44 protein-coding genes and 2 pseudogenes (1 of these 46 running past the window's edge) are annotated in these 57,671 nt (G+C 41.0%); 18 read left to right on the top strand and 28 right to left on the bottom strand.

Going from position 1 to position 57,671, the window contains the following annotated elements; genetic code table 11:
* Positions 1-170 carry the final stretch of a Uma2 family endonuclease gene (locus tag V7L20_RS10885; RefSeq protein ID WP_334744087.1) on the top strand. It extends 613 nt beyond the left edge of the window, so the window shows 170 of its 783 coding nt (coding positions 614-783); the start codon falls outside the window, past its left edge; the stop codon is at positions 168-170.
* Between the two features lie 413 nt (positions 171-583).
* Positions 584-2,173 carry a glycoside hydrolase family 57 protein gene (locus tag V7L20_RS10880; RefSeq protein WP_334744086.1) on the top strand — a complete coding sequence of 530 codons (1,590 nt, stop codon included), beginning with the start codon at positions 584-586 and terminating at the stop codon, positions 2,171-2,173.
* Positions 2,174-2,747: 574 nt separating this feature from the next.
* On the opposite strand, the gene V7L20_RS10875 is transcribed toward V7L20_RS10880, so the two are convergent.
* The gene (locus V7L20_RS10875; RefSeq protein ID WP_334744085.1) at positions 2,748-3,278 is read right to left on the bottom strand and encodes an orange carotenoid protein N-terminal domain-containing protein; all 531 of its coding nucleotides are present in this window, start codon (positions 3,276-3,278) and stop codon (positions 2,748-2,750) included.
* A gap of 221 nt (positions 3,279-3,499) precedes the next feature.
* On the opposite strand from V7L20_RS10875, the gene V7L20_RS10870 reads away from it, so the two are divergent.
* Positions 3,500-3,874: a hypothetical protein gene (locus tag V7L20_RS10870; protein ID WP_334744084.1), complete on the top strand. Its 375-nt coding sequence runs from the start codon at positions 3,500-3,502 to the stop codon at positions 3,872-3,874.
* A 179-nt stretch (positions 3,875-4,053) separates the two neighbouring features.
* On the opposite strand, the gene V7L20_RS10865 is transcribed toward V7L20_RS10870, so the two are convergent.
* The 19 genes and pseudogenes from V7L20_RS10865 to metH all read right to left on the bottom strand — a co-directional run bounded on the left by V7L20_RS10865 (position 4,054) and on the right by metH (position 30,734).
* Positions 4,054-4,689 (bottom strand): HAD-IA family hydrolase, encoded by a 636-nt coding sequence (locus tag V7L20_RS10865; protein WP_334744083.1) that lies wholly within the window; start codon positions 4,687-4,689, stop codon positions 4,054-4,056.
* On the bottom strand, positions 4,664-5,638 hold the full coding sequence (gene queG / locus V7L20_RS10860; protein ID WP_334744082.1) for a tRNA epoxyqueuosine(34) reductase QueG: 975 nt from the start codon (positions 5,636-5,638) through the stop codon (positions 4,664-4,666). Before queG ends, V7L20_RS10865 begins: the two co-directional genes overlap by 26 nt.
* Positions 5,639-6,551: 913 nt before the next feature.
* Positions 6,552-6,710, bottom strand: a complete 159-nt coding sequence (locus V7L20_RS10855) for a hypothetical protein (RefSeq protein ID WP_334744081.1) — start codon at positions 6,708-6,710, stop codon at positions 6,552-6,554.
* Between the two features lie 28 nt (positions 6,711-6,738).
* Positions 6,739-8,130, bottom strand: a complete 1,392-nt coding sequence (locus tag V7L20_RS10850) for a PP2C family protein-serine/threonine phosphatase (RefSeq protein ID WP_334744080.1) — start codon at positions 8,128-8,130, stop codon at positions 6,739-6,741.
* A 1,045-nt stretch (positions 8,131-9,175) separates the two neighbouring features.
* Positions 9,176-10,837 (bottom strand): signal recognition particle-docking protein FtsY, encoded by a 1,662-nt coding sequence (gene ftsY, locus V7L20_RS10845; protein ID WP_334744079.1) that lies wholly within the window; start codon positions 10,835-10,837, stop codon positions 9,176-9,178.
* A gap of 167 nt (positions 10,838-11,004) precedes the next feature.
* Positions 11,005-11,646: a transcription antitermination factor NusB gene (gene nusB / locus V7L20_RS10840; RefSeq protein ID WP_334744078.1), complete on the bottom strand. Its 642-nt coding sequence runs from the start codon at positions 11,644-11,646 to the stop codon at positions 11,005-11,007.
* Between the two features lie 209 nt (positions 11,647-11,855).
* On the bottom strand, positions 11,856-12,617 hold the full coding sequence (locus tag V7L20_RS10835) for a DUF502 domain-containing protein (protein WP_334744126.1): 762 nt from the start codon (positions 12,615-12,617) through the stop codon (positions 11,856-11,858).
* Positions 12,618-13,117: 500 nt separating this feature from the next.
* Complete coding sequence (locus V7L20_RS10830) at positions 13,118-14,026, bottom strand: glycosyltransferase family 2 protein (RefSeq protein ID WP_334744077.1); 909 nt, start codon at positions 14,024-14,026, stop codon at positions 13,118-13,120.
* Positions 14,027-14,140: 114 nt separating this feature from the next.
* Complete coding sequence (gene hpsJ-B / locus V7L20_RS10825; protein ID WP_334744076.1) at positions 14,141-14,983, bottom strand: hormogonium polysaccharide biosynthesis protein HpsJ; 843 nt, start codon at positions 14,981-14,983, stop codon at positions 14,141-14,143.
* Positions 14,984-15,333: 350 nt separating this feature from the next.
* Positions 15,334-15,452, bottom strand: a pseudogene (locus V7L20_RS32590) (TIGR04282 family arsenosugar biosynthesis glycosyltransferase); the annotation flags it as partial.
* Positions 15,453-15,485: 33 nt separating this feature from the next.
* On the bottom strand, positions 15,486-16,052 hold the full coding sequence (locus V7L20_RS10820) for a pilus assembly FimT family protein (RefSeq protein WP_334744075.1): 567 nt from the start codon (positions 16,050-16,052) through the stop codon (positions 15,486-15,488).
* On the bottom strand, positions 16,018-17,094 hold the full coding sequence (locus V7L20_RS10815; protein ID WP_334744074.1) for a glycosyltransferase: 1,077 nt from the start codon (positions 17,092-17,094) through the stop codon (positions 16,018-16,020). Before V7L20_RS10815 ends, V7L20_RS10820 begins: the two co-directional genes overlap by 35 nt.
* A gap of 5 nt (positions 17,095-17,099) precedes the next feature.
* Positions 17,100-18,092, bottom strand: coding sequence for a hormogonium polysaccharide biosynthesis glycosyltransferase HpsE (gene hpsE, locus V7L20_RS10810; protein WP_334744073.1), 993 nt, complete (start codon positions 18,090-18,092; stop codon positions 17,100-17,102).
* Between the two features lie 25 nt (positions 18,093-18,117).
* Positions 18,118-19,077, bottom strand: a complete 960-nt coding sequence (gene hpsE, locus V7L20_RS10805) for a hormogonium polysaccharide biosynthesis glycosyltransferase HpsE (protein ID WP_334744072.1) — start codon at positions 19,075-19,077, stop codon at positions 18,118-18,120.
* Positions 19,078-19,262: 185 nt separating this feature from the next.
* The gene (locus V7L20_RS10800; RefSeq protein WP_334744071.1) at positions 19,263-19,949 is read right to left on the bottom strand and encodes a pilus assembly FimT family protein; all 687 of its coding nucleotides are present in this window, start codon (positions 19,947-19,949) and stop codon (positions 19,263-19,265) included.
* Positions 19,950-19,985: 36 nt separating this feature from the next.
* Positions 19,986-20,987 carry a hormogonium polysaccharide secretion pseudopilin HpsC gene (gene hpsC, locus V7L20_RS10795; RefSeq protein ID WP_334744070.1) on the bottom strand — a complete coding sequence of 334 codons (1,002 nt, stop codon included), beginning with the start codon at positions 20,985-20,987 and terminating at the stop codon, positions 19,986-19,988.
* Between the two features lie 353 nt (positions 20,988-21,340).
* Positions 21,341-22,048, bottom strand: coding sequence for a hormogonium polysaccharide secretion pseudopilin HpsB (gene hpsB, locus V7L20_RS10790; protein WP_334744069.1), 708 nt, complete (start codon positions 22,046-22,048; stop codon positions 21,341-21,343).
* A gap of 30 nt (positions 22,049-22,078) precedes the next feature.
* Positions 22,079-26,728, bottom strand: a complete 4,650-nt coding sequence (gene hpsA / locus V7L20_RS10785) for a hormogonium polysaccharide biosynthesis protein HpsA (RefSeq protein WP_334744068.1) — start codon at positions 26,726-26,728, stop codon at positions 22,079-22,081.
* Between the two features lie 478 nt (positions 26,729-27,206).
* Complete coding sequence (gene metH / locus V7L20_RS10780; RefSeq protein WP_334744067.1) at positions 27,207-30,734, bottom strand: methionine synthase; 3,528 nt, start codon at positions 30,732-30,734, stop codon at positions 27,207-27,209.
* 180 nt (positions 30,735-30,914) lie between these two features.
* On the opposite strand from metH, the gene V7L20_RS10775 reads away from it, so the two are divergent.
* Complete coding sequence (locus V7L20_RS10775; protein WP_334744066.1) at positions 30,915-31,694, top strand: hypothetical protein; 780 nt, start codon at positions 30,915-30,917, stop codon at positions 31,692-31,694.
* A gap of 31 nt (positions 31,695-31,725) precedes the next feature.
* Positions 31,726-32,148: a DUF488 domain-containing protein gene (locus V7L20_RS10770; protein WP_334744065.1), complete on the top strand. Its 423-nt coding sequence runs from the start codon at positions 31,726-31,728 to the stop codon at positions 32,146-32,148.
* Positions 32,149-32,170: 22 nt separating this feature from the next.
* On the opposite strand, the gene V7L20_RS10765 is transcribed toward V7L20_RS10770, so the two are convergent.
* Positions 32,171-32,347: a hypothetical protein gene (locus V7L20_RS10765; RefSeq protein ID WP_334744064.1), complete on the bottom strand. Its 177-nt coding sequence runs from the start codon at positions 32,345-32,347 to the stop codon at positions 32,171-32,173.
* Positions 32,348-32,460: 113 nt separating this feature from the next.
* Between V7L20_RS10765 and V7L20_RS10760 the strand changes: the two genes are divergently transcribed.
* Positions 32,461-33,090, top strand: a complete 630-nt coding sequence (locus V7L20_RS10760) for a DUF4126 domain-containing protein (protein ID WP_334744063.1) — start codon at positions 32,461-32,463, stop codon at positions 33,088-33,090.
* A gap of 531 nt (positions 33,091-33,621) precedes the next feature.
* Entirely contained in the window at positions 33,622-34,500 is an 879-nt protein-coding gene (locus V7L20_RS10755) for a peptidoglycan recognition protein family protein (RefSeq protein ID WP_334744062.1), read from the top strand.
* A gap of 341 nt (positions 34,501-34,841) precedes the next feature.
* Here the strand turns inward: V7L20_RS10755 and ribBA are convergent, their stop codons facing one another.
* The gene (gene ribBA / locus V7L20_RS10750; protein WP_334744061.1) at positions 34,842-36,515 is read right to left on the bottom strand and encodes a bifunctional 3,4-dihydroxy-2-butanone-4-phosphate synthase/GTP cyclohydrolase II; all 1,674 of its coding nucleotides are present in this window, start codon (positions 36,513-36,515) and stop codon (positions 34,842-34,844) included.
* 345 nt (positions 36,516-36,860) lie between these two features.
* Here ribBA and argC point away from each other — a divergent pair, with 345 nt between their 5' ends.
* Positions 36,861-37,919 (top strand): N-acetyl-gamma-glutamyl-phosphate reductase, encoded by a 1,059-nt coding sequence (gene argC, locus V7L20_RS10745; protein ID WP_334744060.1) that lies wholly within the window; start codon positions 36,861-36,863, stop codon positions 37,917-37,919.
* A gap of 59 nt (positions 37,920-37,978) precedes the next feature.
* Here argC and eno read toward each other — a convergent pair whose 3' ends face one another.
* Positions 37,979-39,268 (bottom strand): phosphopyruvate hydratase, encoded by a 1,290-nt coding sequence (gene eno / locus V7L20_RS10740; RefSeq protein WP_334744059.1) that lies wholly within the window; start codon positions 39,266-39,268, stop codon positions 37,979-37,981.
* A gap of 338 nt (positions 39,269-39,606) precedes the next feature.
* On the opposite strand from eno, the gene gloA reads away from it, so the two are divergent.
* The 4 genes from gloA to rpmB all read left to right on the top strand — a co-directional run bounded on the left by gloA (position 39,607) and on the right by rpmB (position 46,330).
* Complete coding sequence (gloA, locus tag V7L20_RS10735; protein ID WP_334744058.1) at positions 39,607-40,041, top strand: lactoylglutathione lyase; 435 nt, start codon at positions 39,607-39,609, stop codon at positions 40,039-40,041.
* A 728-nt stretch (positions 40,042-40,769) separates the two neighbouring features.
* Positions 40,770-43,412 carry an ATP-dependent chaperone ClpB gene (gene clpB, locus V7L20_RS10730; RefSeq protein WP_334744057.1) on the top strand — a complete coding sequence of 881 codons (2,643 nt, stop codon included), beginning with the start codon at positions 40,770-40,772 and terminating at the stop codon, positions 43,410-43,412.
* Positions 43,413-43,963: 551 nt separating this feature from the next.
* Positions 43,964-45,952 carry a molecular chaperone HtpG gene (gene htpG / locus V7L20_RS10725; RefSeq protein ID WP_334744056.1) on the top strand — a complete coding sequence of 663 codons (1,989 nt, stop codon included), beginning with the start codon at positions 43,964-43,966 and terminating at the stop codon, positions 45,950-45,952.
* Between the two features lie 141 nt (positions 45,953-46,093).
* Positions 46,094-46,330, top strand: coding sequence for a 50S ribosomal protein L28 (gene rpmB / locus V7L20_RS10720; protein ID WP_334744055.1), 237 nt, complete (start codon positions 46,094-46,096; stop codon positions 46,328-46,330).
* A gap of 123 nt (positions 46,331-46,453) precedes the next feature.
* Here the strand turns inward: rpmB and V7L20_RS10715 are convergent, their stop codons facing one another.
* The 3 genes from V7L20_RS10715 to V7L20_RS10705 all read right to left on the bottom strand — a co-directional run bounded on the left by V7L20_RS10715 (position 46,454) and on the right by V7L20_RS10705 (position 50,938).
* Positions 46,454-47,116: a Uma2 family endonuclease gene (locus V7L20_RS10715; RefSeq protein WP_334744125.1), complete on the bottom strand. Its 663-nt coding sequence runs from the start codon at positions 47,114-47,116 to the stop codon at positions 46,454-46,456.
* 335 nt (positions 47,117-47,451) lie between these two features.
* Positions 47,452-48,936 (bottom strand): M16 family metallopeptidase, encoded by a 1,485-nt coding sequence (locus V7L20_RS10710; RefSeq protein WP_334744124.1) that lies wholly within the window; start codon positions 48,934-48,936, stop codon positions 47,452-47,454.
* Between the two features lie 235 nt (positions 48,937-49,171).
* On the bottom strand, positions 49,172-50,938 hold the full coding sequence (locus tag V7L20_RS10705; RefSeq protein WP_334744054.1) for an insulinase family protein: 1,767 nt from the start codon (positions 50,936-50,938) through the stop codon (positions 49,172-49,174).
* A 149-nt stretch (positions 50,939-51,087) separates the two neighbouring features.
* Between V7L20_RS10705 and V7L20_RS10700 the strand changes: the two genes are divergently transcribed.
* On the top strand, positions 51,088-51,702 hold the full coding sequence (locus V7L20_RS10700; protein WP_334744053.1) for a TetR/AcrR family transcriptional regulator: 615 nt from the start codon (positions 51,088-51,090) through the stop codon (positions 51,700-51,702).
* Positions 51,703-51,750: 48 nt separating this feature from the next.
* Here V7L20_RS10700 and V7L20_RS10695 read toward each other — a convergent pair whose 3' ends face one another.
* Entirely contained in the window at positions 51,751-52,191 is a 441-nt protein-coding gene (locus tag V7L20_RS10695) for a DUF4332 domain-containing protein (RefSeq protein ID WP_334744052.1), read from the bottom strand.
* 487 nt (positions 52,192-52,678) lie between these two features.
* Between V7L20_RS10695 and V7L20_RS10690 the strand changes: the two genes are divergently transcribed.
* The gene (locus V7L20_RS10690) at positions 52,679-52,819 is read left to right on the top strand and encodes a hypothetical protein (RefSeq protein ID WP_334744051.1); all 141 of its coding nucleotides are present in this window, start codon (positions 52,679-52,681) and stop codon (positions 52,817-52,819) included.
* An 11-nt stretch (positions 52,820-52,830) separates the two neighbouring features.
* Here V7L20_RS10690 and V7L20_RS10685 read toward each other — a convergent pair whose 3' ends face one another.
* On the bottom strand, positions 52,831-53,631 hold the full coding sequence (locus tag V7L20_RS10685) for a PhzF family phenazine biosynthesis protein (protein ID WP_334744050.1): 801 nt from the start codon (positions 53,629-53,631) through the stop codon (positions 52,831-52,833).
* 207 nt (positions 53,632-53,838) lie between these two features.
* Between V7L20_RS10685 and V7L20_RS10680 the strand changes: the two genes are divergently transcribed.
* The 4 genes and pseudogenes from V7L20_RS10680 to V7L20_RS10665 form a co-directional block, all read left to right on the top strand.
* Positions 53,839-54,078, top strand: coding sequence for a hypothetical protein (locus tag V7L20_RS10680; RefSeq protein ID WP_334744049.1), 240 nt, complete (start codon positions 53,839-53,841; stop codon positions 54,076-54,078).
* A 159-nt stretch (positions 54,079-54,237) separates the two neighbouring features.
* Positions 54,238-55,620 carry an aminopeptidase P family protein gene (locus V7L20_RS10675; protein ID WP_334744048.1) on the top strand — a complete coding sequence of 461 codons (1,383 nt, stop codon included), beginning with the start codon at positions 54,238-54,240 and terminating at the stop codon, positions 55,618-55,620.
* A 537-nt stretch (positions 55,621-56,157) separates the two neighbouring features.
* Positions 56,158-57,162, top strand: coding sequence for a helix-turn-helix transcriptional regulator (locus V7L20_RS10670; RefSeq protein ID WP_334744047.1), 1,005 nt, complete (start codon positions 56,158-56,160; stop codon positions 57,160-57,162).
* Positions 57,163-57,321: 159 nt separating this feature from the next.
* Positions 57,322-57,671: pseudogene (locus V7L20_RS10665) on the top strand (TonB-dependent siderophore receptor); the annotation flags it as partial.

Below are 57,671 nucleotides of genomic sequence, written 5' to 3'. Positions count from 1 at the left end.
AACAATTACAGCAAACAAACCAACAATTACAGCAAACAAACCAACAATTACAGCAAACAAACCAACAATTACAGCAAACAAACCAAGAGCTAGAACAGGAACGTAAACGGTCTGCAATATTGACAGAACGATTACGAGCCGTAGGTATTGATCCTGAGCAAATATTCTGAAAAAGGCATGGAAAAATTGTGCTATGAACCAAACAATACCTGATAAAGTCTGTTAGACAACCTCTAAAACTGATCGCAACTTTACTGGTTGATGACAAAATCACATCATCACTGTTACCAAGTTTCGGCGTTCGAGTTCAGCGTTTTTTTGGATAATTCTGGTGATCGCCGATTAAAAAATAGTAAGGGTAATCATACACATCATGAAATGAACTTGATCAACATAGAGATAAAAGGGAAAAGCTCTCGACGAGTTAGGGGTGGTTCAGCCAAAACTAAGGATGCACTAGCGCTAGTTAAATATGTGAAAAGTTGACACTCGTATCTTGACTATACCCATAAAGTCTTAAAATATTGTTAATTTCTGCCAAACCTCTCGACCTTCAACTTACAAGTATTACCCTAAAATCACTATGGCTATTGGCTACGTCGCGCTTGTACTCCACGCACATCTGCCCTTCGTTCGTCACCCAGAAAGTGACTACGTGCTGGAGGAAGAATGGCTCTATGAAGCCATTACAGAAACTTACATCCCCTTATTGAAAGTATTTGAAGGCTTAAAGCGAGACGGTATCGACTTTAAAATCACGATGAGTATGACACCACCTCTAGTGTCAATGCTTCGTGATCCTCTGCTGCAAGAACGCTATGACGCACACTTGACCCAACTAGAAAAACTTATAGAACTAGAAGCAGAACATAATGTCAATAACGGACATCTTCGTTATTTAGCCGAACATTACGCTACTGAGTTTAACGAAGCGCGTCAAATATGGGAACGCAATCAAGGTGACTTGGTGACAGCTTTTAAGCAGTTCCAAGACAGTAACAACCTGGAAATCATCACTTGCGGGGCTACTCACGGCTATTTGCCGTTGATGAAAATGTATCCAGAGGCGGTATGGGCGCAAATTCAGGTAGCTTGCGAACATTACCAACAAACCTTTGGAAAAGCACCCAGAGGCATTTGGTTGCCTGAATGCGCCTACTATGAAGGTGTAGAGCGGATGCTAGCAGATGCTGGCTTACGCTACTTTCTCACTGATGGGCATGGTATCCTTTATGCCCGACCGCGTCCGCGCTTTGGCACTTATGCCCCAATTTATACAGAAACTGGTGTTGCTGCCTTTGGTAGAGATCATGAATCTTCTCAACAGGTATGGTCTTCTGAGGTAGGCTATCCTGGGGCGGCGGAATATCGAGAATTTTACAAAGATTTGGGCTGGGAAGCAGAGTATGAGTACATCAAACCATACATCATGCCCAATGGTCAGAGGAAAAATACAGGTATTAAGTATCACAAAATTACGGGGCGTGGCTTAGGGCTTTCAGATAAGGCACTTTACGATCCCTATTGGGCTAAGGAAAAGGCTGCAGAACACGCTGCTAACTTTATGTATAACCGAGAGCGGCAATCTGAGCATCTATATAGTATAATGCAGCGTCCGCCAGTCATAGTTTCGCCTTATGACGCAGAGTTATTTGGACATTGGTGGTATGAAGGTCCTTGGTTCATTGATTACTTATTCCGCAAGTCGTGGTATGACCAAGGAACATATCAAATGACCCATTTGGCAGACTATTTGCGGGAACAGCCAACGCAGCAAGTCTGTCGTCCTTCGCAGTCGAGTTGGGGTTTCAAAGGTTTCCACGAGTATTGGTTGAACGAAACAAATGCGTGGATTTACCCACATTTGCACAAAGCCACTGAACGGATGATTGAAATATCGCGTTTGGAACCAGAGGATGAATTGCAGTGGAAAGCGCTCAACCAAGCTGCGAGAGAATTGTTATTAGCACAATCTTCAGACTGGGCATTTATTATGCGGACCGGAACAATGGTACCTTATGCAGTTAAACGGACGCGATCGCACCTGATGCGATTTAATAAGCTTTACGAAGATGTTAAAGTCAGCAAAGTTGACAGTGGTTGGCTGGAAAAAGTCGAGTTAATGGATAATATTTTTCCCAAAATTAACTATCGCGTTTACCGTCCGTTATAGTCTCACACAAACTAATCGACAGCAGTAGGGTGGGGATTGCTCACCCTATATTAGTAGTTAGGAGCGTTTACTTCTGCAAAGTCTTAGAGTGAGGCTGTCAAACATATCAATTCTAGAAAAAAATGAAACAGATGCATAGGTTGGTTGAACGGAGTGAAACCCAACAATTACAGGACTTTGAAGTGTTGGGTTTCGTCCCTTAACACAACCTATATTCGTATCATATTTTCGGGAAATGGTGTTAGTCTTGATACGCTTCTAGAAGATTACTAAAAGTTTTCAGAAATCAAATATGATTATTATAACTGATAACTGTTCAAAACAGCTAAAAAACCCAAAATTAAAGCAATACAGTTCAGTTAAGCATTTCTTGTCTCAGTGTTTTTTACGCCTCTAGGGTAGCCAGCGCTAAACTGCTTTGCGTCTACGTTTAAAAATTGACTTTGACAAAAGGTTTTACCTTTAACTGAACCGTATTGAACATTAAAGTATGTGTCTTTTGACTTTTGACACTTCGACTCCACTCAGCGTTAACTTTTGATTTCCGCTTTGCGGTACTAGTCGCTAGTTAAGATTACAAACTAGACGTTTTTCCAGTTTCTGCTTGCGTCTCAATTGGCTTAACATCGGTGTAACCCACTTCACCAGCTATTGTCCGAAACACCGAAATTTGCTCGTCAAAATCTAATCCTTCAATCTGGGAAACTAAATCATTAATTGCCTTAGTTGGTTTATAGCTAGCTGGTAAATCAACCACCGTATCCCCCATAGCTTTTGCCCAAGCATACCAAACTAACAATTGATTATTTTCTTTTATCGCCCCATAAGCACGAGAATATTCTGTATCTTTGCGGTTAACTATATCCCGCATAATATCTAATTGCTGCTCATCTGATAACTTAAAATAGTCTCCTAGCAGAAGTGGTGCTAACTCAGGTTCAGCAGCAGCAGGAGCAGCAGGTGTGATAGAATCACCCATTTTTTTATAAACTAAATAGAACCATGCTAATTTTGCATCAGTATCTAAATTGTTGAACCCATCCACCAATTTTTGAGTTTCATTGCTCTGGGCTTGAGAAATAGTTTTATCGTAACTTGGAGTCATAAATTTATTTCCAAAGAAATTTTACAGGTTAAATTAAGGCTTACCAAAATTTGAGCATCAGTTTCTACTATCAAGAGAAAGAGTTATATTAATTGCAAATTGTAGCTTTAATCTATCTTTTAATAGAGGTAAAGCCTCTCCCAGGGGAGCAAGTAAAGAGCTAATTACCTTGTTATGCTCTTTTAAGTAAGCAATAAAAAATTTAACTAAGGATTTTAATTATGGCTGATGAAGTAAAGCCCAAAGTTAATGAAGCTCCCACCCATGATGCTCAATTAGCTGCCGATAGCATAGCTAGTGGTGAAGAAAATGCGCCAAGAGTCGATTTTGATGCTGATTATGCAACTGCACAACAATTCAGCGTTAGTGAAGTTGATCGCACAGGTAAAGGTGCAGCAGCAGCCGAAGCAGCCACTGCACCTGAACGTAAAATATCTAAACCAGTAGAGACAAAAGCTCAAACACAGCCAACTGGTAATCCTGATGATTATGCAGAGTTAGCAAAGGAAGTTGGGAATTCTAATACTGAGAGTATAACTAATGTTAGTGATGATTTAGTAGAACAAGCTTTGGAAAAGGGTGAACGGAAAAATTAAGTTTTCCTAATAATTTACTATTTTGTAGGGTAGGCATTAATATACATAGCCCACCCTACTGTTTTGGTAAATCATCAATAGTTGAGATTATCACTATCGGCTTTTGCCAAAAATTGAGAATTTAGTGGCTTTACACTGCACTATCGGCAATCTAAAATCTAAAATTGTTTGACTATTAATTAACGACCATTCATCACTTTTAGTAGTTCACTAGGTCGCTCAATTAAGTAATCTGGATTTTGCTTGGCTAGCACTTCAGGTGAATTAAACCCCCAAGTTACTGCAATCACTTGGATATTTGCTTTCTTAGATGCTTCAATATCTCTGGTTTCATCTCCAACATAAATAACTTCTTGAGGTTGGAGTTGATTTTGTCTTAATACATTATTGATTATGGTTGTTTTACCAAAAATCGTAATTCCTGAGTAGATAAAATCAAATAGGTGATTTAAATCATTGATTGTAAGGAATTGCGTCACATTGTCTTTAGAATTAGAAGTGATAATTCCCAATTTATATCCTTCATTTTGGAGTTCAATTAATGCATCTTTAATGCCCGGAATTGGCTTTAATTCTGGGATTTTGTTTTTTAATTCTCCTTTAACTTTTTTAACTAAAAAAGGTATCTTAAATAGAGAAACTCCTGAGTACTTAATAATTTCCCTAGATGTTAAGTTTTTAAGTAGGGATAATTGTTCTGGGCTTATGTGTCTATAACCAAAGTCTACAGCTAGACGATTGGCAATACTTACAAGGGCATCTACTGTATCAGCAATAGTGCCATCAAAATCAAAAATAATTACTTTCGGGGTCATTATTTAGCCTGGATGCGTCAAGATTAGCTAGGGCGTTGCGTCGTAACATTTCTGGCTTAATCCGCCGCAAGGCAGATGCTGGAAATCGTTTATTCCACTCCTGATCTGAGATTTGGGCTAATTCTAGCAGTTGGGGAGCAATATTCGCAGGATAAGGCTGAAACTCTTCAATATCAGTTGTGCTGGCAAAACGTTGATTCCAAGGACAAACATCTTGGCAAATATCACAACCAGCAACCCAGCCTTGCAAATAGGGTATTACTGTTTCTGGCAATTTCTCTGCCTGATTTTCAATCGTATGATAAGCAATGCAGCGATTAGCATCTACGACAAAAGGCTGAGTAATAGCACCTGTAGGACAAGCTTGAAGACAACGAGTACAGTTACCGCAGTGTTCTGTATGCGGGCGATCGCTCTCTAATTCCAAATTGGTCAACACTTCTCCTAAAAATACCCAAGAGCCATATTCTCGTGTAATCACATTACCATTTTTGGCAATCCAACCAATTCCAGCTTGTTGAGCCAACACTTTATCTTGCACTGGGCCAGTATCTGCATAATAACGAGCTAATACACTTTCACCAAGTGATTCTAACCATCTGGCTAGCTGCTTAAGTTTTTTATGCATTACCTTGTGATAATCCCTTCCCCAGCCATAACGAGAAATTTTGGCGTATTCCTCACCTTCTGGACGTTGATGTGGCGTATAGTAATTTAACGCTACACACACTAGCGATCGCGCCTCTGGCATGACTAAGTGAATATCCTGGCGTTTTGGGTTAGCCATCCATTCCATATCAGCGTGATAACCCAGTTCGATCCATGCTTGTAACCTCTGCGCTTCTGTGGTATCTATCCTATTTACAGCAACAATCCCAACTTTGTGAAAGCCCAACTCGCCGACTTTCTCTTTCACCACATTGCTGCTTATTACAGAATACTGATTCATTTTTTTATCTAGATTTTGCCTAAATAAAGGCGATTTAATTTTACATTACGTAGTCAATACCTTTGATTAACATTTGTTGCTTAAGAGTTTGCAATAAAATAAAATATCAGTCAACCCCTTCCCTACGGGACGCTGTGTGAACGGGGAAGTCAAAAGTCAAAAGTAAGAATCCTATACTTCGGCTACGCTCAGTAACCATAAATAAATTTACTTGCTCTGTACCTTTTTCTTTCTAGTCAACCTGGGACAATCGTAATATTCCATTAGGATTTAAGCCTTGTTTATTTTTCTTCACACAGTTTGCAATTATTGTGCCAATTTACTTACTTAGCAATAAAAATATTTGTTTTTCGATTTCCTCTGGCACTGGTACATGTTTTTGTTGCCGCAGGTCTGGGTTTCCTTTTCTCGCTGGACGTTTTGTACTCATGACGTATCATTAAGAACATCAGATTGGATGTTCTTGGATTACATCTTATGCTGACTTTTTGCTTGCGTTGACACCAATGGGCAGTGCCGTGCCCTTACGGATATACCTGACGCAAACGAGAACTCCTATCAAATATTTTCAGAAATATGTTGACAAATCAATAAATGAAGGTTAGCTACTAACAAAATACCCAGGAGATTTAAAAAATCAAGTCCAAGCGTGAGAAACAAAGAAAGCAAAACTCCGTCGTAGCTGTTGTAAACTTGCTACGCCGGAGAAAGGAAAAATTAAAACGCTAAGAGTGAGCAGGCCAAATGCTGACGTCACAAGGATAGAAAGAAAGCACAAATGAAGAAGTAAATTTACCTTTTACTTTTTACCTTGTACATTTTACCTAGTCTTACCCTCGGCGTTTCCTACTGTGCTAGATGTGCAAAATATATAGTTTTTATTTGAAAAGAAAAGTATTCTAACGATCATTTTTTATGTATTATCTGAAAGGCTAAATACAAACAATTCGCTAAAAAAGGTTGATGTGCGAACATTTGGGCGATCGCCACGGAAATTCAAAGAAAAAATAAATAAAAAATTAAATTTAGTAGAATCACCTGGTGAATCTTTAGCCACCATCGGTTTAATCATGACTTGAGCAAGCGAAAATAGCTAATAACTATAAAATTTGCAGAACAACTAGTGTCATATCATCAGTGTTTTGCTTATCAGCACCAATGAATTGCTCAACTTGGTCAAAGAGGTAATCTACAATCTCCTCTGGGCCATTGCAATACTTACAAGCCGTATTGAAGCCAGCGACAAAGTTATCTTCATCGAAGCGATCGCCACCAGCAGCAGCAGCATCGGTCAAGCCATCTGTATAGTAAATAATTGTATCCCCAGGCTCTAACTGTGCCTGGGCATCTTCATATTGGCTGTTAGCATCCAAACCGATTAGCATTCCTAGAGTATCTAAACGGCTGACAGTTTTCGTGGCTGCGTGCCACCACAAAGGAGGATTATGTGCCGCATTGCTATAAGACAAAATTCGGCTGTGAGGATTATATTCTGAATAAAATAGCGTTACAAAGCGGTGAGAATTTTCCAAATCCGCATACATAACTCTATTTAAATTTTGTAGAATTCCGGCTGGAGAATTACCATGTAGCACTTCTCCCCGTAACATTCCCCGCATCATTGTCATAATCAGCCCAGCAGGAACACCTTTGCCCATGACATCTCCAATAACCAAACCCCAGCGACTATTTTCCGTGCTGCCTTTAGTCTTGGGCTGAATCTTATTGTGATTGGTAGCAATAAAGTCATAATAATCTCCGCCGACGCGATTGGCAGGTTTACAACGTGCCGCTAGGACTGCACCAGGAATTATCGGGCATTGACGTGGCAAAAGTCGCCGTTGAATTTCTGCGCCAATTTCTAGTTCTTGGTCTAGACGTTCTTTTTTTCTTAGTTCTACAGCTAGTTCATCGTTTTCGATCGCAACAGCTGTTTGGTCTGCTACTAACCTAACTAACTTTTGCCTGGTTTCTGTCCAACTATATTCTGGATCGCGGCTCAAGACATAGAGCCATCCGCGCTCTGTATGTTTCACTAAAATCGCCGTACCAAAAATTTGCACATCTGGTCCCAGATAGCGATGCATCTGGTCATCCAAAATCCCCGTGGCATTCGCTAGAGGGGCAGCATTAGGCAGAAGGGTGATTTGACTGCTGGCTATTTCTAGCGCTTTGCGAATATTTTTTCGCTGGCGACTATCTTGCCAGTGTAACTGCTCTAATCTTACTTGACCATTAGGTTTGTAGAGAAACAGGGCGCTGCCGTCTGCATCTGTCACTCTTGTTGCCATCAGAGGGATCAGTTCTAAAAACTGATTCAAATTATTGAAACTTCTTAGGGCAAATCCTAAAGAACTAAGCAAATCTTGAATTTTGTTCTGTTCCCGGTGTAACCTTGCCACGAGTTCTTTTAGTGCTACGACTGGTGTGACATCTGTCGCAGCACTACTATTGTTGTCAATGGGTTGAGAGGGCAGTTGAGACACAGGCACAGGTACTATTGCACTTTATATTGGCAGATTTTAGATTACTTATAAATCTTTTGGCTTTGGCATTGCTAAACCATATTTAGACAAGACTTGTCACTTTAGCAAGAGTATAAAGACGTAAGAGGTAACTTTTATCAGTATTTTATTTGCTTATTGTATTTCTGATGGAATATTTGTAATTTCAAATCATGTATTTTTAGCCAAAAACCAATCCGTAAAAATTACTAGTTTCAGTGAGATTTCAGAAAGTTTTTTATTTTTTCATAACTTAATTACCAAAGCATATCTCTAAAGTCATAAAAATACTTTATTTAAAGAATAATTCATAACGCTTTCAGAGTAATTGTTTGGGCGGAGGCAACTAGGAAACTGGAAGTTTTTTGAGTAAAAAGCCACATTTACTAGAGAAAATATTTGTAGATAGTTTCGCAATTAGGAAGCTGAGAATACACCCGGGAGTGTTGAACCAGCTTACTTACACCAATTGGCTTTTTGAGTCCACTGTGGACGATTTTCCGAAGTTATGATGGTCAAAAGCCGCTCTTTTCATGATGTCGGCATTGGGCAAACAGATAATCCTCGTACTCCTACTCTTAAGTAAGTTACGTGCAGTGTATAGGTCTGCCAACTCGCTAACTCAGTTCCTGCGATTTAACAATACAAGTCGCCATAGCTAACACCAATGACCTGCAAAGGCAAACACCCCACAGTTTTATACTCTGTGTTAGCTCCCCAACGCACTGCTCACCGTTCACAGACTGCTGTCCATCTTGCAATAGTTATATTTGTAGGGGTGAGCCTCTGGCTTGCCCTTGAAATCGCTGCAAGATGGAAGCTTTTGGGGTTTTGTGTGTTGTGTATAAATGCCCATTCAGAGTGTGAAAAAAGACATTAGCTTGAAATTTTAGCAAAAGTTATCCATTTATTGTGACAAACTTATGATTTACAAGAATTGATCTGTTTCTAATGAGTTCAAGTGATAATACCAGATCAGTAATCCCTAAATTTATCAGTTCTCAAGAAAAATATTTAACTCTAAATTTTTCAGTTAGCCGCTCAAGAGAGCTTCGACAAACTCATAGCTAGAAAAGGGGCGCAGGTCTTCAATTCCTTCACCAGCACCAATAAAGCGAATGGGCAAACCTAGCTGTTGCACAACGGCAAGGGCAACGCCGCCTTTGGCGGTGCCATCAAGCTTAGTTAAGACAACGCCACTTAATTGGGCAGCTTGAGAGAAAACTTCAGCTTGCCGTAGTCCATTTTGCCCTAAAGTGGCATCTAGAACTAAAAGAGATTCTACTTTGGCATTTGGGGCTTTTTTGTCGATAATTCGCCGGATTTTGCTAAGTTCATCCATTAAATTTTTCTTGTTTTGTAGTCGCCCAGCTGTATCTACCAAAAGTAATTCGGTTTGACGCGCTTGGGCAGCTGCGATCGCATCAAATACAACTGCTGCCGGATCTGTATTCTTTCCCGGATTGGAAATTACTTCCACACCACTTCTACTACCCCAAACCTTCACCTGCTCTACGGCGGCGGCGCGGAAAGTGTCTGCTGCCCCAATCAGGCATTTATAACCAGATTTTTGTCCCAGATGGGCAATTTTACCGATGGTGGTGGTTTTCCCTGCACCATTCACCCCAGTAATTAACCAAATATTCAAGGTTTCTTTTTCTGGGGTAAAGGTAGTTTTTTGGGATGCTTTGCTCGGTGCATCCAGCATATCGCGGAGGATTTTTTTCAGGTAAGCGATCGCTTCTTCAGGTGCAGTAACTTCTTCTCGAAGTTTTGTTTGTAGGGCATTGATAATAAAGTCTGTCGCTTCTACCCCTACATCAGCTTGCAGGAGCAATGCCTCAATTTCTGTCACAGCAGCTTGGTTTAGCGGTCCTTGACCAACGAGCGCCTTCAGTTGGTTAAGAATGCTACGACGAGTTTTATCTAACCCTTGGCGGAGCTTTTTCAGCCAGGTAATTTCCTCAATAGAAACGTCTTCTGGACTTCTACCTTGAGCTGCTAAAACTTTCACCGACCAGACAAACCCATCATCAAATACCAGTCCGGGAATTTCTTCTCCTGTCTCTGAAGTTGCAGCTACTGGCTGTACTACATCTGGTTCTGGAACTTCAATGGCGGTGGCCATTAGTTGTTCTAACTTGGCTTGCCGTTCTGCCGCCGCCCGTTCTAAGAAAGATAGTGCTGTTGGCTGTGTAGCTTCTGGTATAGCTGCTGATTCGGTGGGCGTTGGTTCAGTTTCACTTGCCGTAAGTTCTGGGCTGGAGACATCTTGATCAGCAATTGCTACTACTGAGGAATCTTCTGTAATTTCTTCTTTAGTAGCAGCTTGAATAACTTCTGGCTGTGCTGTTTCTGCAGTTGTACTAATAGGTTCCTCAATTGCTTCTGGTTCGTTAATTTCCGCAATTGCCGTTTCTGAGGGTTCAGGTTGTGCTGGTATTGCTGAGGCATCTGCTGAATCAGGCGGAGTTTCTACTACCTCGACTTGTTGTTTTTGCTGAATATTTTTGTAAGCAGCTTTAGCAAACGCTAACAAGTCTGTGGTTGTGTCTGGAGTCGTTTTAGCAGTTGGTGTTAACGTTTTGGCTGACTCTGGCTGGGGTTCTTGTGCAACAGGAGTTTGTTCCTGCTTATTATCAGAGGGAGTGTCAGAGGATTCGTTATATTTACGACGGAACCAATTAAAAACCATTGCAGCAATATTGGTTATATGAGTTATAAGTTATAAGTTATGAGTTTAATTTAACTTGGGGCATTGGGCACTTGTACTGAGCGAAGCATTGGGCATTAATTATTAATTCTTGTGCCTGACTCCCTAGATGCCTCATCCTCTTCACTTTGGCAAGTAATTATAAAAGGCTATGCTGTCTTTTTCTGCTCAATGACTCGGCGCAAAACACCGTTAATAAACCGATGACCATCGTCTCCACTGTAGCGTTTGGCTAGCTCCACAGCTTCGTTGATGGCAATACTGTCTGGAACTCCTAAGAACTTCATTTCAGCAACAGCAATTTGTAAGATATCGTGGTCAATTTGGGCGAGGCGAGTTACTTGCCAATCTACTAAGGCAGTAGAGAGCAGGTCATCTATAATTTTTCGATTTTCGTTGACGGTAATCACAAGCTCTTTAGCGTAATTACGAACTCCCTTGTCCTGATTAGCTAACTGAATCAATACTGGGAAATCAACTGCCGTACCTAACTGATTAATTGCTGTCTGGGTACAAGTGATCGCTTCTTGCAGCATTGTCCTGGCAGTATTCAGGTCGGAGGCCCGAGTTTGGCTACTTAAGAGGCGATCATTACTGCGTTGCAGTTCACCTGCGGCATTATCGAGGGTATCTTGCACTTCTGAGGTCAGAGTGCGTACTGCTCCTAGCACCAACTTGGATACTAGTTGATCGTCTTCCAATTTCTCTAATTTCTTTGGGTTGACTGGCAATTGGCTAAGGCTTAAAAGCGCCAATTCACGAGCAATTTGCTGGGGTTTACGAGGTTGCATAAAACTCAGAGGTGATTAGGCGAGAACTGATTAAATAGACTGGACAAACCTCTTATTATATCAATTTTTGCATAGTCAAACAACATCACGCTATGAAGGTACTGGATACTGAGTACTAGGAAAAAAATTCTTTTAAGACTTGCTTAGAGTATTATGAATCCACATACTAATCTTCCCCAGTACCCACTTCCTAGTCCCCAGTCCCCAATTTAACTTTCTTCAACAGGAATAACCTGCTGCTTGATTTCGTTGTGTTTCACTAGTGTGGACTCTTTGGGGAAAACCAAGGGCGTATTGGGGGCGACAATACCACCTGATACAACTATTTTAAAGGCGTCTTCAATCGACATGGAGAGGTTTACCACCTCATCTTCAGGAACTACTGCGTACCATCCGGTAGTCGGATTGGGGGTAGTGGGTATAAAAACACTTAGCACGGGACGAGACATCTGGGCTTGGATATCAGTGCTGATTGCACCAGTAACAAAGGCGATCGCCCAAATTCCTCGACGAGGATACTCTACCAAAATTACCCGGCGAAACTTGCCATTAGAATCTTTTAATATTGTTTCTAAAAGCTGTTTTAGAGTTTTATATACCTGTCCTGCTAAAGGAATTGCCTGTAATAATCGCTCACCAAAATCTAACAACCATCTGCCAGCAATATTGCGAGCCATCAAGCCCATTAGTAAAATACTTAGTAGTGGTACAGCCAATCCTACTAATAAATTCAGTAAATTTACTAAAATTGGGTTTAACCCGTCAAAGGGATTCAGTTGTTTGGGAATTTGGGTGAGGAAGTTGATTACCCAAGTAGCAATGGTAATCGTTAGCCAGATAGTAGTTGCTAGGGGAATTACTACCAACAAACCAGCGATCAGGTCATTTTTTAAGTCCTGTTTTAGGCGATCGATTACCAAGCCCCGATTCTCCTGTTTTAAGCTAGAGGAACTTTTGTTATTGGTATTCATACCAGCAGATTCGTCAAATTCCGAAGACTTTAACTTTAGGCAGTTTCTACCGCAAGTAACTGTCCAAAACGCTAACAGCTTGGCTGCTGACGCAAAAACACCTACTTGTTGCTGGAAATCAGCTATTTTCCTACAAGCATACACATAGACATTAACCAATTCGATGCCGACTGGTTATTTTCAAAGGATGTTACTTTTCTTTGTAAGACTTGTAAATGATTGTTGCAAGTCCTTATGTATTACTAATCTACCGCGCTCAATCAAAAGCTGCTCATAATTGTGAAAGTACGAGCGTTAAACAAAGGAATTATTCGATTTGGTGTTGAGCAGGAAAGCGCTTTTATGAAAATGTTTTGGTAAAAATATTAATTTATTATTATATAAGTTTTTGTTTATATATTAACATGCTGTAAGTAGGACAGATGTGCTAACCTGCTTCTGAAATTTTGAATATTGCAATCACGTACCCGTCTATCGTAAGTGATCGCAATATTCAAATTTTACGCCACATCAGGCTGTGTTGTTTCAGAATCCGTGCACTGTAACTGTTGTATACTCTCCTGTGCTTGAATTGCTGTTGCGTCTAAATTAGGTTTTGGTAGATACTTCATTTCCCAGACTTTGAGCAAAATCAAATATTCGTAGAATGCCTGCAATGTACACCAAGCAATTCCCGCATGTCCATCTAAACAACCGCCTAAAATAAAATACATATATATAAAGCGTAGCAACGGTCTGGCGGGTAAACGCAAAGACAAATCTTTCAAGGCGCGACGTTTTTCGACTTCCGATTTGCCAAAGAATAAATCTTGCCAGTTGACCTTTCCCTGTTCTAGTTGATATAGCGTTTCTTGAGCTTCGTCTGTAGAATAACGATTATGCTTGTCAATCCAGCGACTCAAGCCTTTGCTGCAAGTGTAATGTGGATATGTCTCTTTTAGAAAGCTAGTTGCACCCTGACAAACTTCCCGTTCAGTATGACCGTAGTCTGTAAACCAGACTTTACCGTGGCAAAAGAGGCGCATTTGGTAACGGGGATACTGTGTACTGTAGCGAATCCAATGATTCATGAACATCACACGTTCAGCCACGTAGTAACCAATGTAGTCAGGACTTTGACTTGCCTTTTCGCATTCCGCGAACAGTTCTGGTGTCATGCGCTCGTCAGCTTCGAGAATGTAAACCCATTCGTGCTTCGGAGGGATAGACTCTAACATCCAGGTGCGTTGGCGACCGTGGCTTTCAAAAGCGTGTTGAATGACGCGGATGGGATAACGATTAGCGATTTCCACAGTGCGATCGCTACTGCATGAATCCACAACAATGATGTCATCCGATAGCATCGCCGATTCAATAGAAGCAGCAATATCTAACTCTTCGTTATATGTCAATATGTAAATTGAGAACATTACCCAAGTTTTATAGCGATTTTACTGAGTGATAATTGCCTTTTTATTGTTATTAGATATTAGGCGTATGGCAGTATCAGCCGTCAAACCTCCTACTGCCATACAGATAATGGATTAGCGTGCGGTAGCTCTAGGTTTCCCACCTTGTATAGCACCGCTACCTTTTAAGCCTGTCCAGCCTATGATAATGTAACCAATAGACAACAGCAAACTGCTAATCCCAATCCGTAGTCCAGACTTCCAAGCAGTATCTTTAGCTTGTTTTTCTGCTTCGTCTCTGCGCTGGCGAACTTGGCTAAGTTGTTGAGTTCGCAGTGTCTGAATATCTGTTTGTTGTTCAATAGCTTTATCAAGTACTTGGGGATCTGTTTTAGCCTTTTTCAGCAACTCTTTGATATTTGCGGGAATTTGAGAGCTTTCAAGCGCTTGCTTATATTTTTGATCATCTTTGAGGATTTCACTAAACTGAGCTTTGGTTTGCGTTCGCAGTTGATCTAGTTGAGCTTTTCCTTGCTCAGTATTCAGTTGTGCTTGCAATTGCGAGAACCGATTGTTCAATTGAATTTCTGCCTGATCTGCTTCTTGAGCGATGCGGTTAAGTGTTTGAGTCTTAGCTTGATTGACGTTATTAAGGTGCAGGGGAAAAATCAGCAAGAACATCAACCCTAAAATACTTGAGAGGATCACGGCGGGAAATCTTAAATCGATACCTTGGGGGCGATCGCTTGCTGCATCAGCAATATCAATCCAATAAGCAGCAAACAGCAGCCCCAAACCGATTAGAGGCACAATTCCCCGATCAACTAACGCTGTTGCCAAGTTAATTTGCCATACTCGATCAGTCGGTTGAAAGGGTAACAACAGAATCAAAAAGTCAATGAAAAAGGACAAAATGCAAATTATTCCAACTACCTTAAGTGTGAGGGCAGTACTCACGGAAGTAAAACGGTTGACCATAGTTTTTTGAACTGGCGGTGAATACGAGTGATTTTCATATTTCAAGCTACTTGAATATTGTGCCTATGACCGTGACTATTGTATAGAAATACAAAGCAGATTCAATATTGGTAAAGGCTATCTGCCTCTTGGTTTTCAACTAGGCCAGAGTAACATTTGTTATGTACAGTGTCTTCAGGAAATTATTGGTATTTTAAAATACTAATATAATGCGGGGATGTAAGAAAAGATTCATTAATTAACGGATTTACCTTATTACAGTTCTCAATCGGTCGTAATATAGACATATTGTAGGAACGTACATGCAATTCTAGAACTTGAAATATTATATGTTCACTCATTTCCCGTTAAAGATTGGCAGCACCAACAGTTCCCAAAGTAGCTATTAGTCTGGTTTTAGTCTTCCTGGTTCTGGATAGGGGGTGAAAATTATCAGGTGCTGTTTTGAGATTGCTGGTAAGTTCAGCACACAATACCTTATTTTGAATAAACTAAAAATATCTTAATAGCAATACTTACCATTTTCGGCTGCGGTATGGTCTTTTTCCATTCGCATTGCTCCTAAAATCGTAGAAACAACAACACAGCGTTTAACTTTACCACCATACTTGCTTGATAGTGTTATCCGTCCTAGTGGCGGTTGTCTGACATTACCTTTGTAATCAAATTGGATTTGTCTGATGCCATTTGACTCTGATAGGGTTGTTTCTGCATCTAAGCGCACATTGGAATTGAGATTATTCCAGTTAGCGTTAGATGGGTTGACTGTAGCAGGATGAACCGCCCATTGAAGAATACTGTTTTGTTCGCGAAAACTGGCTTGCCAAGTCAATTTTTCCTTACTAGCTTGGCTTTGGGCTTGGCGCATAGCATAATAAACCTCATTTTGGGCAGTGTTGAGGTGGCGAGTCTGCACAAAACTTAGCCAGTTAGGTATTGCCAGCGTGGCTAATATACCAATTAATAAAACAACTACTAAAGTTTCTAGTAAGGTAAAACCACTACTGGAGTCCTTATTCAAGAGATTTTTTGAATTAACTAGAGACAGTAACTGCACCCTGATATCCATTTGTGTCTTCTGATCGCTTTTCAACTACCCAACCGTTGAGCAATGTTTCAACTTCTTGCTTTCTTACTTCGCGCTGCTTAGTAATATTGTCTAGCAAGGCAGGCACTATAAGGATTATGAAAATTTTCAATGAAAGTTTTAAGGTGAAATTTATATTTTGAAGTCTTGAAGGGTCATAAAGAAAATACTTCCACAAAAATATAGCGGCAGCTAGACCTTTTTTTTTATTAAACGGCTTTTGTAACGCTTTACAGGTCAAGTATTTGTATAAATTTGCTAGGCTTATATTCCAATTATGCTTTAGTGTCAAACGCGCAGGAGCATCTCGTAGAAAGGATCTTTCCTTGTACGCTCTCTTAAGCACTTGCAAGCAGGATTTTTCCTGTCTGACAAGATTGGAAGAAACTGAATTACCACTTATGCGATATAAGATTTGTACAGATGGTACACATATAAAATCAAACTTAGAAGCTAATCGCAGCCACATATCCCAATCCTGAGCCGCACTTAAAGATTCATCAAAGCTACCTAATTTAATTAAAGATTTTCTACAAATTAAAGGATTAGAACCATTTTCTAGAAAGTTATTTAATAACAAATTTTCATAAACATTTCCATTTAGATTAATGCGCTTACCTGAAAGTATAAATTCACCATTTTCGTCAATATAATCAGTCCAACTATAAGCAACTTTTGCAGTAATGTTTTCTTGCAGAGCCTTTAATTGAGAATGAAGTTTATCAGGTGTCCAAAGATCGTCTGCATCTAAAAAACTAACAAATTTTCCAACTGCACGGTGTAGCCCTCGGTTACGGCTGACGTTTCCACCAGCATTGGCATAGGAAAATACTTTTATTCGTGAGTCTTGAATTTGTGTAACAATTTTTAAAGTTGAGTCTTGTGAACCATCATTAATTACAATTAATTCTAAATTAGTAAAAGTTTGATTTAAAACAGATTGAATTGTTTGTTTAATAGTCTTATCACTATTATAAGCAGGAATGATTACAGAAATTATTGGTAAAGTTTTGCTAAGTTTCATCTTTTTTATAGGGTTAATTTATTTTTTAACACTTTGCCGAAATTAAATTTTAAATAGTAAAAAGGACTCATCATACTAGCCAAGTAAAACTCCATCTCAAAGAGTGCAATTAGATTAGTGTTCAATTGCCCTCTATACTTAATTAGGTGCTGGAATGCTCGGCGCAAATTCCCTAAAATAGTTTTTACAAACACTATTGGTTTTTGCCAATTTTTAGTATTAATTATGCGTAACTCATAAATAGACAAACCACAACCACGAGCCAGATTTATTAAGTAATCTTTTTCTAGTCGCCAAGACGGTATTTGGTGATAAGTATGCATTGTAGGGTTATACCAAATTTGCCAACCTGCTTTGCGTAAATATAACAGTGGTTCCAAATCTTCACCACCTATCATCGACTTTCCCACTCTGCCCTTAAAAATTAGTACTTTAGGAACGCTCTCATTCCATGCTTTTTTTCTGACAACAAGCGCTGCTCCAGGAGGAAGCCTTAAATTATCTGCATCAAACAAATGTGGATTTGAGCCATGTTCTCTGATAGCTAAAAAAGCTTGAATTCTTTCAAAATTTTCTGGCGGATTTATTTCAAAATCACCATGAATTTGTCCACTCCAAGCACCTGCTTGAGGATGCTCTAATGCAAATTTATATGCTTCTGATAACCAATCAGGTGCAGGTAAGTTATCATCATCTAAAAATGCGATTAGCTGCCCTCTTGCTTCACGTACTGCCCGCAGTCGGGCAAAAGCTGCTCCCTGTTCGGTTTCTAAAAAATATCTTAAATTATAGTTTTCCTCAGATATGTTTTGATAATTATGGATGATTTCAGATGTGTTATCATAACTATTGTTATCTACAATAATAATTTCCCAGCTAAGTTGTTCTACTCCTGTCTGGCTTAAGAGTTTATTTAAAATCTTAGGTAAGCGAGTTGCTCCATTATATGTAGGAATGGCTACGCTAATATCTAAATTTTCAGATGTTAATTCAGTCATACATAATACCTAATATTTTAATAACTTATTTTTTAAAATATCCATTTTTCCAAAGATAAAAAGGGCTAACAAAACTACTTAAAAAAAGTTCCATTTCGCAAGCAACTACCAAATCTTGCTTGAGCTTAGTTCGATATTTGAGTAAATGTAAAATGATTTTACGTAGGTCATTTATCATATAAGTTAAAAGAGCAAATGGTCTATACGCATATTTAATACTTACCATTCTAGTTACATAACGGCTAAGTCCAATACCTCGAAAAAATGGAATTAAATAATCTTTTTGTAAACGGAATTTTGGTATTTTATGAGAAATTTCCATTTCTGGATTATACCAAATTTCCCATCCTGATTTTTGGATGTGAGACAACATTTCTAAGTCTTCACTGGTCAGCATATTGCCTTTAGTCCTACCAGTTAAAATAGACTTATCTGGTACACTTTCTAACCAAGCTTGTTTACGGATAACGAGTCCGGCAGATGGAGGTAGTATTTTTTTAGGTGCTTCATATAATAGGGGTAAATTACCTCGCTCTGTAATTGCCAAGAATGGAGCAATTCGATGAAAGTTTTCTGGTGGTTCTACTTCCCAGTCAGGATGAATTTGGCTGCCATAAGCTCCCGCCTTGGGATACTTTTCACCGAAAGCATAAGCTGCGGATACCCAATTTGATACTGGGTAGTTGTCATCATCTAGAAAACCTATGAATCTACCTTTAGCTTCTGCTACTGCCCTTTTTCGGGCATAAGCTGCTCCCTGCCGCGCTTCAAAGCAATACTTTAAAGGGTAAGGACACTGCCAATTTTTTTGATAGGTTTGAACAACTTTAGCTGTGTTATCAGTGCTGTTGTTGTCTACAACTATAATTTCCCAAGTTAAATTTTCAGTGTGAAGTTGGTTTTCTAGCCGTTCTAGTAGTTCAGGCAAACGACTTTCACCGTTATAAGTTGGGATAGCTACAGTAAAATCAACGTTTTCAGTCATTTGACAAAAGGAATATTTTGATTAGGACGCTCTTATCTGCTCAACCAATGCCTAAATTATCAGTGATTCTTAAATAAATTTATCAAATATAAAAACTGCATCTGATGTTTTAATTTTGCGATCAACGTGCAGTTTTATATACAGTATGATTACGTATTTTTATAAAAAATTACTATAAAAATTACTTAGTCGCAGTTGGGGGAGCCTTTTGCTGTGATCATTGAGCCTAACAGAGTTTTCACAATGACGCATCGCTTTACGCTACTAGCCAATGTAGAATTTGCAGAGCTTGGTACAGCTACCACTATTTTTAACCCAGGTGGCTCTGTACCTGCTAATACTGTTCCAAAGTTTGGAGTTGGTAAAGTTGGTAAAGCCCCCATATAGTCAAAGGTAATTTTTGTTGGTGTACTTGAGGGAGGGTAGGATACAGGAGAATTAGTAGTAGAATTGGCAGCATTTTCACCGCTGAGATTTGCACCTAGCAGTAATTTATTAGAGCTAACGCCTACATCCGCTCCTAAAGGTTTCCATGTAGGGCTTCCAACATTGGTATTATAAACAGCAACCTCTATATTTTGGCTTGTAGTATTTTTCTGAAAGCTAACAGTGTAGCTAAGTTTTTTGTTTTTAGCTTGGCGCTGTCCTTCTTGCAGTGCAGCTAAAACGGCATCGTTAGCCTTATTTACCTTCTGTCTATTTACAAAAGCAACCCAACTAGGAATTGCGATCGCACTTAAAACTCCGATCATCACCACTACTGTAAGCACTTCAATTAAGGTAAAACCAGCATCCTGTTGAGGATAAAGCCGTTTTTTGATGTTTTCATTACATATCCTACTGTGAAATAACTTGAAAGTTAGGTTGCCCATTATGCCTCATCATTAGTTGTGTGTCTATTATCAAATTCATCTAGTAAATAGATATCCACGTCCCTGCACGCGGACACTTGCTGTTGGAAAGTAAGTTTGGTTATTTGAAGAGTAATCAAAATTGCTACTTTGCAAACGAGCTAGTGCATTACCTCTTAAAAACACCTGTGCTGTGGTATTTGGAACATCAATGCAAGCATAAAAGCCCATGAAACTACCTTTGCTAAGTGTTCCAACAGGACAAGTGGGATCTGTTGCAATGGCAGTTTGATCAACAAAATCGATTAATACTACAGGTGTTTGAGTGTAAGCCAATGAGGCTGTTTTCCATGAATTCATTTTATTTGTTATGCCTGCGGCTCCAGGTAGATTCAGATTAAAACGTTGAAAACCTGAATCAGGACAGTGGCTGGTGTCAATATATGTGTCATTCGGATAGTCAGTAGTATTACAATTAGGACTACCACTAACAGCAAGAACTCCATCACTAATTTCAAATCTGGCAATCCGAGCCGCTTTTGACCAAGTGGTGTTATTATCTTTGATTAAGTAGTAGGCAACTAATGAGTAAACAAAAGTATCATCTTTGCTTGTTGTAGTGCTAGAAGGTGTAATTACATTTGGGATAAACTTGCGTTTCCAAAACACTAGAATGGGTTGACAAGTAACAGTAGTATCAGAAGAATCACAAACACCAGCTTTTTTAACAGGTGGTATTTGATTTTTAATTCCTGAGCTTGCTGCGACAGTGTTTGAATTCGTAATCAGTGCAGTTCTATCATATATATAGACAGCTTGTTGTAAATCACGAGCAATGTAATCAACTGCGGACTGAATTTCTTGTTCAGAATTTGCTTTTGCTTGCTCCTTCTGATCTGTACTAAGAATACTAATCATAAATGTCAGCAGTGGTGTAATTACAAGGAATGCTAATAATAAACCTACTAAAAGTTCTATTAGGGTAAAACCATTAACTTGCTGAAGCCGCTTAGAGTGCTTCAGTTGAATGCTGAGAAAAAATCTGAGTAAATTATTCATAAATTAATTCTGCCTTTCAGTGAAAAAAATGCATTTAAATAAATTTAAATTTTATATGCCATATTAATTATTATGCTTATTGAAGAAACAGCAATTTTAACTCCCAATATTTTTATCAAGTTACAGTCACATATTCAATCTTGTAAATAATGCTTTAAAGTATTACTTACAAGTAATAAAGTATTTTAATTCAATTATATGTAGTTAATTAATTACATGAACCTATCCCACTAATAAGATTTGTGCTACAAAACTTAAGCTGATTGAGAACTCAAAACGAAAAATCAAGGTTTTCTAGCACATTTTACGAAAATAAGTAGGGATTTTTATAATAGTGGGATAGGTTAATATAATTAATTACAAGCGTTGTTACTAGTAGTGCTGCTAGTAATAGCAAGACGCTGACACAGAGCATTGAAGGAAGTGTTTTTAGAACCAATTTCAGTGGTCATTTCTACTAGTGGAGATTGACGATCGCCTAAAGTCCCAGTGAAAGTATTTTGTGTTTTTCGGTTACTACTGTCGCTGGCATAGACAGTTTTAGTAAAGTCAATATCTGATCGATAAACTCGAATTCCCAAACGGTAGCCATCCTTTGGTATACCTGTGCTATCAGTTGAGGTGGTGCTTGCTGTAATTTTTACAGCCTGAATGTAAAATATTTTGCTTGTGTTGCTTGTACAGTCTGGGTTACTAATAGTTAGGTTGTTATTTATATCTTTGATTACGCAATATAGCGATGTTGATGTTGATGATGTAGGGGGTGGCATACTTGTAGAGCTTGGATTAAGTAAATTGCCAGCTAATGTTCCAGTGGGTGCAATAGTGGTAGTAGGGGCTGTTACTGCTCCGGTTTTTACCCCGTCAATGAAAGTTCTGGCAGCTTGGGTGGCTTGTTCTACACGTTTTGATTGGACACGGGTTGCTGTGGCAATGACGATGGTAGGTGCGATCGCTGCCAGTAAAATAGTTACTACTAGCATTGCTACCAACGACTCAATGATCGTAAAACCAGACTCATCAGATAGTTGACTTACTTGCTGTTGTTTGTGATTAATCATAGTTACTCACCAATTTCTCAAAATTAAAGATTAACTACAGCTAGGACGTTGATCGGCATCGACGGCATAACTACTGTCTGAGGCTTTTTTGGCACACAACAATGTTTGCACCCATGTATCATCTCGACCAATTTCTCGGAAGTACTCATTGGGTTTGTTATTTGGCGTTATCGCTAACTTTTGCGAAAATGCATCTGGTGATTGTGACAGCAAGGCGACATCATAACCCCACTGACGGATGGGAGGTTGGTAAAAAGGTAATTGACCACCGCTATTACTGGTCGGATATGGTGCGATAGATGAGCCGGAACTTAAGTATGTGAAAAATGGTGCAGTAGCATAGGCACTACGAGTTCTTTGGATAAAAGAGCCGTTAATTATAGCTGCAATAGCTGTGGTGCCAGTTGGGTTCCAATTTTCTAAGAAGCGGACAAAGTTGTGTAAGCCACCATTATCTTCTGTAGGACGAGCTGGGGTATCTGCCCCTGCTGCGGCTAAGTTAAAGGTGGTAGCTGTTGCCCATTGCAGCCAATAAGAACCCTGCTGGTTGTTAGGACCCATTAGATTACTAGATCCTGATGGTGATGCATCTTGATCAGTAGTACTGAAAGCCGTTTCAATTTGTAACACTGGCTGTAAAATTGGTTGGGCTTTTGTACCACTAGCAAATGTTGTTTGTGTAAATATTGGGGGATTATTATTATCACTATTGTTTGATCGAAACCATAGAGCATCAGCTGCGTTATCTGGTTTGCTGCTAGAACTAAAAGTACCCAATGGAAATGAATTTATTTTCCCGCTTTTTATACCTATAATGGTTGGTTTTTGTGTTGGAGTACTATTATCAAGCGTGAGTTGTCCCAATGTACTCGTAGATGTACTACGGAGAAAGGCAACACGGCGAGGATAGCCTAGATATTTAGAATTAGTCGGTAATTTTGCTGTTGTACCTGCTAAATGGGTACTCAGAGAAAAAGTCTGTCCAAGAACATCTGAGGCTCTTTGACCTGCTGGATATGCAGCAACATCACCGGGTAGTGCTACCCACCAATCAGTACCCGGATCGCAAGCTGAAACAGGTAGTTTCGGACATACTTCCATTAAATACTCTGGGGCAGATCTCCTTCGCTGGATAGGTGTAATAAAGTTATTGAGATAAGAACTGTTTTTAGTGGAGAGAGGCAAGTCATTATTAGAACTGTCATACCAGGCAGCATTGATGACATTGGCGTTGTTCGTAGCAAACCCATTGTTCTGAAATACGGTAATAGAATTAGTATCACCCAAGTTATTATTCAGGTCATAGTCTCCATCGCTGCGGTAGCCCAACTTATAATTATCAGACAAAAGTGTAATTGCATCTGATAACACACTGGCAGGTCGCCAGCCGTCCCCAGTGGTACAGTTTGGTAATCTAGGGTCACCAGTACGACAAGCAAAGTTTTGATTAAAGTCTGATGATGTTGCACCGCGAGAGTAAAAATTGCCCCAATCACTAGCTAGAGCTGTATTAAACTCTTGTTGAGTATGTACATTAAAGTCGCCTTTAATATATACAGGTAAATTAGAAGCTAGAATCAAGCCTCTTTCTGCATCTCTGAAAGCCTGAACACGCCAGATTGGGTTGCCATTGATTAACATAATGGCGTTGGGACGACGAGTTGGGTCAAGTTTGAAGTCTACAGGGCTAGTTGTTTTTTGTGCATCTGTGCCATTGCTAGAGCTGGCACTTAAATCCAAAAGTGCATCATCACGAGTAGCGTAAATAATACCGCTATTGGGAATTAAGTATTCTTGCGGTGTTGCTGTGCCATAGCTCTTTGCCCGCAACAGACTAATGTCTAATACAGTGGCGCGAATTTCTAGAGGTTGGCGGGTTTGTTTGGGGAGTTCATAGTCTGGAGCTGAGGAACCAACAGATGGATCTGGTACGTTTGCTACTGTCCCAGTTCTATCTCCATTTACACCATCAGCGTTGGTGAATGTTTCTACACCCAGTGTTGATACATCTTTATGAATTGCCTTAATCTGTCTGGCATCTAAAAAAGTAGTTTCGTAAATTGCGCCGTGAGGGATGACGCTATTAGTTGGAGAGCCGATAGTACCATCTAATATTTGGATAGCACAAATAGCAGCATCAATAGCTGACTGCTCTGAGAGTGTCCGAGAGGAAGCTGCTTTTGGTAGAGCGGTTTTCAGTATTTCATTTACTAACCGCCCATTAGGATACCTTAGACTAGCTTGGTAGTTTAGTAAAGCTGAATAGTCAGAAACACCCTTTGTTGGAGCTGCGTAGACAATGCCATTATGGGAGTTGCCACCCGTAATGCCGCCAGGAAGAGCTACAAGGTTCTTAGCTTTAGTACTATTAGTAGGGTCGTAGAAGCTACTTATACAAGCAATGGGTGTAGGCGTTGCCTGATTGTAATCACTAGCTTGGTAGTGATAAACTGCTGTAGCCCGCATCCGTAAATACGGCGTAAGAGGCGTAACAGGCAGAGGCACAGGAGGCACAGGAGTAATTATTGGTAATACTATATTGCTATTGTGGGTATCTTGGATTGACTTATCAGCATTGATGCCAATAGTGTTAGGCACGGGCATCATATCTGACCAAATTCTATTTGTACCACCAAGAACTATGTTTAAAGCTGTGTTAAAAGCAGTTTGGATACTACTAATATTAAAACCTTCAGGCAAATAAATCCCTGCACCAGTGACTATCCGTAAGCCGCCTACGGGTGCGCCGACAGTAGTTGGTACTGTAGCTGCTGCTGATTCCCAATCTCCATCTCGGACAACAGTTCCTAAATTAGCTAGTTGCTGTATACGACTGCTGCGAGTGCGAGTTGACGTTGGCGTTGACGGGTAATCCCAGTTAATGCCTGAAATATTTTGGGTATCTGTGGTAGTATCTGAACCAACAAATGTTGTTCCGTTCCACCACAATGCAGGTAAGTTATTACCAAGTAAAACGCGATCGCCAACGTATTGTTCTTTACCTAGTTGTTGTTGTGTAGTTGGTTGTGTAGCACCAGGTAGCAGATTAGAACTACTAATGTTAAGTGTTAAATTGGAATAATTAGTTTTAGTTTTACCATCACTAGCTTTAAAGGGATAAACCCAAGTGTCTGGTGGACGAAGTGACTCACCACTTCCTTGTAAAACTGTACTAGTCGTATAATCTGTACTAGTCGTAGGATTTATGATCGCATTTCCACCAAAACCAACTTCACCATAGGGTACACGACGGGTACGTTGTTGAAAGTAAAGTGCTAACTGGTTATTACGGACACTAGCTAGTTGCGCTGTAGTGGCAGTAGATGTTGTTAGATTTAATAGTTGTAATTGGTCTGTAATGCCATCTTGCACTTGCTGTGGATCAGTAGATGCAGCTTTAGCCAACTGTGCTTGCACTAAAAGATTGATGCGCTGTACATAAGCTAGGCTATTGTAGGCAATATTATTCGGTTGGTCAGTGACTGATTTGTTAGGTTGAACACTAGAAGATGTATTAGGAACAACTCCTTGGCCTTGGAATAAATGTACTCCAGTAGAGTTGCCTAAATCAGCAGTACTACTAAAAGCACCCGCTCCTAAATTACCACCTACAATAATTTTGGCATTGTCCTCACTGTAGAAACAGGAATATGGACTACTAACCTGATGAAGTGTGATATTTGAAAAACCGCTACCAGTTAAGAAGTTACTATTGGTTAAGATCCGTCCATTGAGGTTAAATGTAGAACCAGGGGTAAGTTCTATATCATCGTTATAAACCACCGCATTGTTAACTAGCGGTAGTTGTACACGGTCTTGTTGATATTCTAAACTTGAAAAACCTTTATTCCCTTTAAAAGCTTCGTAATTAACTGCATCACTACCAGTAGTTGGTGGGTTAGTAATGGCAACATTAGCAGTGTAGACAAAAAAGCTTTTTTGGAGCTGACTAGCAATACTAACCCAGCCCGTATTCCCCACTAAATTAGCACTTGTTCCCACACTATTTTTACAATCGCTGCTTACACTACCAGAAGTCATGGGCGGAGTTCTTGCCTCTAGAGGATTTCTAGGGCGGCTGTATGTGCCATTAGTTATAGGCGGAGTTCGGAAGTAGATTCCATAAAGAGTATAGGAGTCAAATTTTCCATTGTTATTTGTATCAATGGGGAACATCCATGCAGTTGTCATATCTGCTGGCTGACTTTCTCCTGTTGGTAAAGTTGTATAAGCATAATGTAGTTTTAGTGGAGTTTCGTCTCCAAAAGTATATTCAGGCAAATTAACAGTACTACTTAAGGTATCCTCTAAAACTTTATCTGAAGGTACAGCTCGTGGTAGTCGGCTGTCACTAAATAGCTTGTCTAATTTTGCCCTAGCTCTGTCAAGGGCTGGTGCTGCGGCGTTAAGTACAGCCTGATTAACTCGGACATTACTGGCATTTTTGGAGCGTTCAAAAGACCGAAATAAAATGGCGGCTGTTAATAATACGACTACTATTAATACCATTGATACTGTCGGCAACAAAAAGCCAGCATTCTCTGGTCCGCGTCTTCTTTGAGTGCCAAAAATAGTCCGCAGCAGCCAAATAATTTGCCTGTTAATTGCAGATAAAAACTGCTTGCTAACTTTTATAAAGGTTCTTTTAATTGCCTTGACTAGATGACTTTTTCGAGACATAGCTGCTTTCCTGTCAAGTGGTTTATAGCGAGTTTTCTAGTTTTTTATACATTTCAAAACTATGCCTGTAAAGTATTTTTATAGGCATAAAAGGCTATATTTATTTAACTACTGCATCTGGTTTAACTAAATTTAAAATAAAGTAGCTATAACAAAATACAATTTATTAAATTTATACCATCCCTTAAGTGTTTATTTTATTCGGTAAATACTGATTTTTTGATGATTATTTAATTTAATTTAAACAAAAAGTAATCACATAACTTCACAGTAAATTTGCGGGATCTATTTTATCTAAAAGCAAATTGATGTACATGTTGTTAAGAGAATAAGATTATAATACCCATCTGTTCAAGGAAAGATATCAGTTGGCTGCAAAATAATTATATATAGGGGTTTTCACTTTGGTGTAATACTGTCAAAAGCTCATTCTATTTTGACTTTAATCCCTCTCCTTATTAAGGAGAGGGGATATGGATTAAGCGCTAAAGTATTTTGCTAGTGGGTGGTAAGCAATAATCGCAGTGGTAGACTGTTCTGGATAAAGTTGTTCACTTTCATCCATATACAAGTTAATTCTGTCAGTCTGCAATAACTCCAGTTGCTTGTATTGGTCTTGGATATTCGGGCAAGCTGGATACCCAAAGCTATAGCGTGAGCCACGATAGCGTTGTGCTAATATATCCCGAATATTATCGGGTTCTTCAGCAGTAAAGCCTAACTCTCGGCGAATTCTGGCGTGTATCCATTCAGCTACAGCCTCCGCCATCTGTACTGCTATCCCGTGGAAATACAGATAATCGGTGTATCGATTGGCAGCAAACAGCTTTTGGGCGAACTCTGTGGCAATTTCCCCTACAGTCACCGCCTGCATCGGGAAGACATCAATAATTCCTGACTCTTTGGGTGCAAAGAAATCTGCTATGCACAGTCTCCTTAAAGACTTCTGTCTGGGAAACTCGAAAGTTGCAATCTGTTGTGATTGGTTCTCTGAATTATATATATGTAGAGAATTTCCCTCGGCTTGACAAGGGAAATATCCGTAAATCACCTGGGGATGCAACAAATTCTCCTCAATAATTCGCTGTTTCCAAGTTTCTAAAATTGGGTAAACTTTTTCAGCTAAGAAAGCCTGATATTCTTCCTTAGATTGTTCCTTTGGTTTGCGGAATTGCCACTGTCCAGCAATTAAAGCTTGTAAATCCAAGTGCCAGAATATTTCCTCGATGGGAATATCAGTAGGCTGCAATAACTTTGTTCCCCAAAAAGGCGGTGTGGGACGTTCAATATCTATCGCTACAGCATCAGAACGTCGCGTATCTACTTGTTTTGGTTCAGCAGATGTTTCTTCAACAGTTGTAGTTACTGATTCTTTGTGACCATTTGTTGAAACTTCAGCCGTTTCGACTTCATTCAAAAATCCCTGCAAATCTTGCCAGTTACCAGTTGCTTTTGCTGGCATTAATTTATCCATGAAGTGCAAGTCAGAAAAGGCATCTTTGCCATAAACAACTTTACCTTTGTAAGTATTTTGGCAATCTTCATGCACAAATTTGGGAGTCAGCGCCGCACCACCTAAAATTACAGGGACACTAATTCCCTTTTCGTTGAATACCTCTAAGTTCTCTTTCATGAAGGCAGTAGATTTCACCAGCAAACCACTCATAGCTATACAATCAGCTTTGTGCTGTTCGTAAGCGTTGATGATGTTTTCCACTGGCTGCTTAATTCCCAAGTTAATCACCTTGTAGCCGTTGTTGGACAAGATGATATCTACCAAGTTTTTACCAATGTCGTGGACATCGCCTTTGACTGTGGCAATAACAAAGGTTCCTTTGGCATTATTACCTGATTCTGATTTTTCCATGAACGGTTCTAGAAATGCCACTGCCGCTTTCATGGTTTCTGCAGATTGCAAGACGAAGGGTAGCTGCATTTGTCCAGAACCGAATAATTCCCCGACAACTTTCATGCCATCTAGCAAGAAGGTGTTGATAATTTCCAAGGGGGGATATTCTTCTAAGGCTTTTTTGAGATGTTCCTCTAAGCCTATGCGTTCGCCATCAATGATATGACGTTTGAGACGTTCTGGGATAGGAAGACTTTCATCTAAAGAGCGATCGCGTTTTGTCGTCACCCCAGCAAACACTGTGGTAAGCTCTCCCAAGGGATCGTAAACGCAAACATCACCCTCAAACTTCCGTTGGTCATAAATCAACTGCCGACAAATTTCTTGATGGCGTTCTTCAATCTTCGAGAGCGGTAAAATCTTGTTAGCGCTGACAATGGCTGCATCCATTCCCGCCGTCGTCGCCTCGTGCAAAAACACTGAGTTCAGCACCATTCGCGCTGCTGGATTCAAACCAAAGGAAATATTAGAAACACCTAGAATCACATGACATCCAGGCAATTCTTGACGAATGCGGCGGATGGATTCAATTGTGGCTTTACCATTTTCTCGGTCTTCTTCAATCCCGGTGGAAATGGGTAACGCCAGGGTATCAAAGAATATTTCTGTCGGTGGTATGCCATATTCTACAGCTTGACGGTATGCACGCTCTGCGATCGCAAATTTTTTGTCTGCTGTCCGCGCCATCCCATCTTCATCGATAGTACCAATGACTACACCAGCACCGTACTTTTTCGCTAACTCCAGTACCTTTAAAAAGCGCGGTTCGCCGTCTTCATAGTTGGTGGAGTTCAGCAAACACTTACCACCGGCAATTTTTAAACCTGCCTCCATCTTTTCCCATTCAGTGGAGTCAAGCATTAAAGGCAATGTCACATTATTAACAATGCGCGAAACTAATTCGTGCATATCTCGCACGCCGTCGCGTCCCACATAATCGACGTTGACATCAAGGATGTGTGCGCCTTCTTTTACTTGCGCCCTCGCCATTGAAACGAGTCCATCCCAATCTTCCGCATTTAACAAATCGCGGCACTTCTTGGAACCACTGGCGTTGAGACGTTCGCCAACAATCAAGAAAGAATTATCTTGCTCGTAAGGCTGAGTGGTGTAAATTGATGCTGCTGCTGGTTCTAAGCTAGGTTGTCTAACTTTTGGCTTCAAACCTTTAGCAACTTCTGCCAATTGTTGAATGTGTTCTGGACGTGTCCCACAGCAACCCCCAATCACTTGGACACCCAAATCTTCAACAAAATGCATTAGCGCCATCCGTAATTCCAACGGTGTTAAGCGGTAGTGTGCTTGACCGCCGACGTTTTCCGGTAAACCCGCGTTAGGAATACAAGAAACAATAAAAGGTGAATGTTCTGCCAGATACTTGATATGTGGTTTCATCAAGTCTGGGCCAGTGGCACAGTTCAAACCGAGAATATCTATTGGATAAGGTTGCAAAATTGTTAGCACAGCGCTGATTTCGGAACCCACCAACATTGTGCCCATGCTTTCCATTGTCACAGATACCATCAACGGGCGGCGATCGCCTTTTTTGGCAAACACTTCTTCAATGGCATTCAGCGCCGCTTTAATTTGCAGCACATCTTGGCAAGTCTCCACAATGAATAAATCGACACCACCATCCCACAGCGCTTCTGCTTGTTGAGCAAAACTAGCTTTCATGGTGTCAAAGTCAATATGTCCCAAAGTTGGCAGTTTAGTTGTCGGGCCGATAGAACCTGCCACAAACCGGGGTTTTTCTGGCGTGGAAAATTCCGCAGCGACATGCTTCGCCAATTCTGCGGCTGTCTTGCTGAGGTAATAAGCTTGGTCTGCCAAGTCATATTCTGCCAGCACCAGGGACGTACTGCCAAAGGTATCGGTTTCAATGACATCAGCACCAGCGGCGAGAAAGTCTCGGTGAACCTTAGCGACTGCTTCGGGTTTACTGTGGACTAAGTATTCGTTACAACCTTCATACTGTGGGCCGCCGAAGTCTTCAGCAGTCAGGTTTTGGGTTTGCAGGTTGGTTCCCATCGCTCCGTCAAAGACGAGGACTGGGCTATCTGGACTACGCAGGCGTTCAAGGAAAGGATGAGTCATATTTTCCTAGAAGAAATGAGGATATCAAGTGAGTCTTGTGATACTCTACTTACTTTATTATTTTCCAAAATTTTGGAAGTTTCAGCAGTATATAATGGAAAATTTTTGATGCCGTACTGAAATTACTTATGTGTCTATAATATCACTGGATAGTGAGCTATTTCATATAGAGGTTGTTCTATGGAAAGAATGAAAATTTTGATTGTAACTAAAACATACCCTTCAATTAGCACCAAATATCAAGAAACAGTCTGTACAGCAGGAGTTTTATTAGATGATGAGGAGAAACCAGTTCAGTGGATTCGCATTTATCCCATTCGTTTTCGTCAATTAGATTTTGATAAGCGTTATCCAAGATGGTCAATTATAAGTGCTAAAATAGAAAGAAATGACAAAGATTATAGAGAAGAAAGTTTTCGTATAGATGATTCTTCGATAGAAGTAATACGAAAAATTGATACTCGCAAGAACTGGGAAGAAAGAAAAGCCTTGGTTCTGCCATTAGAATTCAAATCTATTCGGGAGATTAAAGAGCAAGGGAAATCTCTCGGTATTATTAAACCACAAACTATAAAAAAATACTTTTGTAACGAGACAGAACGAGAATGGAACCTAAAACAGCAAGGAATCTTGGATCAACTAGACTTCTTCGAGCCTTCAGTGCAGTTAGATAAAATTCCTTATAAGTTTGGTTACGAATTTATTTCTCAAGATGGAGATAAACATCGTTGTACAATAAGCGATTGGGAAATTCAACAACTTTATAGAAATTGTAGAGATAGATCAAATGAAACAAGTATGGAGAATAAAGAAAAGGAGGCTTTAGAAAAAGTACGCCAAAAATTAGAAGACGAGTTTTTAAGCAAAAAAGATTTATACTTTATCATGGGAAACCTAAAAAATCACAAAAATAGCTTTATGATTATTGGGATATTTTACCCACCATTAATAAAAATGTAATATTAAAAGTTGATTACTCCAGGAATTTAAAATGAAGATTAAAGATATTGCCAAAACAAGATGCATACTTACCTTCGGATATGGCAATCGCAAAGACTACAATGCCTTCTTGGAATACCTGCAAAAGTTTGATGTGGGATGTGTTGTTGATGTGAGGATGGTTCCTCGTGCTTGGAGCCGGAAATGGTACGGCGACAAAATTAAAATATTCTGTGAATTAAATAATATTGAGTATATTTCTAAAACTGCTTTAGGTAACACATCTGGTAAAGAAAATTGGATTCCAGTAAATCAAGAAGAAGCAGATAAAGCTCTACATGAAATTGCACAAGTTGCTCAAACGGGTAATGTTTTACTCTTGTGTGCTGAAATGAACCCGAATCGCTGTCATCGGAAAGAAGTTGCTGATTGCTTGGGAAACTTAGTATCAATGCCTGTTAAGCATTTAGAGTAGTAAACTAAAATTTTCTCGATACTTAGGGAAGAGTGTTTAGTAATCTCATTTCACAAGAGACGATCGCCTGTAGCGTTGGTGGTGCATAGGCGTAGGCCATCGTAGACATGGCTGTTATCAGGTGAGCAATATTATAGATTTCTCGTAGGGGTATGGCATTGCCCATTGACAGAGGTGAGGTTTCACTGATTCTACACATAGTCAGATGAAATATTTTTGCCAAGTTTCTTATCTTGGGATCACAGCTTAGAGTTGTTACTCCGTTCAGCTCAAAGATGGAAAAAACATTAGGAGTATAACTTGAGTCTTGCTATGGATTTAAATTCTTTGCTCAATTTAAATACATTTATTGAATTATTACTGGGGATTAGTTTGAGCGCGGCGGCTGGCTTCAGAGTATTTGTACCACTGCTAGCATTGAGTGTGGCTTCAGTTTTTGGACATTTAGATTTACCGACTGACTTTGATTGGCTGGAAACACCTCAAGCTGTAATTGTATTTGCAGCCGCTTGTTTGCTGGAAATTACCGGTTATTACATTCCTTGGTTAGATCATCTGCTGGATATTATTGCCACACCTGCGGCATTTATCGCCGGGACAATCGTAACAGCATCTGTTGCTCCAGAGATGAATCCACTGGTGCAATGGACGTTAGCTTTAATTGCAGGTGGTGGAACTGCAGGATTAACTAAGGGATTAATGAATACATTGCGGATAAGTTCTACAGGCGTTTCAGGTGGATTAACTAATCCTGTTGTGTCAACCATTGAGTTGGTCATCGCAATCGGATTGTCTATGCTGGCGCTAGCTTTACCAGTGGTAGCAGGAGTGAGCGTGATTGGTTTTCTAATAATAGCTATTCAAAGAATCTGGAATTTCTTCTTCAATAAACCATCTTCTCAAACTAACGAAACCGTCTCTCCATCAAGAGAGTTGGGATAAGTACTTATGCATTTGTTTCAGAAGTGCGGGCTACGCCTACGCACTCAACTAATTTGACGATTAAAAGCGATCGCACCTAGCCAAAAAACAAATCACACCGCAACAATTGTGAGACATTATGAGTGAGTCCCATAAAAGAAAAAGATCCACAGCAGTACTGGGGTGGGCTTAAGAATGTCTTGACTCCAGAGGGACATTACCTCTGGCGAACACAACGCAGCACAGTATAAACGCTAACCATTTTAAATTTGAGATTGCAATCTTAATTTGTAGAAACACAATTCATCAACTATTCCCGCAGTAGCAATAATTTTGAGAGCATTTAAATAGCTACCTAGACAGAGGAAGCATCTAAAACAATTACCTAGCATTCCAACATATACTAGTAACGTAAATTTAACTAGAATTAAGGTATTATAGCGATTTTTATTTGGATACCATCTGCGGTAGGGGTTTACAGAAGTACGCCCCTACGAGGGATACGCCAGTTTAGCTATAAATTAAAATCTACCGTTTTATGGCTATTAAAAAATGAGGTTTAAAGACTGGGCGACTAGGGTGCTACTAATCTCGCTGATGTTCATGGCTTTAATTGTAGTGCTGCTAATTGGACGAGCGACAAAATTACACAATAATCCGACAATATCCCATATATCCAATCCACCGGTTATGACCTTCAGTCAATATCCCCAGGTACAATTCCAATCAGCGAAATACCCAGAGAAGAAATCTCAATATGTTCTCAAGTCCCCAATCAAGATTAACAAGCCTGTATTAAGGTATGTAACCACTCAAGCTTTTGCACAGTACAGACCTAGTTATCAAGTTGCTTCGGTTGATCCAACTAACTATGGAGAACGCTACACCCAAGATGTTAACGGCGTTCTTGTCAACAATCAACCAATTATCGTCCTCCATGAAACTGGTTATTCTGCTTCCAGCGCGATTAATTTCTTTCAAGTAGCCCATACTGATGAAAGTGTACAAGCAAGTTACCACGCCTTAATCAAGTTAGACGGAACGGTAGTTTATTTAGTACCGCCAGAAAAGCGGGCTTTTGGTGCAGCTAACTCAGTATTTGAAACTCCAGAGGGAGTGGAAACTGTGCAGACTAATCCGAATTTGCCTGCGTCTGTGAATAATTTTGCTTATCATGTCTCTTTGGAAACACCACCAGATAGTTATGACGCTAGCAGCCAACAAACCCATAGCGGTTATATGGAAGCTCAATATAATTCTCTTGCTTGGTTAATTGCTCAAAGTCAAGTCCCTGATGATCGCATCACTACGCACCATCTAGTAGACCGTTCTGGTAAAAAAGTTGACCCGATAAATTTTGATAGTAATAAATTTTTGAGTTTACTTAATACTTATCGTCAAATTAAACCAATCTATAGAGTGAGTAAATAATTTAACCTGATTGATACCGTTTCTTTGTGAAGCTGCGCTAAATCTCTTAATTTTTTATTTCTTGGCGTACTTGGCGCTCTTGGCGGTTCGTTTTTTATTTCTTGCCCCATAAGCGCATCTTCATACAGAATTGGTATGAGTTTGACAAACCTCTCCCTAGCCTGAACTTTAGACATCTCCGAAAAAGAATGTAGAGACGCAGTACTGCTACGTCTCTACAAGGTTCTGGGTAACACATATTTAATTTCTGGAGATGTCTTTTAGTTCAAGTCTATCCCTCTCCAACTCGGAGAGGGACAGGCGTTGCGTAGTAAAACCAAGGAGAAATATATTTAACCAAGCTATTTGCTAAAGCTATAAATTTGCTGTGTCTCCAGGCGATCGCTAATCGATGAAGGCAGTGTACCATCTGAAAATATCTGTCGATCCAGTTGGACTTGTAAATTACTCAAGGGATCACTACCAGAGGAAACCAGAAATTCTAGTTTCTGGATGTAAGGCAAAGTTGCTAGCTTGTCTAAAATTTGGAATATTGCCTGTATGTAAGGATGACCATCCTGGCGATACCAATCACAGCTAGCAACTTTTGGCTGATCAAAACCCAAGTGTACTGTTAAAGATGGCTCGTTAAATAGAGCGATCGCCAAGGGACGTGCTTCTTCCTGTAACAATAAATCATTACTTTTCGCTATGTGTCGCAGTTTTTCTAAGCGTTCATAACGTTCGGTCACAGCTTCCGGGTCATCTTGCCAATGGATTGCTACTGTTACTAAATAAGTCTGTAACAGCATGTGACCCAGCTTTTTCGCCTTTGTTGCCAGGTAATAAGAATTGTAGTCATTGGCCTCAATTAACAATGGAACGCGATCAACTACTTCCATGCCATAACCTTTAACTCCAGCAATTTTACGGGGATTATTGGTAATCAGACGAATCTTTTTGATGCCCAAATCCATCAGCATTTGTGCCCCCATGCCGTAATCTCGCAAGTCAGCCGGAAATCCCAAACGCTCGTTTGCCTCTACTGTATCCAGTCCCATATCCTGCAATGAGTAGGCTTTCAACTTGTTAATTAAGCCGATTCCCCGTCCTTCTTGACGTAGGTATACAACTACACCTTGACCCGCAGACTCAATCATTTTCAGTGCAGCTACAAGCTGCATCCGACAGTCGCAGCGTAAGGAACCCAAAGCGTCACCAGTTAAGCATTCTGAGTGCATCCGCACCATTACTGGCTCATCTTTGAAATTAGCTGGATCGCCCTTGACAATTGCAACGTGTTCTGTATTGTCTAAGGTGTGGCGGTAGGCATAAATTTCAAACTGACCAAATTGACTAGGCAGTTTAGTAATTACCTCACGATACACGAGGCGATCGTGCTGTAGGCGATAACTGATTAAATCAGCAATACTAATGATTTTTAACTTGTGATGTTTTGCATATTCGACTAACTGCTGCAACCGCGCCATCGAACCATCGGAGTTTTGAATTTCACAAATTACCCCTGCTGGATATAGTCCTGCGAGTCGAGCTAAGTCTACAGCTGCTTCGGTATGTCCTGCACGTTTGAGTACACCTCCGGCTTTAGCCCGAATTGGGAAAATATGACCGGGACGACGTAAATCGGTAGGTTTTGTTGCTGGGTTAAGAGTAACTTGAATAGTGCGGGCGCGGTCTTCTGCTGAGATGCCTGTGGTTACACCCAATTCTGGGCTGGCATCAATACTTACAGTGAAAGCAGTTTGGTTAGTATCTGTAATGTTGCTTACCATCAAAGGTAAGTCTAACTCGTCTAAGCGATCGCCTGTCATTGCCAAACAAATCAGCCCTCTAGCTTCCACTGCCATGAAATTAATCATGTCGGGTGTGGCAAATTGGGCAGCACAAATTAAGTCGCCTTCATTTTCTCTATTTTCATCATCTACCACTACAATGATGCGACCAGCTTTTAGGTCTGCTAAGGCGGCATCAATCGAATCAAATTTAAAAGCTTGGTTAGTATTAGGCTGTGACACAGAAAAATTTCCAGCTACCAACGTAAATTTTTTTAACAATTTCTTCTTTTAGATTGTAGCTCCTTTATAAGGCAGAGAAGTAGACTAGCAATGATTTGATAAAGTGGCAAAAATTTCTGCCCCTAGAATCGGGGTTTATTAATAGAGTGCAACGACAATCAAGAATGAACAGGACAAGGGAGACAAGAGAGACAAAAAAAATATGACATATTTCGCCGCGTCACTTCTTCCTGGCGTCTGAAAAACTAGAGGGGTTTGGGCTGTTTTGTACGCTGTGCGTCTAGTCGCTGATATTGTTGATAGCTGATAACGAATTCACCATTCATGGGATAAGGATTTCAGATCATGGGTAAATTTAGACGCGTACCCGTTGGGATTGTTGGCGCGTCAGGCTATGGCGGAGTACAGTTAGTCCGGCTACTGATGGATCATCCAGAAGTCGAACTGGTTTATTTAGGCGGTGAGAGCAATATCGGGAAATCCTTCGGGGATTTGTACCCGCATCTGGCTCATGCAACTACTCTGCTAATAGAAGTAGTAGAACCAGACATAATTGCTCACCGATGTGAAGTAGTTTTCCTGTCTTTACCAAATGGTTTAGCTTGCCAAATCGCACCCAAACTGTTGGAAAAAGGATGTAAAGTACTGGATTTAAGTGCAGACTATCGGTTTAGTAATTTGACAACTTATACAAATTGGTATGGCATTGAAAGAAGCGATTGCCCAATTGCAGCTACAGCAGTTTATGGATTACCAGAACTTTATCGCGATCGCATTGCCGAAGCTCAACTCATTGGCTGTCCTGGTTCCTATCCCACCGCTAGTCTTCTTGCACTTTCGCCACTCTTAAAGCAAGGCTTAATCAGACCAGAAACAGCTATTATCGATGCCAAATCTGGTACATCTAGCAGTGGAAGACAACCTCAAACTAATTTATTACTAGCTGAAGCAGACAACTCTATAGCAGCTTTCAATATCGGCTGTCACCGTCATACCCCAGAAATTGAGCAAATTTGTAGTGACTTAACTGGTCACGAACTCATGATCCAATTTACACCGTACCTTATCCCAATGGTACGCGGTATTTTGGCAACGGTATATGCCACAATGAGCGATCCCGGTCTAGTACGAGATGATTTAATTACAATTTTCTCAGCCTTCTACCGTAACTCTCCTTGGGTGAGAGTGTGCGGTAGCGGCGTTTATCCCCAAACAAAATGGGCAAGTGGAAGTAATCTCTGTTATATCGGTGTAGAAGCTGACCCGCGCACAGGTCGCGTGATTGTCATGTCAGCAATTGACAATTTAATCAAAGGACAGGCAGGCCAAGCCATTCAGTGTCTAAACCTAATGATGGGCTGGGATGAAACTTTGGGGTTGCCCAAGTTGGGGTTTTATCCTTGATTAGGGGACAGGGGACAGGGGACAGAAAATACCTATTCCTGTAACCTATTCCCTATTCCCTACTTCGGCCCTAACCCTACTGCACCAGCATAAACGGCGCGATCGCCTAGTTCATCTTCAATTCGCAGCAAGCGATTGTATTTTGCTACTCGTTCACTGCGACAGAGAGAACCTGTTTTAATTTGACCGGCACGGGTTGCTACGGCTAAATCAGCAATTGTTGTGTCTTCTGTTTCACCAGAACGATGGCTAATTACTGATCTGATACTGTTGCGGGTTGCTAAATCAATTGTTTCTAAGGTTTCGGTGAGAGAACCAATTTGATTGAGTTTAATCAAAATGGCATTAGCGGCTTTTTCCTGGATGCCTCTTTGCAAGCGAGTGGCGTTAGTTACAAATAAGTCATCTCCTACCAATTGCACCCGCGAACCTAACTTCTGGGTGAGCAATTGCCAACTTTGCCAATCTTCTTCGTGTAAGCCATCCTCAATTGACACAATTGGGTATTGGTCAACTAGTTGTCCTAAATAATCAATAAATTCAGCCGGGGCGTGAGGTTTACTATCATAAACATACTGCCCATTTTTGTAAAACTCGCTAGCTGCTACATCTAACGCCAAAGCCACTTGTTCCCCTGGCTTGTAACCAGCTTTCTTAATGGCAGCAACTAGCAATTCCAAAGCCACCTGATTAGACTCTAGGTTAGGGGCAAAGCCGCCTTCATCGCCCACACCAGTAAGCAAACCCTTTTCATCTAATACCTGACTAAGGGTAGCAAACACTTCTGCACCCCAGCGCAACGCTTCCCGGAAGGAAGTTGCACCAATTGGGACAATCATAAACTCTTGAAAATCCACGTTGTTTGATGCGTGTGCGCCACCGTTAATCACATTCATCAACGGCACTGGTAGCAAATTCGCTAAAGGGCCACCCAAATAGCGATACAGAGGAATTGCTAGAGACTCAGCACCAGCTTTAGCTGCTGCGAGGGAAACTGCTAAAATCGCATTAGCTCCCAAATTTTTTTTGTTAGCAGAACCATCTATACCGATCATTGTGCGGTCAAGCAGTTCTTGGTTGAGGGCATCCAAGCCTAACAATTTTGGTGCAAGCGCTTCTTTAACGTTTTTTACTGCCTTGAGTACGCCTTTGCCCCCATAACGGCTTTTATCGCCATCACGCAGTTCATGAGCCTCAAAAGTGCCAGTAGAAGCACCACTGGGAACTTGCGCCAATCCTACAACACCGTTGGCTAAATGCACTTCGGCTTCAATTGTCGGTCTACCGCGTGAATCAAGAATTTCACGGGCTGCGATCGCCTCAATGGCAGTATCTAAAATGTTAGTCATCTGTTTTTGTCCTTTATTCAAGTGCGTTCTTAGCCTTTACCGCACACAGTCCAGTAGCTTACCCAATCGCTAGCATAGGCGTTTAAGTGACTTTGTAGGCTGAGATTAAAGAAGATTTCCAGAGTTGGAGTCAACTAACAGGAGAGTTGATCAGATTCTGAAACTTGCCTACACGCAATTTGCTTATGTAGCAGCGAATTAAATAGATTTATTTCTGGTTTATCTGTGATAGATGCAACATCTGAGTTATTGAACTTTTCAATTCCTGAATTCCTGAACTCCTTTAAAATGTTGTTGGCAGAGAGTAACACTAAATCAATTACAGAGAACAAGTCAATATGCGATTACTACACACAATGCTGCGGGTGGGCAACCTTGAAGAGTCCTTAAAGTTTTACTGTGAAGTTCTAGGAATGAAATTACTACGCCGAAAAGATTATCCAGGCGGAAAATTTACCCTGGCTTTTGTTGGCTATGGCGACGAAAACGACAACTCAGTGATAGAACTAACCTACAATTGGGGGGTAGAAAAGTACGAATTGGGTGATGCTTACGGTCACATTGCTCTTGGCGTTGATCATATTTACGCTATGTGTGAAAAAATCCGCAATCAGGGCGGTAAAGTAGTGCGCGAACCAGGGCCAATGAAACATGGTTCGACAGTAATTGCTTTTGTGGAAGATCCAGATGGGTATAAAATTGAACTGATACAACTGGGAACTCAAGGGTCAGCAGTAAAACAGGAATCGCAAGAGCAACTTGTAAATCCGTAATTCTCAATAAGGGTTACAAAAAAATAAATTATCCCCTAGTAGTCCACCATACCAACTGAATGGATGAATAAGTTCGTAGTAAGGACTTTAGTCCTTGACTTGAGCGCTCAAGCGCTCATTACGAACTAAGTATTGTGATCTTGCCAGACTATTAAGGTGAAATGTCACCTACTTAATCTGGATTTAGATCCCCGACCTTTTGAAGAAATCGGCTATCTGAGCAGCAAGTTTTGCTAAAGAGATATATTTGAAAAGTTAAAGCAGACGAGGGAAATTTATTCTTGCTGCACACTGTCTTCTCATACAGGTAAACCCAACGCGCGAGACTTTTCACTTTTTACCTCACTATTTTAGGCGGGTTAGGGTATCTTGTGTGCGTAAATTTTATTAGTATTACCTGCATAGTGTCATTGATGAGCAACACTAATAGCGACGTCGATAGCGTAGCGGTAGCGAGTTTGCCAGCGTCAGAGTCCGTCGTTGACATTGCTCTAATAGTAGTACTATTTGGCAAAGTCCGTTCAGAACAGTATTTTCGTTTTAAATTAGGAAATAGGTGATGGATTAAATGATCGCCAATTACTAATCCAAAATTGCCACTGGAGATACACGCAAACATACGCTAAGAATGTTTGGATAATTAGAGACTAGGCAAAAATGTTCTAATACTCAGTCCCCAATTCCCACTAGCCAATCCCTAAACTAAAAATCAAAATTCCAAATTAAAGATGCAACCTACAGATCCAAATAAATTTACTGATAAAGCCTGGGAAGCGATTGTTAAATCTCAGGATATAGTTCGTGCTTATCAACAACAGCAACTAGATGTTGAACATTTAATTATCGCCCTGTTAGAAGAACCCACTAGTCTAGCAATACGTATCCTAGCTCGATCTGAGATCGATCCAATCCGCTTGCAGCAGCAGCTAGAAGCCTTTACCCAACGTCAGCCGAAAGTTGGTAAAAGCGATCAACTCTACCTTAGCCGGAGTTTAGATGTTTTACTAGACCGAGCCGAAGAAGCTAGAGCTAGGATGAAAGACTCCTACATTTCTGTGGAACATATACTTTTGGCCTTTACTGAAGACGATCGCATTGGACGAAAGATACTCAAAGGCTTTGGTGCGGATGCAGCTAAACTAGAAGCTGCTATCAAAGCCATTCGCGGTAGCCAAAAGGTAACAGATCAAAGCCCAGAATCCCGCTATGAAGCCTTACAAAAATTTGGCAGAGATTTGACAGAACAGGCAAAATCTGGAAAACTCGACCCGGTGATTGGACGGGATGACGAAATTCGGCGAGTAATTCAAGTATTGTCTCGTCGTAGCAAAAATAACCCTGTATTGATTGGTGAACCCGGGGTAGGTAAAACAGCGATCGCAGAAGCTTTGGCACAGCGAATGGTCAATGGTGATGTTCCTGAATCCCTGAAAAACCGTCAACTCATCTCTTTAGACATCGGTAGTCTAATTGCTGGAGCAAAATTGCGAGGAGAATTTGAAGAACGCCTAAAAGCTGTCCTCAAAGAAGTTACGGAATCTAACGGTCAAATTGTCTTGTTTATTGACGAACTACATACCGTAGTCGGTACAGGTTCCAGCCAACAAGGGGCGATGGATGCGGGAAATCTGCTCAAACCAATGCTGGCGCGGGGAGAACTGCGTTGTATTGGCGCTACTACCCTCGACGAGTTCCGCAAACACATTGAGAAAGACGCTGCGCTAGAACGCCGCTTTCAGCAAGTATTTGTCGATCAGCCAAGTGTGGAAAATACTATTTCGATTCTGCGAGGGTTGAAAGAACGCTATGAAGTGCATCACAATGTCAAAATTTCTGATTCGGCTTTGGTAGCAGCAGCAACACTGTCAGCACGTTACATTAGTGATCGCTTCTTACCAGATAAAGCTATTGACTTAGTAGATGAGGCCGCAGCACAGTTAAAAATGGAGATTACCTCCAAACCAGCCGAATTGGAAACCATTGATCGCCGCCTCATGCAGTTAGAAATGGAAAAGCTGTCATTAGCTGGCGAAGAAAAGGGTACTCCCCAAACTAGAGAACGTTTGCAGCGCATTGAACAAGAAATCGCCAATTTAACGGAAAAACAACAAATATTTAACGAGCAATGGCAAGGTGAAAAGCAGCTATTAGAGGCGATAAGCGCCTTAAAGAAAGAAGAAGATGCGCTGCGAGTGCAAATTGAACAGGCGGAACGTGCTTATGATCTAAATAAAGCTGCCCAACTAAAGTATGGCAAATTGGAGGGAGTGCAGCATGATCGCGAAGCCAAAGAAGCGAGCCTTTTAGAAATTCAAAACCAAGGTTCCACGTTGCTGCGAGAACAAGTCACTGAAGCTGATATTGCCGAAATCGTCGCCAAATGGACAGGAATCCCCGTCAATCGCTTATTGGAATCAGAACGGCAGAAATTGCTGCAACTAGAAAGTCATTTGCATCAACGAGTCATTGGGCAAGAAGAGGCTGTAGAAGCAGTAGCTGCTGCAATTCGCCGTGCCCGTGCGGGGATGAAAGATCCCTCTCGTCCCATTGGTTCATTTTTGTTCATGGGCCCCACAGGCGTGGGTAAAACCGAACTCGCCCGTGCTTTAGCTCAGTTTCTCTTTGATTCTGATGATGCATTAGTGCGCTTGGATATGTCTGAGTATATGGAAAAACACTCAGTTTCTCGCTTAGTGGGTGCGCCTCCAGGATACGTAGGCTATGAAGAAGGCGGCCAGCTTTCTGAGGCGATTCGCCGCCGTCCTTACTCAGTGGTGCTGTTGGATGAAGTAGAAAAAGCGCACCCCGATGTGTTCAATATTTTATTACAGGTGTTAGACGATGGGAGAATTACTGACTCTCAGGGAAGGACGGTAGATTTTCGCAATAGCGTTATTGTCATGACCAGTAACATTGGTAGCGAACATATCTTGGATATATCTGGTGATGATTCCAAGTATGAAATGATGCGGAAGCGGGTAATGGATGCTTTGCGATCGCATTTCCGCCCGGAATTTCTCAATCGCGTCGATGACATTATTCTCTTCCATACCTTAAATCGCACGGAAATGCGGCAAATCATCCGTATTCAACTCAAGCGGGTAGAAAATCTCTTGCGCGAGCAAAAAATTTTCTTTGAGATATCCCAATCAGCCTGTGATCACCTTGTCGAATCAGGCTATGACCCAGTTTACGGTGCTCGCCCACTCAAACGGGCAATTCAGCGAGAAGTAGAAAACCCCCTCGCCACCAAGTTATTGGAAAATACTTTTATCTCTGGAGACACCATTATCATTGATAAAAATGAAAATGGTCTGTACTTTAGCAAAAAAGTGCTGGTGAAGGTATCGGTACCACAGATTGCTACATAGTTATCAATTGCCTGGAATACAGCAGGGGCGAACATTTGTGCGTCCCTACTATTTATTGTTACAAATTATGAATTAAAATGAGAAACTGTTATTTTCAAAGTTTTTCGGGGAATCCTGTAGTTGTATACCCACCATATTTGTCAGTCCATCAGGTTAGGTAGGCATTGTTTATGCAACTGATCACCTCGTTAGATATTAGAAATGCGAAATATTTATCAAAAAATCGGCTCATCAGTTACCACCACCAGTTGCGTCTAATTTTTTCCCTGGGTAATCAGGTAAAAAACGTTCTGGAAATTAGAATTTTTAATTCTTTGTTAACGAACATTTTGAAAAATAAACCTACGGTGAAAATCAGGAGTAGGGAAATCCGAATCACAAAATGGGGGCAAACAATGCTTACAAAAGGAGCGATCGCCTAAGTTATGCTTTTAAAATCCTAATTGGTATCATACCCTTCTATGTTCTCCGGGTTTATCCTGGAAAGCAGAAGGCTAGGCTGTATTAGCCGCTATCATCATTTCAAATACTAACATCGAAGATTACCAATTATGCTAGAACAAGGCACTATCAGTATTCATACTGAGAATATTTTCCCGATCATTAAGAAGTCGCTTTACTCAGATCACCAAATCTTCTTACGGGAACTGGTATCCAACGCTGTAGACGCCATCCAAAAGCTGAAAATGGTATCCCGCGCCGGAGATTATGCTGGAGATATCGGCGAACCGGAAATTGAAATTGCCATTGACAAAGATAACAAGACTCTCTCCATCTCCGATAATGGTATCGGGATGACCGCAGATGAAGTTAAGAAATATATCAATCAGGTTGCCTTCTCTAGTGCCGAAGAATTTATTCATAAGTATGAAGGCAAATCAGATCAACCTATAATTGGCCACTTCGGTCTTGGTTTTTACTCTTCTTTCATGGTGGCGCAAAAAGTAGAGATTGATACACTGTCATACCAAGAAGGAGCGCAGGCGGTTCACTGGACTTGCGATGGTTCTCCAGCATTCACCCTAGAAGAATCGCCCCGGACAACTCGCGGCACTACTATTACTCTCACTTTACAAGGAGAAGAGGAAGAATTTTTAGAACATGCACGGATTAAAAATCTTGTCAAGACCTACTGCGACTTCTTGCCAGTACCAATTAAACTTGATGGCGAAGTATTAAATAAGCAAAAAGCACCGTGGCGAGAGTCTCCGAGTAATCTGAGTAAAGAAGATTATTTAGAGTTTTACCGCTACTTGTATCCTTTTCAGGAAGAACCTCTGTTGTGGGTACATTTAAATACAGACTATCCCTTTATCATCAACGGGATTCTGTATTTCCCCAAAATGAGGCCTGATGTAGATGTTACCAAAGGGCAGATCAAGCTATTTTGCAATCAAGTTTTTGTTAGCGACAACTGCGAAGAAATTATCCCGCAATTTCTGATGCCAATGCGGGGTGTGATTGATAGTACCGATATTCCCCTGAACGTATCGCGCAGTGCATTGCAAGGCGATCGCACCGTGCGGAGAATCGGTGATTACATTGCGAAAAAAGTAGGCGATCGCCTCAAAGAACTTTTCCGCGATAATCGTGAACAATACATCAGTGCTTGGAAGGATCTTGGTACTTTTGTGAAATTTGGCGTTCTCAATGACGAGAAATTCAAAAAACAAATCGAAGATATCATCGTCTTCCGTACCACCGCCAAGCTGACAGAAAAAGTTGCTGCCCAAACTCCAGTAGTTGAAGTACAGTCTTCAGACGGGGATGCTTGGCAAGATGTGACTCCTTCACCCAGTTCTGAGAACTCAACACCCAGCGCTCCTTATACCACACTCAAAGAGTATCTAGAACGCAACAAAGAACGTAACGAAAACCGGGTTTTCTATAGCACTGATGAAGCAACCCAAGCTACATACATAGAACTACACAAAAATCAAGGCTTGGAAGTCCTGTTTATGGACTCCTTCATCGACACCCACTTTATCAACTTCCTAGAGCGGGAATATCAGGATGTAAAGTTTACACGGGTGGATTCTGACTTAGATAATACTCTGCTGGAACAAGACAAAGCTACAGAAATTGTTGATCCTAAGACGAATAAAACTCGGAGTGAGACGATCAAAGAGTTATTTGAGAAATCCCTCAATAAACCCAAACTCAACATCCGCACCGAAGCTTTGAAATCAGACGATCCTCATGGTACACCACCTGCGATCGTGCTTCTACCAGAGATTCTCCGCCGTATGCGGGAAATGAACGCTATGATGCAGCAGCAGTCAGTAGAGTTTCCTGAAGATCACGTTTTGCTAGTGAATACTGCTCACCCGTTGATTCAAAATCTGGCAAATCTTAACCAAGGTAGTATTATTCAAGGTGATGGTCAATCACCTACTAATCAGTTAGTAAACTTGATTTGTCAACACGTCTACGATTTAGCGCTGATGTCTCAGAAAGGATTTGACGCTGAGGGAATGAAATCCTTCGTCGAGCGATCAAATGAGGTACTCACCAAGCTGACAGAACAAGCTAGTAAGTAAGAATAGTTAGAAGTTAGGAGTTATTTATCCCCCTGCTTCCCCATTCCCCACTCTCCATTCCCCTACTCCCTTCTCCATTTCTGTTGTCTAAGACCTAAAATGGAAAGGCTGTATTAAAATAACAATCTGGAGATACTTGCTATGTCGCGTCGCTGTGAACTAACTGGTAAGAAAGCAAATAACGCCTTTGCTGTTTCCCACTCCCATCGCCGTACTAGACGCCTTCAGCACGCTAATCTGCAAAGCAAGCGTGTTTGGTGGGAAGGCGGAAATCGCTGGGTAAAGTTAAAGCTGTCTACCAAAGCAATCAAAACCCTACAAATTAATGGGTTAGAAGCAATGGCAAAAGAAGCTGGCATTAACCTGAATCATTACTAATTGATACTCCCACGGTTTGAAGCCGTGGGATTCTTGGTTTACCAAGCCGACTTGTCTTAACCTGTTGCCAGATCCAAATAGAGGTACAAGTTAGGTAGTTGTGTACCTAAAATTAATTACGAATTACGAATTATTAAGTAATTGCTGTTGTATCTGCTTTTTTACCCAAAGACGAAAAGCTTTAAGTGTTGCATTTCTGCCTGCTGTTGTACTTTGCTCAAGATATTTGGAAATCGTTTCAATTAATGGGAATAGGGGAAAATTTAGACTTTGTTGAGACTCTACATAATGCCCGTCTTGTAGAACATTAATTTGGAGTTGTCTTTTATCAAAACGCCAAAGCTCAGGTACTTTTAAAGCTTCATAGATATTAGGATGAGTACGAGAAGTAATATCAACTTCTAGAGCTAAATCTGGAGGGGGGTCTACTGTTAAATCTAGTCGCTTCTTGCCGCGAATCTTGGATTCATTTTTTATATAGAAACATTGGTCAGGTTCTATACCTTGAGCCATCACTTGGTTTTTGAAAGTGGTAGAACCAAGACTAATAAACTCAATATCTAATTCTTCCAAAAGCGCTTTGACTAAATCACTAATAATTTCTTTATCGTATTCATGTTCTGGCAGTGGTGCCATAATCTCCAGTATTTCCCTGTCATAAGCAATTCGTGCAGCACGGTGTTCCCCTAAATCCTCTAGAATTGTTTCCAATTCCTGCCAGGTTACATCTCGCAGTAACACCCTTTGCCCTGGTGGAACATGAATGCGCTTTAATTCCAACAACATCATCTCCACTCCCAGTAGCTCAAATCTGAATTTAGCTTACTCCAGTTAAGGCGACAATTGTTTGCTGCTTCATCACTAAATTGTTAGATGCTTGGACACACAGCAGTTTGTTGTCGGATCTCGCCTGTTTAATAAACCCCTCTATTAAAGTGTATGGAGCGATCGCTCCTAAAAAAGTGTAATTAAAAAAAAACCTCTGGAAACTCCAGAGGCTTTGGTTCCTGATTTAGTTTCTACTGCTTACTACAATTTGTCCTCAGTCATTTCCCGATAATGAAGGAAATTATTTCATTTGAGTAGTTACTCAACTACTTGTGAACGCCGATTACCAGGGATTAATTCTTCGCCTGTGGTTGCGAACCAGGAATCGTTACATCTACTGGTGTCACCTTTGCTGCTAACTGCGTCAATGGCGGTTGAATAGCAGTTTGATTCCCTACCACTAGAGTCACGATCTTTTCTGGCTTGAGGTATTCTCGTGCTACTCGTTGCACATCAGCAGCAGTGGTGGCGGCGACGGCTTTTTGATAGCGAAAGAGAAAATCAGCAGGATAGCCGTAATATTCGTATCGCATCAACCGTGATAAAGTTTGGCTGGGGTCTTGAAAGTTGAATACAAAGGAGTTGAGTGTAGACTCTTTCGCAAAAGCTAGTTCTTTTGCTGTAACTCTTTGAATTTGGATGCGCTTGATTTCATCTTGCAAGGCTTTGACAAATTGAACGGTAGCATCTGATCGCGTTTGTCCACCAGCAATAAACATGCCAGGATAGTCGAAACGAGGACTCCACTCGCCGTAAACAGAGTAAGCTAAACCTTGACGCGATCGCACTTCATTAAATAAGCGTCCACCAAATCCACTTAATACCCCATTCAATACATCCAGCGCTGGATAATCAGGATTGTCAAACCGTCCGCCTAAATGTCCGAGAAGCACACTACTTTGTGTCAGTTGTGGCTGATTGACAAAAAAGACTCCACTTGTATTAGCTAGCGAAACATTTGGTAATTTGGGTTTAGCAATACCTGGGTTGCGGTTCCAGTCGCCAAAGTTAGCCTGAATGAGCGATCGCATTTTCTTGGTGTCAAAATCCCCCACAATCCCTAAAATCATATTATTGGGGTAGAAATATTGCTGATAAAACTTAATTAAATCCTCACGCTCAACCTGATCTACCGTTGCATACTCTATGGTGCGAGCATAAGGACTATCTTTCCCGTAGATCAATTTTTTAAATTCTCGACTAGCAATACTATCTGGATTGTCATTGCGACGAGCAATGCCACCCTTTGCTTGTGTCTTAGCCAAGTCTAGCTTTTCTTGAGCAAATACTGGCGATCGCAGCACCTCGGCAAACAGCCCAAATACCGTTTCTAAATCTTCACTGAGTGCGTCAAAGCTAGCACTACCAGAAGCTTCACCAATACTGGTTTCTACAGATGCCGCGCGTTGTTCCAATATTTCATTGAGTTCATCAGGTGAATGCTTCTTAGTTCCTCCAGTTCGCATCACCGCGCCTGTAAAACCAGCTAAACCAACTTTCTGTTGTGGTTCCAAGCGATTTCCTGTCCGCACAAACGCCGTCCCATTCACCAACGGTAATTCGTGATCCTCCATCAAATAGACAACCAAGCCGTTCTGGAGAACAAACCGCTCATACTTGGGTAACTTAATCTCTGGTAGCGGTGGTAACTGCAACTCTGTATAATGCTTTGCCTCAGTCGTCGCCGCTAGAGAAAAATTACAAGTTAAAAGTAAACACGCAAATACACCAACCAAAGCATAAATCAACCCCTTTCCATTTTGGATTTTAAGTCGCACCTTTGGTGCGCTTCCAGCGTAACTTAGATTTCGGAATGACCTGAAGCGAAATTTTGGATTTCTGCCAGCAAAATACTTTTTTACCATCTTGAATTCTCCATATTTCTCTTTCTCTGCGTCTGGGGCTGTTTGTTACACCATTTCACTTTTTCGTCATAATACTTGAATTCCTCTAACCGTAGCTTCAGCAAGCCTCTGATAATCCCAAATCCCAAATCTAAAATCTAAAATTGTCTCATCCTTCCTTCGACAACAGCTTCCCAATCGTGCGATTTTCTGGCGTAAACGTCTCCTTTGCCACCCGCACAATATCAGCCGTTGTCACCGCCGAAATATCATCTAACTGCTTAAACAAATTCCGCCAAGAGCCAGTTTTCACTTCATATTCCAACAATTGTTGAGCCATCCCCATATTTGAATCGAGGGTGCGTAACAAACCTGCCCGGGCTTGGGTTTTCACCCGTTCTAAATCAACCATTGCTACAGGCTCAGTTTTTAATTTGTCAATTTCTTGGCCCAAAGCCACCGCCAACTCATCAACCGTATGACCAGGAGCCGTGAGAGCATAAAATAACATCAGGTTTGGGTACTTATCTCCAGGAAAACCGCTAAAACCTTGGGCACTTAGTGCCAAGCGTTGTTTTTCTACTAAAGATTTATACAACCGTGACGTGCGCCCATCACTTAATAAACTGCCAATGATTTCATAGACGGCATTATCTGGATGAGTAATTGCCGGACGATGATAACCTTCTAAATACCAGGGTTGAGAAGGTAGCTGTAAAGTAACTTCTTGTGTTTGTTGTTGTGACGGTTCTACCGGGATTTCTTCAACAGCTTTGGTTCTTGCCAGATAGCGGCCAAAATAAGTTTGCGCCAGTTTTTTCACCTCAGTTGGGTTAACATCTCCGACAATAGCAATGGTCAAATTACTTGGTACGTAGTGAGTATCAAAAAACTTTTGCACATCTTCTGGTGTCAGATTGCGGATATCTTCGTCATAACCAATCACCGGACGGCGGTAGGGATGAACTTTGTAAGCAGTATCAATAAACTTTTCCACCATCAATCCAATGGGTGAATTTTCCACCCGCATTCGTCGCTCCTCTAAAATTACATCTTTCTCTTTATAAAACTCACGACGAATTACAGGATCAAGAAATCGTTCCGATTCCAGCGACATCCAAAGTTCCAGCTTATTGGCAGGAAAGCTGTAGAAATAACGAGTAGCTTCAGTTGAAGTATTAGCATTTAAACCTACACCTCCCGCTTGTTCGACAATTTTCCCCAATTCGTTTTGCTTGACAAGCTTGGCTGCTTGCGCTTCTACTCGCTTAAACTCACTTTCTAATTGGGCAACCTCATCTTTTTTGCCATCAGCTTTCGCTGTTTTAATTTGCCCATCCAATCGTTCTAAGGTTTCTAATAGAGGTTTTTCTGCCTTGTAGTCTTCTGTACCAATGCGCGTTGTCCCTTTAAACGCCAAATGTTCTAGAAAGTGGGCTACACCAGTTTTGCCATCTGACTCATCCACACCACCGACATTCGCATAAGTAATAAAAGAAACTACAGGTGCTTGATGTCGTTCCAAGACAATGAATTTTAGACCATTGTCGAGACGAAACTCTGTTAACTTCTTGATAACTTGATTCAGATAAGGTTGGATCGAACTTTCAACTGGTGGAGTTTGAGTTTTTGTAGGTTGCTGCACTCTTTGGGGAGGAGGTGCTGTCTGAGTTTGAGCTAGAGCAATTTCTGGCAGCAATCCCCACCACAAAACGATCAAAGCTAATAAAGCGACAAACAACCGTCGCAATATGAGAGATACTTTATCTGACCAATCCAAAATCGTTCGATGGTTCCTGAGCGAAGTCGTTGGCGCAGCCTCTTGTAGAGAAGGACTCAGTGAAGTCGTACCACTTCGTGGAAGCAAGCTACGCGTAGCGTTCCACAGGAAAGTCCCCAATTTAAAACCTAAAATTGACCGACTGATCTGGTTCATAAGCAAAAATTAAGATAAAGTTACACTACCTAAAAAACTAGATACTTAGCAAAAAGACGTTAATCTTGTATTAAGTTTATTAAGCTTTTTTACTTGACGTTAGACAATAATGCTACAAATCCTGTTCCGCAAATTTCACCATAACTGTTATGCGAGTTTTTAATTCTTCCCCACCCTCAGAGGCTCAGACGCGTACCCGGATTTTACAGGCAGCACAACGATTGTTTGCCTCTCAGGGATTTGACGGCACTACCACCCGCGATTTAGCACAGGCGGCAGGTGTAGCTGAAGGCACTCTATTTCGTCATTTTGCCAATAAAAAGGCAATTTTGGTGGAAGTAGCGACGAGTGGATGGGTGGAGATTCTCACAGATTTGCTGACAGAATTAAGTGAAATGGGCAGCTATAAAGCTGTAGCTCAGGTGATGCGTCGCCGGATGTGGAATTTTCAAAAAAATGCCGATTTAATGCGCGTTTGTTTTATGGAGGTGCAGTTTCATCCCGACTTGCGCGATCGCATTCAATTAGAAGTGATTACTAAAATGTCTGATGTGGGCGAAGCATTCTTTCAAACAGCGATGGATAAAGGCATTTATCGCAAAATGGATGCCAAGCTAGTTGCTAAAGTTTTTTTGGGAATGTTTGCGATCGCAGGTTTTTCCAACAACACCCTTATGGAACCTGACGCTTCCCCCCAACAAATGCAGGAAATGGCAGAAGGACTTGCTGATATCTTCCTTAATGGTGTCTTAGCGAAAGAGTGAGGAGTTGTGAGTTACGAATTATCAATTATGAGTTTTAACTCCTAACTCCTAACTAATCATTGTTTTCGCTTGCTGACTCCACTGTTGTACTAATTCAATTGCTGGACACAAATCTCGTCGCTGCATTGTTGCTACTTGCAAGCGCATAATTTGTTGGTGCAATCTGTGAGTGGGAGTCTGAGCCAACTGCGCTACAGAACCAATACCTGCATGGAGCAATAAACCACAATATTGTGTGCCTACACTAGGAATACGTGCTAAATCAGCTAAAGCCATCCATTTATTTACATACTGAAGATGAATTTGTAGTTTATTTGCTAATACTACTCTTTTCTCCAGAGTTTTCCCTTGTTTGATTAGCGCTACTGTACTAGGAATTCCACAATTTTGCAGTTGAGATTGTTCCTCGTGGCTTAGTCCAGGTAATTGCTCAATTGGCCAGTCACGAGCTTGGATACGACTTTGATTATTTATATTTCTAGTAGACATCTTTGAAATTAAAATATAGGCTTATTTAAATATTGTGACAGTTGCTTCTTTGCAAAAGTACGCTATTGCAGTTTATTTGTATTGCTGTGCCATTTTAACGTAACCTCTTGCAATGAGATTGTGTCGCTTAACAATGCCATTAGATCCTCTGACAATGCTATTGCATCGCCTAAGCATGCTATTGCATCGTCCGACAATGCGATTGTGTCGCCTAACAATGTGATTGCATCGGCTTGCAAAAATTAAGTAAAATCGATAATCAATACCTTTGCCAAAAATAGAGATACGTGTAACTTTTGCCGAAACATTCCCAAATAAGTGTGCTACAACGTGTCTGGCTAATAAGACGCGATCGCCTCGCATAGTCTCTGACTTTAAAATGCGCGTAAAATCTCTGTAATTTTACTCGTATAAGGTGCGATTGCACGAAGTTTATGACCCCGATTCCGAAAAGCGCAGCCCAGTTATATGAAACAGATTTTGTAGCATGGATAGAAAAGACTGTGCAACTCATTCGTGCTGGACAATTTGGATAGAACTACCAATAGATACATTTCCAGTGGAGTGTCCTTATTCCATTGCCCGAATTCTTGATGCTGAGTTTTTGCCGGATGCAATTGATTCGTAATATTATTAGGTTTATGCGGTAATTAACTCGCCTCGCATAACAGTTACCGCTTGTCCGCCGAGAAAGACGCGATCGCCTCCGTTATAATATACCTTCACCACCCCACCGCGACTAGATGCTTGATAAGCCAACAACTCATCTTTGTGCAAGCGATCGCGCCAAAATGCAGCAAGACAACAATGGGCAGCCCCAGTAACGGGGTCTTCATTAATACCTACTCCTGGTGCAAAGAAGCGAGAAACGAAATCATAATTTAAATCTAAAGAAGCAATGCTGGTGACTATAACATCAGAAACAGGCAACACTTTTAGGAGTTGAAAATTAGGCTGCATTTGCCGCACCAAGTCTTCCGATTCCAATTCCACTAAATAACCTAATGAATTCTGCAAGACAGATTTGTATGGTACACCCAAAGCCTCGCTGAGTTCTGGAGGTGCGACTGTTGCTTGTGAGTGATTTACAGGAAAATCTAACTCAATCCACTCACCTTGCAACTTAGCAATCAGCACTCCACTTTTAGTATAGAAACGCGCAACTTCATCAGGTGATAAATGTCCCTCTGACCAAAGTACATGGGCACTAGCTAAAGTTGCATGACCACAAAGCGGTACTTCTACCGTGGGCGTAAACCAACGCAAATTGAAGCCATCATCCTGTCTAACTAGAAAAGCTGTCTCAGATAAATTCATCTCCTGCGCTACATTCTGCATCCAGTATTCGTCTTGGGGAGCAGGCAAAACACAAACAGCAGCAGGATTACCTGCAAAAGGTGTATTGGTAAAAGCATCAACCTGAGTAATGGTTTGTCCCATTAGAGTCACCTTGAAAATTGGACAGCTATATATTTATCAAGAGTGCGTTAGAGATTTATACCTCATAGTTACCATTATTATGAAGCAGCTCGTTCGTAGAGGCGCACAGCCGTGTTACATCCAAATGAGAACCGCCATATACAGTACCTTAGAAATTAGTAATACAATCTCCAAAAACTAGAGTCAATGTTAAAGCAAAACGGAAACATGAGGATAAAAATCTTCAAAAGCATCTTTGCTGCTGTCAACTTAGCGCTAATTTCTGGAGGATTAGTTAGTTGTGTTGTTGAAGTACCGCAGCCATCTGCTCCAACTGAGCCACAAAAACCAGTTGTACAACCTAACCAACAGCCTAAGCAGGTAAAGCAGAACGACAAAGATAACGACGACAAAGATGGCGATCGCAAGGATGATAAACACGATGACGATAAAGACGATAATGACTAAGGGACTTCCAAATAAAATACTCAAAAAACTGGCGAAAAAACTCTCTCCTCCTTATTCCTCTGTGTCTCTGTGGTTCGTTTATTTGGATAGTTTATTTCTTGGAAGTCCCTAAATAAAAGCAAACCTATAACTTTTACCCTTCTCTTTGAGTTTCTATTTATGCTGATCCAACAAACTTTTACTTCCCTAATCGATACTTTACGCCACCGTCGCCAACAACTAGCCAACCTCATTGATTTTCCAGTAATTCTGTGGTCAGGTAGCAACAGTCCACGCAACTTTCCTGCAAATCTCTTTCCGTTTCGTGCTAGCAGTCATTTCCTCTATTTTGCTGGACTGCCATTATCAAATGCAGCAATTCGTTTAGAAGATGGCAAACTAGAACTATTTATAGACGATCCATCACCCAGCAGCGCCCTTTGGCATGGAGAAATGCCAATGCGGGAGGAAATAGCTCAGAAAATTGGGGCGGATGTGGCTCGACCAATGGCAGAATTAGAATCTTGGGTAGAAGATGCCGCCACACTTGCTGTACAAGATGCAGCAACTTGGACGCAACAATCGCAGCTATTAAATAGATGGGTTTTACCACAAAGTCCTCCCCAAGGAATTGACTTAGAGTTAGCTAAGGCGATCGCTTCTCTGCGCCTCACTCATGATGAAGTTGCATTAACCGAGTTGCGAAAAGCTGCGGCTGTCACTGTTGAAGCGCACAAAGCCGGTATGGCAGCAACACCTAAAGCCAAGCTGGAAGCAGAAATTCGGGCAGCGATGGAAGGGGTTATTATTGCCCACAATATGACAACTTCCTACAACAGTATTGTCACCGTTCACTGTGAAGTTTTGCATAACCAACAGTATCACCATCCCCTACAACCAGGTGACTTATTACTTGCCGATGTTGGCGCTGAAACTGAGACAGGTTGGGCTGGTGATGTAACTCGAACATGGCCAATTTCTGGTAAATTTTCATCTACCCAAAGAGATATTTATAATGTTGTGTTGGCAGCCCATGATGCTTGCATTGCCAAAATACAGCCTGGTGCAGAGTATGGGGATATTCATCTGCTAGCTGCTAGGGTCATAGCTGAGGGTTTAGTAGAGTTAGGCATTTTACAAGGAAATCCCCAAGATTTAGTAGAGATGGATGCCCACGCGCTGTTTTTCCCTCATGGTATCGGTCATCTACTGGGTTTAGATGTTCATGATATGGAAGATTTGGGTGATTTAGCTGGCTATGAAGAGGGACGTTCTAGGAGCGATCGCTTTGGCTTAGGCTATCTCCGTTTAAATCGTCCTTTGCGTCCAGGAATGTTAGTCACAATTGAGCCTGGTTTTTATCAAGTGCCAGCAATTTTAAATGATGCCAATGTCCGCTCAAAATATCAGAATGTGGTGAATTGGCAGCGTTTATCTGAATTTGCTGATGTGCGCGGAATCCGCATCGAAGATGATGTACTAGTTACTGAAGTAGGTAGCGAAGTTTTAACAGCCGCATTACCAAATAGTGCCAGCGCTGTGGAAAATTTAGTGAGTTGTTAAAAAATAAGTAGGCAAACATAATTAATTACACAATGTGATTGCAAATGTAGCGTACTCTTTTGGAAAACCCGTTCGCTACTTGTCTTAGGAGATGGGTAGCGAAATGAAGCAATTCGCTTGTGGCTGGGATTGTAACTCTTGCAGACCAAGCAAGGCGCGTAGCTTGCTTCTTTGTTTGCGTAGCGTCCCGTAAAGACGGAGTACGCTCCGCTGGCAATCACTGTAATTAATTAAGCTATAAGCAGCTAACACCCAGATCCATAACTAAGGTATATCAGGTGTCGCAGCTACGCTCGTCGTAGACATCGCCTTTTTGGAGTATTAACTAGGGTATGTCAGATGCCGCAGCTACGCCCGTCGTAGACATCGCCAGCTTTAAAAATCAGTTCAAAAAAATTTGGGCAATGCCTACGACTGGCTACGCCTACACATAGTTTGTGTGCTGACTGAAAACTGCCATGAGCGATACTGACCGTAAGCTTTGGTAACGCCATACTAACCTATAATTGTTGATAAATATTATTATTACTACTAACCATGACTATTACCCTGACGACAAAAGAGTGGGAAGAACTATGGGCTGAAGCTGAAATGAACAGCCAGAAAAACCCAGAATCTAATGAATATATTTATCAAATGCCTAGACAGCTGGGCAAAGGATATGTGCGAGAGATTGAGGTGTATCCCCATCTGTTGCTTTCAATTAGTGACTCTGAATATTACGATGATGTATTGATAAAAGTTTCTGAATATAATCATCCTCTGCAATTTCATGTCGGTCTTTTAGGAGTTAACACAGACGATACACTGATATCTGGTGCTGGCGTTCAACACTCATGGATTGCAAAGAATCCAAAATCCCAACGGAGTATAGGCGTTGATATTCACATGCCACCTGAGCTATTGGGAACTTTTTTTTCGACAGCAGATGGCAAAATTCCTTCTCAGTTCAGCTTACTGGCGAAAGGTGATGATTGGCAGACAATGCTATGGCCTAAAAAGACTGCTGCTGTACACTCTGTGGCAGAGCAAATCATTAACTGTCCTTATCAAGGAATCGCCAAGCGGATGTATTTGCAGGTGAGAGTGCTGGAACTGATCCGCTTGCAGTTAACTTCGATGCTGGTGGATCAAGGTGGAGTGCAAAAACCCCCACGAATGAAGGCAGAAACCATCGCCCGGATTCATCATGCCAAAGAAATTTTGCACTCCCGTTTAGAGAATCCGCCGTCATTGCTGGAATTATCGCAACTTGTGGGGGTGAGCGATGCCTGCGGCGGGCTACGCCTACGCACTCTGCGACGTGGATTTCAGGAACTCTTTAGCACAACTGTATTTAGCTACATCACCAATCAGCGTATGGAGTGGGCAGAAAAACTATTGCGGCAAGGCGATCTCTCCGTTGCTGAGGTTGCTAACTTAGTTGGTTATTCTAACTTAGGACACTTTGCAGCTACCTTTAAACGTAGGTTCGGCATTACGCCAGGGAAATGTTTAGTCGGCAAGAAGTCCGTTTCGGGATCTGAAGCCGTTTCTGAGTAGACTTGATTGCCAACTCTTCTGTACACTCTGTTTCACTGATAACTAAGAAATAATTGCAATAATCCAGATTTTTTACTGAAGTCATCCTCCAGTATTCCTGGGGGACTGCAAAGCGTGTGAATAAGCAAAGTTTTGTGAGCAGGTGTGTAGGGAGTTGTTATGAAGCGTTGGCAGTTTTCTAGGATTGTTTATCTGTGGCTGGCAGTCTTTACGGCATGTCTGAGTGCTATAACTATGCAGCCAGGTAGGGCAGAGATTAAACCAAGCAATGAAAAGTTAAAATCCGCGCTAACTTCAAAGATTCGTCATCTAAAAGAGATAAAGCATCCCATCGTCAGCGCTCAACAGCTTGTGCAGTCGCCTGCACCGCCAAACACGCCCTTAGCAGAAATTGTGCAAGTGACGGCAGTGAAAGCAAATCCCACTAAGATTGGTGTGGAGGTGATTCTACAAACTACCAAAGGTGAGCAGTTACAAGTTACTAATCGCAGTGCTGGTAATAGTTTTAT

The sequence above is a fragment of the Nostoc sp. genome (assembly GCF_036916735.1).
In the GTDB taxonomy this organism is placed as follows: Bacteria; Cyanobacteriota; Cyanobacteriia; order Cyanobacteriales; family Nostocaceae; genus Nostoc.
The sequence above is the reverse complement of the archived record's forward strand: the minus strand, read 5'-3'. Positions and strand labels throughout refer to the sequence as shown.

Bases quoted from the DNA above. Each gene is read 5' to 3' on its own strand.
- V7L20_RS10880 (WP_334744086.1), top strand. From the start codon at position 584: ATGGCTATTGGCTACGTCGCGCTTGTACTCCACGCACATCTGCCCTTC.
- V7L20_RS10875 (WP_334744085.1), bottom strand. From the start codon at position 3,278: ATGACTCCAAGTTACGATAAAACTATTTCTCAAGCCCAGAGCAATGAA.
- V7L20_RS10870 (WP_334744084.1), top strand. From the start codon at position 3,500: ATGGCTGATGAAGTAAAGCCCAAAGTTAATGAAGCTCCCACCCATGAT.
- V7L20_RS10865 (WP_334744083.1), bottom strand. From the start codon at position 4,689: ATGACCCCGAAAGTAATTATTTTTGATTTTGATGGCACTATTGCTGAT.
- queG (WP_334744082.1), bottom strand. From the start codon at position 5,638: ATGAATCAGTATTCTGTAATAAGCAGCAATGTGGTGAAAGAGAAAGTC.
- V7L20_RS10855 (WP_334744081.1), bottom strand. From the start codon at position 6,710: ATGATTAAACCGATGGTGGCTAAAGATTCACCAGGTGATTCTACTAAA.
- ftsY (WP_334744079.1), bottom strand. From the start codon at position 10,837: ATGGTTTTTAATTGGTTCCGTCGTAAATATAACGAATCCTCTGACACT.
- nusB (WP_334744078.1), bottom strand. From the start codon at position 11,646: ATGCAACCTCGTAAACCCCAGCAAATTGCTCGTGAATTGGCGCTTTTA.
- V7L20_RS10835 (WP_334744126.1), bottom strand. From the start codon at position 12,617: ATGAATACCAATAACAAAAGTTCCTCTAGCTTAAAACAGGAGAATCGG.
- V7L20_RS10830 (WP_334744077.1), bottom strand. From the start codon at position 14,026: ATGTTCTCAATTTACATATTGACATATAACGAAGAGTTAGATATTGCT.
- hpsJ-B (WP_334744076.1), bottom strand. From the start codon at position 14,983: ATGGTCAACCGTTTTACTTCCGTGAGTACTGCCCTCACACTTAAGGTA.
- V7L20_RS10820 (WP_334744075.1), bottom strand. From the start codon at position 16,052: ATGGATATCAGGGTGCAGTTACTGTCTCTAGTTAATTCAAAAAATCTC.
- V7L20_RS10815 (WP_334744074.1), bottom strand. From the start codon at position 17,094: ATGAAACTTAGCAAAACTTTACCAATAATTTCTGTAATCATTCCTGCT.
- hpsE (WP_334744073.1), bottom strand. From the start codon at position 18,092: ATGACTGAATTAACATCTGAAAATTTAGATATTAGCGTAGCCATTCCT.
- hpsE (WP_334744072.1), bottom strand. From the start codon at position 19,077: ATGACTGAAAACGTTGATTTTACTGTAGCTATCCCAACTTATAACGGT.
- V7L20_RS10800 (WP_334744071.1), bottom strand. From the start codon at position 19,949: ATGGGCAACCTAACTTTCAAGTTATTTCACAGTAGGATATGTAATGAA.
- hpsC (WP_334744070.1), bottom strand. From the start codon at position 20,987: ATGAATAATTTACTCAGATTTTTTCTCAGCATTCAACTGAAGCACTCT.
- hpsB (WP_334744069.1), bottom strand. From the start codon at position 22,048: ATGATTAATCACAAACAACAGCAAGTAAGTCAACTATCTGATGAGTCT.
- hpsA (WP_334744068.1), bottom strand. From the start codon at position 26,728: ATGTCTCGAAAAAGTCATCTAGTCAAGGCAATTAAAAGAACCTTTATA.
- metH (WP_334744067.1), bottom strand. From the start codon at position 30,734: ATGACTCATCCTTTCCTTGAACGCCTGCGTAGTCCAGATAGCCCAGTC.
- V7L20_RS10775 (WP_334744066.1), top strand. From the start codon at position 30,915: ATGGAAAGAATGAAAATTTTGATTGTAACTAAAACATACCCTTCAATT.
- V7L20_RS10770 (WP_334744065.1), top strand. From the start codon at position 31,726: ATGAAGATTAAAGATATTGCCAAAACAAGATGCATACTTACCTTCGGA.
- V7L20_RS10765 (WP_334744064.1), bottom strand. From the start codon at position 32,347: ATGTGTAGAATCAGTGAAACCTCACCTCTGTCAATGGGCAATGCCATA.
- V7L20_RS10760 (WP_334744063.1), top strand. From the start codon at position 32,461: ATGGATTTAAATTCTTTGCTCAATTTAAATACATTTATTGAATTATTA.
- V7L20_RS10755 (WP_334744062.1), top strand. From the start codon at position 33,622: ATGAGGTTTAAAGACTGGGCGACTAGGGTGCTACTAATCTCGCTGATG.
- argC (WP_334744060.1), top strand. From the start codon at position 36,861: ATGGGTAAATTTAGACGCGTACCCGTTGGGATTGTTGGCGCGTCAGGC.
- eno (WP_334744059.1), bottom strand. From the start codon at position 39,268: ATGACTAACATTTTAGATACTGCCATTGAGGCGATCGCAGCCCGTGAA.
- gloA (WP_334744058.1), top strand. From the start codon at position 39,607: ATGCGATTACTACACACAATGCTGCGGGTGGGCAACCTTGAAGAGTCC.
- clpB (WP_334744057.1), top strand. From the start codon at position 40,770: ATGCAACCTACAGATCCAAATAAATTTACTGATAAAGCCTGGGAAGCG.
- htpG (WP_334744056.1), top strand. From the start codon at position 43,964: ATGCTAGAACAAGGCACTATCAGTATTCATACTGAGAATATTTTCCCG.
- rpmB (WP_334744055.1), top strand. From the start codon at position 46,094: ATGTCGCGTCGCTGTGAACTAACTGGTAAGAAAGCAAATAACGCCTTT.
- V7L20_RS10715 (WP_334744125.1), bottom strand. From the start codon at position 47,116: ATGTTGTTGGAATTAAAGCGCATTCATGTTCCACCAGGGCAAAGGGTG.
- V7L20_RS10705 (WP_334744054.1), bottom strand. From the start codon at position 50,938: ATGAACCAGATCAGTCGGTCAATTTTAGGTTTTAAATTGGGGACTTTC.
- V7L20_RS10700 (WP_334744053.1), top strand. From the start codon at position 51,088: ATGCGAGTTTTTAATTCTTCCCCACCCTCAGAGGCTCAGACGCGTACC.
- V7L20_RS10695 (WP_334744052.1), bottom strand. From the start codon at position 52,191: ATGTCTACTAGAAATATAAATAATCAAAGTCGTATCCAAGCTCGTGAC.
- V7L20_RS10690 (WP_334744051.1), top strand. From the start codon at position 52,679: ATGGATAGAAAAGACTGTGCAACTCATTCGTGCTGGACAATTTGGATA.
- V7L20_RS10685 (WP_334744050.1), bottom strand. From the start codon at position 53,631: ATGGGACAAACCATTACTCAGGTTGATGCTTTTACCAATACACCTTTT.
- V7L20_RS10680 (WP_334744049.1), top strand. From the start codon at position 53,839: ATGAGGATAAAAATCTTCAAAAGCATCTTTGCTGCTGTCAACTTAGCG.
- V7L20_RS10675 (WP_334744048.1), top strand. From the start codon at position 54,238: ATGCTGATCCAACAAACTTTTACTTCCCTAATCGATACTTTACGCCAC.
- V7L20_RS10670 (WP_334744047.1), top strand. From the start codon at position 56,158: ATGACTATTACCCTGACGACAAAAGAGTGGGAAGAACTATGGGCTGAA.